Consider the following 57,671-nt stretch of genomic DNA (forward strand, 5'->3'; position numbering starts at 1 on the left):
AAGTCGGAGAATAGCTCTAGAGTTCGAGCCCACTCTGCGAGAAGAGCAAAGCTCTACATCCCCCCCGCCCCTTCTCCCGCCAGGGGAAGGGGAGCCCGAGTCAAAGTCCCTCGCCCTGGGGGAGAGGGATTTAGGGAGAGGGCAGAGGTTAGAGGTAGTCAGATTTTCCAGCTCTAGGGGATTTTGCCAATCGATGTTGGTTGCGGTTCTCTTTCGGTAAGAAAGAGGGCATTAACAGTATTACGACTGAGCTTTTCGTTATATGCAGTCGTTGTCTAAACGGAGTTTGAAGATCCGAGAGAGTATGGAGAATATTGACTGGCAGATAATGATTGACAAAAATACAGCCTGATATTATTGTTATCCATTCTCCATCAAGTCAACTCCGCACGACAGATTTGATTGGGGCGATAATTCGGTTGAAATTTATCTAACGCTTGGTTTTATTGATTATCTATAAATATTTGGTCGTAAATGGCTGATTGCAAAATTTAGGAGCTGGCTGAGAAGGTTGGCCTCGGCTCCGCTCGGCCCACGATTCGGCCAACGATGTATGGGACGGTTGGCTTCGGTTCGGCTCGGCCAAGGATATATAGGTTAATTGGGATGATCTGCTTGTTGTTTTGGGGTATAACTGAACGCTGCTGTTCTATTTAACGGCTGACCCTCAGGCAATTAGATTGGTGTAGAACGACAATTGACTGTGTGATTCGTTACTGCTGTCCGTGATTATACTGAGTGTCTGTATCCTTTGTATATCAGGGGTTTGCTTGGAAATAGGGTATTCGTTTTATCCGGACAGGGATTATGTTGTCAGTATTTTGAGGGGGACTATCAAGTGGATCTGCCGAATGTTTTATCAAGGCTATTTAACTTGTGACAATAGAAAGCCATGATTTTTTCACTTGTAGTGCTGCTCAGATGGTGGGGAAATAACGATCTTATTTATAGGTGTAAATTATTATTGGCATTGCTAATTCTCGGGATGACTTGCGTTGTGAGATACCGTTGAATAGCAATGAGTTATTATTTCTTTGAACCGTCTGTTTATTTTCTATGTTCAACTATTCCATACTCCCGAGTCTGATGGGTGCTACGAGTAGTTTGTCATAGGCTTTCTGATTGACATCATGCTTTTTTACGGACGGCCTTTGGAAGCTACAAATTTTTGATAATTGTTGGTGCTTGATAATTGTCCACATTAAATCAATGTATCTGCTGTATTTCAGCAAAAGCGGGCTCTACTACAGATGTAATCTCTAACTTATCCAAGCGGAGTTGCATCAAGATTTCTTGAAGGTTGCTGAATCTAGATTTAAACCTGAGAGTCTGCTATTTGCGAATACCAACTAAGTGGGTGAACTCAATCTTCTATAAGATATGAACAAGCTGTTTAACTTTGTAGCTTTTGCCCCCAAACCCTCAATCCTGGGGGCTTTGAGTCTAGCCTCCCCCAGGATTGAGGGACGGAAGGGAGCCTCGATATCTGATAGCTAATTGGGTCAACCTACTTATCTACTGCTCTCTAGATCTATGTTGGCATTAATGTGATGCTTGATTTGTCAGTGTTGTTCTTCGGCTACGGGTTTTATTTTCTTGCCTTTAGTGTTGCGTTTGTTGTTGTTGTTGTTAGTGTACCCATTGTTAGATCTTTAGCGATCCGGTGTAACCATGTAGATTTGCCCAATGATCGCAAAGTGCATCAACGCCCGATGGTGCGCTTGGGTGGCGTTTCTATTTTTCTTGGTATGCTGGCGGCAGCGATCTGTCTTTGGCAGTTAGATGGCTTTAGTCACCTGTTGCCTAATGCTCAAAAAGAGATATTGATCCTTTTATTAGGTGGTAGTGGCTATTTCTTCTTAGGCTTTTTCGATGATTTAAAGGGACTGTCACCTAAGTTTCGTTTGATCTGCCAGCTGGCGATCGCGGCCCTAGTGTGGCAAAACGGCATTCGCATTGACTTTTTCAATGTGCCAGGTATTGGCGTGGTACACCTGGGATTGTTGAGCTTGCCGATCACGTTGTTATGGATTGCTGGGTTAGTCAATGCCATCAACTGGATTGACGGCTTGGATGGCTTAGCCTCAGGTGTCAGTGCAATTTCTGCCCTGATTACTGTGGGTATTTGTTTATTTATTGGAGAACCCTCGGTAGCGCTGTTGGCTATGGGTTTAGTGGGTAGCCTGTGTGGGTTTTTGGTCTATAACTTTAACCCGGCCTGTATCTTTATGGGGGATGGTGGCTCTTACTTTATTGGGTTTATGTTAGCGGTGATTAGCATCGCTGGCCTGGTGAAAGGCGCAACAGCTGTCACGATTCCACTGATTGTATTAGCCGTGCCCATTTTTGACATGACGCTGGTGATTGTTTCACGATTGCTGCAGGGTAAGTCTCCTTTTGTGGCGGACAAAAGTCATTTACATCATCGGCTGCTGAAGGTTGGGTTTTCCCATCGTGGCGCTGTGTTGTTTATTTATGCCCTTAGCCTATGGATTGGCAGCTGGGCGTTTCCCCTGGCTCCGATTCCCAATGGCATTTTGGCCATGGTGATTTCTACGCCGATTCTTGGGATTGCTTCTTGGCGGGCCTGGCGGGTGGCGCAGGTTTCTTAGGGATGCAACTGTTATTCACAAGCCTTCTTGGCTGAGGTCACGTCGAAGCTTGGGTAGGGTGAATTCGCCTATTAAAAGGTCTTTTATATTCAAGCAGCTGCCCAAGTTGTTTCAGGTTGTTCAGGCCCCCAAACTCCCAACCTTGGGGGCTTTGATTCAGTCTCTCCTAGTATTGGGAAAAGATGATCTTCAGACGCTGTAGATCTTTACGATTACCTACTTATCTATTTTTTGGCAACAGTTTTGTTTCATTGCTCTATCGTTTACTAGTGCTCACGCTTTATGGTACCTGGCAACCTATACCAACCTACTAAAACAGTCTCCTATGATGATCAAACTGATGTTCGGTCGACTCAACAAACTGTTAAATTAATCACTCAGTTTTTTGCTCCTGACTATGCCGCTACTGGTCAGCTACTGGATGAGCTAGTGAAACAGCTAGCAAAGCAGGGAATCCCGGTTGAGGTATTTACTGGACAACCGGGGTATGCCTATGGTGAGGCTGAAGCACCCCAGCGGGAAATGAGCCAGAACCTGTATGTGCGTCGTTCGCGGATGACGCGGTTATGGTCTAACCGTGTGCGGGGTAAGGCGTTGAATGGTTTGTTGTTTGTGATCCGGGCATTTTTGCATTTGTTACGCCATGGCTGGCAAAAGGATAAGGTGCTGTTGCTAACGACAGCTCCGCCGTTTTTGCCGGTGATTGGTTATTTAATTAGTCTGTTGTTTAATACGCCTTATGTGGTGATTTTGTACGATCTATATCCAGACATTGCGATAGAACTCAATGTAGTGAAATACAACCATCCGGTTGCTAAGTTTTGGCGGTGGTTAAATCAGCGGGTGTGGCGACGGGCAAAGTCGCTGGTTGTCTTGAGTCCATCGATGAAAGCGCGGGTGGTGGGCCACTGTCCGGATATTGTGGATCGGGTGGAGGTTATCCATAGTTGGGCGGACCCAGACTTGATCAAGCCGATTGAGAAGAAGGATAATTGGTTTGCTCGTGAGCACGGTCTGGTGGATACGTTTACGGTGCTGTATTCGGGGAATATGGGCCGCTGCCATGATATTGATACGATTTTTGAGGCGGCAAAACTATTACGGAATGAGCCAATTAAGTTTGTATGTATTGGGGGCGGGGCAAAGCGTAAGACACTGATTGAGGATGTAAAGGCGGAGGGTTTGGAGAAAAACTTTTTGTTTTTGCCTTATCAGGATAAGAAGGATATTCCATATTCGATGACGGCTTGTGATGTGTCGTTGGTTAGTGTGAGTAAGGGGATGGAGAGTTTAGTGGCTCCGAGTAAGTTGTATCCGGCCTTATCATCACAACGGCCCATAGCTATCATTGGACCTCAAGGAAATTATATAGAGGAGTTAGTGAATGTAACTGCTTGTGGAAAAGCCTTTTCAAATGGGGATATTAGAGGGTTGGCGAAATTTCTCAAGACGCTACATAATGATGCAAATTTAGCAAAGACTATGGGGGCAAGGGGACGAGAGCACCTGATCCAAAACTACACACCCTATTTAGTTGCTCGTAACTATGTGGACATTATGCATCAGTAAAGCGAGTTTAGGACATTAAAAGCATTATAGTTAATGCTTTTAATGTATAAGAATAGGCTATTGGTATAACCGATAGGGAAAAGCTGTGAATCAGTTATTCGATAGTTTGTCTACTAATATACTTAGAGGTTAACTAGGGTATTTTCGCAAGTCAGAATGAGTCAATAATTTAGCTGTACGTAGATAAAATGTCTGCAAAAAATAATAACCATAATTTGCTCTTTGAGCTCAAACAACTCTTGGAGTATGTTAATCAAAAGAGAAAAAGACAGTTGCTTTTTCTTCTACTCATTATGATTTTTTCATCTCTGAGTGAAGTTGTCAGCCTAGGTTCTGTGCTTCCTTTCTTAGGAGCTTTGGGAAATGCTGATAAGCTACTTGAGAATAAATACTTGCTCCCATGGTTTGAAATATTTAGTATTCAAACTCCAAGTCAATTAATTTCGGTACTCGCTGCTGTCTTCATCTTTGCAGTCATAACAGCTAATGCTCTGCGAATTTTAACAATAAATATTCAAACTCATTTGGCAGCTAGCATATCTAGTGATCTGAGTTGTCAGCTCTATAAGAAGACTATCTTACAACCATATAGCTTTCATGTATCACATAACAGCAGTCAACTTGTGAATGTGGTAACGGTAGATAGTCGTGCACTAACTACTGTTTTAGTAGCTTTATTGAGCATTGTTACTAACAGTTTCGTCATTGTCGCTCTTATCATCGGATTATGTTTGATTGATGCGCGGATTGCTCTGGCTGCTGCTGTCTTGCTGGGGGGAGCTTACATTACCATTTATCGTGTACGCCGTAAACTTTTGGCGTATAACAGTCAAACACTTGTCCAGTGTAGTCAACAACAAATAAAGACTGTACAAGAAAGTTTGGGTGGCATTCGAGATGTTTTGCTTGGAGACATACATAGCCATTATCAATCTACTTATCAGCAAGCGGATACAAAATTTCGCCATGCTGCAGCTTCAAATAAAGTGATAGGGTTGACTCCACGGTATGTCATAGAGTGTATAGCTATGACTGCAATTGGTCTCTTCGCTTTACTACTGAGTAGAGATGGGGACTTCAGTAGCACTTTACCTGTATTAGGCAGCTTAGCCCTTGGAGCCAATCGGTTGTTGCCAGCGTTACAGCATTCCTTTTCGGCGTTGGCCTCAATTCAGGGTTCACGCGAATCTCTTCGAAGAGTAATACAAGGCTTAGAGCGAAGTGTTGAAACATTTTCTAGAAAGGATTCTTTTTTTAATTTAGAATTTGAAGAAGGTATCCATCTAAAGAATATCTGGTTTCGTTATGGTACTGAAAAAGAAGACTGGATTTTACGTGACCTCAATCTATATATACCTGCAAGGAGCACAGTTGGCTTTATTGGGAGTACAGGCAGTGGGAAAAGTACAACTATTGATTTAATTCTTGGTCTACTTCAACCACAAAAAGGTTCAATTCTAATTGACGATAAACCTTTAACAGATAAAAACTTACGTCAGTGGCAAAAAAATGTTGCTCACGTACCGCAGAGTATTTTCCTGAGTGATGCAACAATTGCAGAAAATATTGCATTTGGCATTCGAAAAGATTCTATTGACTTTGAGCGCGTTCACATGGCTGCTCAATTAGCAAAGATAGATGAATTTATACGGGAGCTTCCAGCTAAGTATGAGACATATGTGGGTGAAAGAGGAGTACGTCTTTCGGGCGGACAAAGGCAACGCATTGGTATTGCAAGAGCATTATATCAACAGGCTTCTGTCATAGTTTTTGATGAAGCAACTAGTGCTTTAGATAATGAGATGGAAAAAGAAGTTATGGAGGCAATTAACGGGTTGAGTCATAAGTATACGGTGATTATGATTGCCCATAGATTGACTACAGTTTCAGCATGTGACTGTGTATTTTCCTTAGAGAAAGGAAGAATTGTAGCGCAAGGTAAACTTCAGAATTTGTTAGACGAAGCCTCTGTTTCTAAAACATAAACATTTAAACTTCTAAATAGATGAAGAGCTTAATACTCACATTTAAGAGATATAGAGAACCTGACTAGGATTTTTCAATCATTTATAAAAGTTTTTATAAACTGTAAAGCTCTAAACTAGGTAATCAGCTAATGAGTGGATCATGCAATCAACTCTTAGGAACTCTATGACGCAATTTGAGAAATACACTTTTTCTGGTCTATTCTCCGATATCAGGTCTGATCTCCAAAGAAATTCTAAATCTTTTCATGAGTCATTATTTCGATTGCTTTTTAATCCCTCAATAAGAGTCTTACTTTACTATCGATTATCTCACTGGTTATATAAGAAAAAATTTCATAAATCGTCTTACATTATTAATTCTTGGCAAAATAAGTATGGCTGCTATATCTCTCGAAAATCTGAGCTTGGGAAACATGTCCGTCTCGTTCATCCTATTGGCATAGTAATTGGAGATGGCGTTGTTATTGAAGATGATGTAGCTATATGGCAAAATTGCACTTTGGGCAGTCATGGAAAAGATAATACTTCTCAATCTTATCCATATGTAGAAAGTGGTGTTCGAATATATGCAGGAGCTGTAGTTGTGGGTGGTGTCAGGATTGGTAAGAATTCTGTGATTGGAGCCAACAGTGTAGTTTTAAGTGACGTACCTGAAAACTCTCTAGCTGTAGGAGTTCCTTACAAAAGAAAGTGAAAATCTGAGAGGCTAGAAAGCTGTTCCAAAAATATTTAACTCGTGAGCAATGCGTATTCCATCTTTTGTTAAAGAAAATGTTTTGCTGGCTCCGCACACATCGTGGAATGTTGGTGGGCCAGCTAGATGGTTAGCAGAACCTACTATAAATGAAGTTAGAGAATTAGTTCTTTGGGCATCGAACTATAGTATTCCAACTTACTTTATGGGTAGAGGTTCTAATGTTTTAGTTAATGATAGCGGTTTGAATGGCTTAGTTATTTTGACCTCTAAATCAATGACAGAATTACGTCGTGAAGGAGACATTGTTGTTGCAGATAGTGGAGTGTCACTGCCTAAATTATCTCAGTTTGCCGCACGTGAAGGTTTTAAGGGCTTTGAATTTCTTATCGGAATACCTGGCACGGTTGGTGGGGCAATAGTTATGAATGCAGGTTTAACAGTCTTTAAACCAAGAGAAATGACATCTATTGTCAAAGATTTTGATGTCCTGAATCCAGATGGAAATATCGAGACTTTAACTATGGCGGATGTTAAAGCAGGATATCGTTATACAGACTTACTAAATCGTCAATCTCTAGTTTTACGCGCGCGTTTTCGCTTAGAAGAAGAAGAGGAACCCAGTAAAATACGGCGAGTAACATTGGAGCATCTTAATGAGCGTAAACGTAAACAACCTTTAAAACTTCCAACAGCTGGGAGTACATTTAAGTCACCACCCGGCAACAAAAGTGCTGGTTGGTATATTGAGCAAGCTAAGCTTAAAGGAACTCAAATCGGAGATGTAAGAGTTAGTTTGTTACATGCTAATTGGATTGAGAACTTGGGCAAGGGTTCTTCGGAGGATGTTTGTAAGCTGATTGATTATATTCAAAAGACTGTTGAATCCCGTATGGGAGTCGAGTTAGAACCCGAGATCTGTTATCTGGATTAGTAAATCTATCAGGAAATTATTGAAAACGTTATGGAAAAACTTACTGTTTATCCTTCATCTCTGAACGGCCAGGTAAGAATTAGTGGAGCTAAAAACTCTGCTCTAAGGCTTTTGGCTGCATCTTTGTTAACTTCTGGCACTATCCGCCTACAAAATTACCCAAGTACTTTACTTGATGCTGTACTACATGTGAGGATGTTGGAGGCTCTCGGTAAAAAATGCCGTCTTCTTGACAAGAATACTATTGACATAAGTGAAGAGCAAGTACCTTCTTCTGAATTAGTATGGTCTGAGCGCTCAATTCGCAATACTTTGCTAATTCTTGGAGCGTTAGTTGCTAGAACAGGCAAGGGAAAAGTTCCTTTACCTGGAGGGTGTAAACTTGGTAATCGGAAATATGACCTACACATAATGCTTTTGAAAGCTCTTGGTGCTGATGTATGGGAGGAACAAGGATATATCTGCGCTGAAGCAAAAGTAAGTCAACAGCTGATAGGTACAGATATTTATCTACCGCTCCGTTCTACAGGAGCAACAGAAAATAGTATCATTGCAGCCTGCTTGGCAAAAGGTGTGACTCGCGTATGGGGGCCTCATATACGTCCAGAGATTTTAGACCTCGTTAATTTTCTAAATTCTATTGGTGCAAAGATAACAGTTTATGGTCAAGAAAGTATTGTTGTTGAGGGTGTCACTGAACTTGGCCAAACTACACATAGGGTCATTCCTGATAACGTCGAAGCGCTTACTTGGTTAATTGGTGCAGCTATTACAGATGGGGATATTGAGATAGCAGATTTTCCTTTTGAGCACTTAGAAATTCCACTTATCCATCTTCGTGAAAGTGGTGTTCGTTTTTACAGAATGGAAAATCATCTAATTGTTCGAGGTTCAACCTGCTATCCAATTGATATCAGTACTGGTCCATACCCAGGGATTAATTCTGATATGCAACCACTCTTTGCTGTTCTAGGTGCAGTTGCGAAAGGAGAAAGTCGAATTGTAGATTTAAGATTTCCCGGTCGTTATGCTTATGCAGAAGAGCTATCGAAAATGGGAATGAAATATAAAGTAAGTAATAACCTGCTTATGATTGATGGAGGTCATCTTCTTAAAGGAGGAGAAACTGTTCAAGCTCTTGATTTAAGGGCTGGTGCAGCTTTACTCATAGGGGGCTGTGTGTCTAAGGAATGTATAACGATTGAGAACGCGTGGCAAATTTCTAGAGGCTATGATCGGCTACAAGAAAAATTATCTCAGTTAGGAGTAAAGTTCTCAGCGGTCTGAATTTTAATCTTTAGAGATCAAATTACTAGCAAAGCTTTGAGCTTACTAATCTTTACGTAAAGGTTAAAATCTTAACTCATAAAAAGGCTCGTTGAAAATAAATTTTAAGGCATCCTGACATAGCTCTTAGCTTGTATGAGGTGATTTTAAGTATAAGAATAATTGTAGTTGGTATCTAATTCAAATATTACCTGTCATATGAAAATTGTTCAACTTATTGGAAATTTTAGAAGTAATACCGGAAAGGGAGGGCATTACTATTCATGCTTATCTATCGCTGAAGAGCTGTCGAAAAATCACAAAGTGAGAATAGTCTCTGTAGGCAAAGAACAACCATCTATTTATAAAGGAAATCAGCTATGCTTTCATCAATTTGGTGAGGTAGAGAATCTAGATTCAATTGTTGAAAAACTACATTCACAGCTGCAAGAAATAGTTCCTGATATTTTGCATGCATATGATCCAAAGTCAGGCTACATAGCTAGCCATTTAAATCATAAATATGGCTATCCTTACATAGTTACCAAACCAGGTGGAGCATGCCTACCTCCTTCAGTTCCTCTGTATCCGGCAATGATAGCTTTTCATCGTGAAGATCTAGACGATTTCTCAAAGCGTTTAGATTATCCAAAGAAAGTTTGGATGTTGCCTCATAGAGCTAAGCCTTTAACTAGAAGGTTGTTAAATAGGGAAAGTGTTTTTCAGAATGTAGCCAAAAACTGTTTACGAGTCTTGAGGATTGGTTCAATAACAGCAAGATATGAAGGCGCTCTGCTACAAGCTATAAATATTACCCAGCTTTTGAATAGTAGAGGGCTTTCTAGTAGTCTTGCTATCGTCGGATATGTGGAGTCTGAGGCTGTACTGAATCGTTTAAGGAATGTAGCTGGACAAGAAACTAGTTTTTACATATCCGAGGATGCGACTATCTCTGCATCAGATTATATTCTTGATGCAGATGTAGTTGTAGGAACTGGGAGATCAGTTGTCGACGGCTTATCTGCACGAAAAATTATTTTAGTTCCAGTTAAAGGATCCAAGTATCCTGCATTACTCAATGAAGCAAAATTTAGTCACTTTTTTGACAAAAATTTTTCTCTAAGAGCAGAGAAGAGTAGCTTTATTTCTCCAGATAAACAGACTGAAGAGATTATCACCACTTTGAGTCAAACAGCTAAAAAGGAAATCTTAGAAGAGTGGTGTTGGAAAATATTTACAGAGAATTTTGATGTCAAAGAAGGAGTGATCAAACTTTTAGATATCTATCATGAAATAAGTTTAAACAAAAATATAGTTGGTGTAGAGCAGCTTGAAAAGCTTGATCGTTTTTACAGGAGAAGGAATTTTGAGGAAAAATATGTTGTAGGAATTAAGAAGAAGATCAAGCATATTCTGTCGTATTCAAGACTTGATTCTTTATTTCTCTAAAGTTTCTTTAGTTTTTTATGACTGGCATGATGAGAAGCAATGACATTTAAAGGATTTTATTCCTGGGGTGTTTTATATGATTGATACGATTGCAGGCCTAGTAATTGTTTTAAACTCGACCTATTTTTTCATTTTTGCATCTCCTTTAATAGGTATACCAGTTGCCTTGGCAACTCAAGCATTGCTTGCTGCTAATTTCCTTTATATTTATCTACAAAAAAAACAATTACTGATACTCTTGCGTAAGAAAATTGTTATTGGCTGGGTTATTACTCTAGGTGTATGGCCTTTGCTAACAAGCTTATACTCTGCGTCTGCTAGTCCAAGAAATATAGGGCTAGCCCTATATTTCTGCTCACTATTTTTACTTGCGCTAATATACACTACCGTGAATGGCTGGAGAAAGTTTCATGCTCTTATTCTTTGGAGTGTTGTATTGTCAGCAATAGGACTTATTCTAAGCTTGATCTTTCCGGAAACATTTACTGCAGCAGGATTAGCTTCTGGAGCACGTTCATACTATAGAGGACGAGCCTTCGGTTTCTTCATGCAGCCTAATAGAGCTGCTGCTAATATAGCTTTTTTATGTATTATTTGGCTTTCAGGTAGTCAATTTAGTAATATTTTTAAGGTTTTTACTAAAGTTTTACTCTGGATGTTGTTGATTTTAGTGACAGCATCTAGAGGAGGGTTGGTAACATCAATTGCAGCTATTCTTTTGATATTTCTAGATTTTTCTTTATATAAGTGGAATGGTAAAAAATATCTGTATGTTATAGGAAAAACCAAGAAAAAAATATCTGAATGGCAACGAAAATCATTTCTAAATTTTAAGAAAAACATTTTCATTTATTTATTATTTCTAGCATGCTCTGTTCTTGTCTTTCAGCACTTATCTCCCAATCTATTTGGTGACATCGAAATCAGAGAGTTCGAGAGCGTTATATCTAGAACAACAGACTTTTTTGCGCTTGATTCGTTGGACGAAGTTCAGTCAATTGATTCAGCGCAGGTTAGATTAAGAGCTCAGAAACAATTTATCCACAGAATTTATGAGCACCCTCTTATTGGTCGAGGATTGGGTTCAAGTGTCCATGATGTTGAGAAGGGGGTACTGTTTCTTAGTAGCCACAATGCTTATCTGTCTGCTTTATATGACTATGGTGTACTTTATCTGATTGTATACATATACACGTGTATATATCTGTATAGAACCAGTCAAAAATCAAAGTTACAGTACTACTTAGGCAACAGAATAATCTTGCAGTTTTTATTGTGTGCGGCTGTCACATCATTTTTTAACAATCAAGTTCATGATTCTAGAGCTTATTTTGCGATTTTAGGAGGACTAACCTCCTTAGCCTTAAACCCTGAGATATTGTATGTCAAATCAAATCAACGACACGGATAATTCTATCAGTCAATTGAGTATGCAAGTGCAGAAGATAATTGGTTTCCCAAGACAACCTGGAGACATTGGTGGACCTAGTAGTTTTCAGAGTCGTTTAGAACGTAAGCTAATTGAAACTGGTTGTAAGGTTACATACCCTAAAGATAATATCCACCCTGATGTCATTTTAGTAGTTAATTCGACTTCAAAAATCTTATGGGTTTTACTCTCAAAACTACGTGGTTCTAGAATTGTACATAGACTAGATGGACTGTTCTGGAGATCTGAAGCTCTGGATAATGTCTCGCTGTCGATAAAGTTGAAGCATAAGGTTTTAGACTTATTTAAGTTCTTTATTCGTAACTTTTTGGCTGACGAAGTTGTCTATCAAAGTGAATTTATCAAAGATTGGTGGCATAAGAAGTACGGAAAAGCATCTTGTAGAGAAAACATTATTTATAATGGTGCTGACTTAGAGGAATTCTATCCTAGAGAAAAAGATACGACTTCGCTACCTCGAATTTTATGTGTTGAAGGGTATGTACAAGATGACATAGTTACCTTAAAAACTCTCACAGAAGCATCAACGAAGCTGGCTAGTTCAAAACTGATAGAAGAAACCTGGGTTTGTGGTGAGATTTCTCAAGATAGTCAAAAGTACATAAGTAGGTTTAGTGAGATTTCAATTAGAGGTAAAGTTCCTAGAGACGAAATGTCTAAATGCTTTTCCATATATGGAATTTATCTTGTTCTTGAAATTAATCCACCTTGCCCAAATTCGGTAATTGAAGCACTTGCATCAGGTATGCCTGTAGTTGGCTTCGATACTGGGGCGCTTAGAGAGTTAGTACCACCAAATGCTGGAGTTCTAGTTCCATATGACGGGAATCCGTGGAAACTGGAGGAACCAAATTTTGAGCTTATTTCAGAAGCCATAGCTCAAGTTTTGACTGACTGGCATGCTTTTAGTAAAGGTGCCAGAGAGACTGCCGAACAAAAATTTTCATTAGATACGATGTTTTTGAAATACCGAAAACTTTTGGGAGTTTAATGTAATTATTGATGGAATCAACAAATGGCTTTACCTGATTTTGTGGTGATTGGCGCTCAAAAGTCTGCCTCAACTTTCATACAGTTTTGTTTGGCAGATCATCCTCAAATATTTATGCCTTACGGCGAAACATCCTTCTTTGAATCAATAGATTATCCAAGCAAATATCAAGAGTCACTGGAAGTGATTTTTCAAAATAGGAAAGAAAAGATATTAGGTATCAAGAGGCCTGATTATTTAACAAATCCAAAAGTACCTCGAAGAATTAACAGTTTAATACCTAATGCTAAATTGATAGCTATTTTACGAAATCCGGTAGATCGCTTCGTATCTGCATACTATCATTATATGCGGTATGGATTTATTCCAATTGAAGAACCAGAAATTGGAATTAAAAAAATACTTGACAATCAATATCAGTGTTCGTACAAGAGAGCTCAAGAAATCATTGACTATGGCTTTTACTATAAGGGCCTCCAAGGGTACTTGGATATCTTTGAAGAGAGCCATATTCTTATCATTTTACACGAAGATATTATTGCGAATAAGCATGATGTAACTAAGATTATATATAAATATCTTGATGTTCATGAGGAATATGTACCATCTTCTATTGGACACAGACCTATGTCTGTTGTATATAACCTTTCTCGGCTTAAATTCTTGAGAGCTGGTAACTCGCTTGTTTATCAATATAATGATGAAAAGACTCGCCTGTGGAAAAGAAAAAACATCCTAGCTAGCGCTATTTCTTACACCTTAAAAAGTTTTGATTCGGTTATCTTATCAAAAGTCTTTGCGAGCGAAAAACCATCTCTATCAAAAATAATTAGGAGTGAGCTTATAGATCTTTATAAAGATGATATCCAAGCACTGCAAAAACTAATTAATCGAGACTTAAGTAGTTGGATGAAAATATGATCATTGACTGCTTGAAAAATTAGTGGAATTTATGACCACAAAGCTTTAGGTTTAATGCTTACTAGTGATTTTAGACTAGCCTAATGAAAAGAATCGCATTACTCTTTGAAAACTATGGTCCTTACCATATGGCCAGGTTAGCGGCTTTAGAAAAGCTCTACTCTGGCACAGACTTTGAAGTTATCCCTATGGAGATAGGCCGATTTCAAAAGAAGTATGCTTGGGAAGTTGGTACTGAAGAGATACCTCAAAACCTAGTCTCAGTTATAGAAGATGATTCTATTGAAGAATCATCTTTTCTTAAAGTTATTTCAAAGTTGTTCAGTAAGTTGAATGATATTAATCCAGATACTATTGCCATTGCAGGTTATGCTGAACTACCCATGCTTGCATCTTTGTTGTGGGCTACTTTATTTCGGAAACACACTATACTTATGTCTGCTTCTAAAGCAGATGATAGTAAACGTATATTCATAACTGAACTCATTAAAAAAGCGATCTTAAGGTTATTTAGGACTGCGTTAGTTGGCGGTCAACCTCAAAAACGTTATCTTTTAGCTCTTGGTAAATCTGCTGAAAGTATTTTTACTGGTTACAACGTTGTAGGTAATGATAACTTTCATCCTAAGGTGCTTTCGAAGTTTTCTTCACCTATAGAGCAGCCATTTTTTCTTACGATTAACCGCTTTATTGCTAAAAAAAACTTACATACGTTAATTGATGCCTATGCTAAATATCGACAGATTTGTAGACACTGTCCTTACGAATTAGTTTTGTCCGGCGATGGTGAACTTTATCATGCACTTGAGAAACAAGTAGAATCTCTAAACTTAAAATCTGTTGTGCATTTTACTGGATTTCTTCAACAGAAAGAACTTCTGCCATATTTAGCTCATGCTTCCTGTTTCATACATGCTAGTGCTCAAGAGCAGTGGGGCCTTGTTGTGAATGAAGCTATGGCTGCTGGACTACCTGTTATTGTTTCAAACCGTTGCGGCTGTTTCGAAGATCTTGTTATTGAAGGCGTGAATGGTTTTGGCTTTGACCCCAATAGTCAAGATCAGCTTACTGACATCATGCTGAAAGTTAGTTCTAGTGATGTAGATCTAGATGAGATGGGTGAAGCTGCTTTATCTCATATTCAACAATTCTCTCCAGCTCGTTTTGCACAAGGCTTTAATGAAGCTTTGGAATATATGAATATCTAATTACTACATGATTAGTTATGAATGTTTTGCTAGTTGCCCCATATCTAGGTCTTACTTATGGAGGTACTTCAAAAGTTGTATTAGAGTTAGCAAAATCTATTAATTCCGTATCTTCTTCCATTAATGTTGATGTGGTATCCACCAATGCTAATGGAGATAATTTTCTTAATGTAGAGCTTGGAGTATGGATTGAGAAAGAGAACTATCGTATTCAATATTTTCCAACTTGGTATCGTAACGATTTAATTGTCAGTCTTCCGCTTGCTAAATGGCTTCTTAAGTCAATTAAAAGGTATGACATGATTCATACTCATACTATTTTTGCACCGATAATCTCTTTTACAACTATGGTTTGTAATTTATATAACAAACCATATATCATCACACCTCATGGCATGCTTGATCCATGGGCCTTATCCTATAAAGCTCAAAAAAAGACTATTTATTATTCAATCGCTGAGAAAAAATTGCTCCAAAATGCTGATGCAATTCATGTTTTAGCAAGATCCGAAGCAATGCAAATTAAAAAATTAGGCTATCCGCAAGGATGTTTAATACCAAACGGTATACCTAATTCATTTTTTAATCAAACTTTTGATGAAAAAATATTTTATCAAAAGTTTCCTGAATTATATTCAAAAAAACTTATTTTATTTCTTAGTCGTATTGATCCTAAAAAAGGTTTAGATATACTTGCTTCAGCATTTTCGAAAGTCAATGCATCTTTTCCAAATACACATTTGGTCTTGGCTGGGCCAGACAGTATCAACTATAAGCTTACTGTTGAAAAATATTTTTCTGATGCTGGTTGCTTAGAGTCTGTAACTTTTACTGGTATGCTCTCCGGCTCATTAAAATATTCTGCGCTAGCTGCCGCTGATTTTTATGTTTTGCCTTCTTATTCTGAGGGTTTTAGCATGTCTGTCTTAGAAGGGATGGCATCTGGATTACCATGCATCATTAGCGAAAATTGTAATTTTCCGGAAGCTAAGAAAGCAAATGCAGCTCATATTGTTAAGCCAGATTCAGAATCTGTAGCGCAAGGGCTATTGCAATATTTGCGTGAGCCTCAAAAAGCGCAACAAATGGGAGATTTAGCTAAGCAATTCATTTTTCAGAATTATACATGGGAAAAATCAGCTAAGAAGTTAATTCAACTATACCATTCAATTTTAGAGGACAGAGAACTGAAAAAAAAGAGGATTTTTAGCTCATAATTTGATGTCGATTAACTATTTATTATGTCGAAAATATTTTGTATAATAAATCTTTTTTCAGAAAAATAAGAATAAGTCTAGCCTCCTAAAAATTACTTGCCATATACTATTATGTCTAACTTCTTAGCTGCTAATACTTTCAAGTATATTTGGATGCATCCGAACTCTGAAAATAGGAGAGTAAAAGGGATCTTAAAGTTTTTGGGTTGGCAATTTTATAAGCGAATCTTTAAGAAGCCTGTTGATATTGAAATTATTCCAAAATTTAAAATCCGTTGCTATCCTAATGGTTATTCTGCAGCTTCTGTACTCTACTGTGGGCTCTATGATTATAATGAGATGAATTTCTTACTGCGATATTTGCGACCAGAAGATTCTTTCTTGGATATTGGGGCTAATGTTGGTATCTACTCCATTTTAGCGGCATCTAGAATTAGCCTTGGAAAGGTGTTTAGTTTTGAGCCTCTTCCAAAAAATATCGATAGACTAAAGGAAAATTGTAAGTTAAACAAATTTGATCACATTGAGATTCACTCGGTAGCTATTTCAGATATTCAAGGTGAAATAGCATTAAATTTGGCGGAAGGCGACTCTATGCCTTTTATCACTTCAAGTCCAGAAGAGAATTCGATAACTGTTCCTACTGATACGTTGGATAATATTTTTAGAGGTAGAGAATTAAAGCAACTGACCTTGGCTAAGATTGATATTGAAGGGGCTGAATTCTTGGCCTTTAAAGGTGCAAGGTCTTTGTTGGAGAAACATCTTCCATATGTTTGGATTCTAGAGATTAATAACACTATCAAGAATTTCAACCATACAGAAGAGGACGTTGTCAGTTTATTGAATAGCTTTGGTTATCATCTTTATGATTATGATGCAGCTCATAATTGTTTGAAACCAATTGGATTAAAGCAGCAACAAGGGAAGAATGCCCTAGCGATTGCTGATAGCCATCTTGACTTTGTTCGAGAACGTTTGGCAAAGTGAAGAATGGTTAATAAACGCTTATGAGCAAAAGCATTTAGTTATTATGATGTCTTGACTTCAACGTAGCCTCTATGGCGCGCTCGCACTTACAACCACCAGCCTCCTGGTTGTCCTATCTCCTAGCCTGGAGTCATTGTGGCGCTCGGTAGTGGTAGCATCTAAGTTCTTTTGGAAAAACACCTGATCACTATTTTCCAGATAATCTCTCACCTGTTCAACAAACTCAACAGCAGCCTCTAACGCCTGCGTTGCCAGTTCCTCAGTCAAAACAACGGCAGCTTCATAATCGCCTAGCTGACGCAAACCATAGGTCCTTTGCAGATTTTGAGCCATGCTAACAGGCAAATCACCTGCCTGGACAAAACTTTGACTAAACTGTTGAAGAACGCCTTTATGGGTACGGCTTCCTATATCCCTGATGGTCCGCCCGTGTAGTATAGTACATTGCATAGTATGCACGGGATATACAAGCACGGTAGTATGTGTTCTGTAACAGAAGCTGTGAAGCGATTAACTCCTCCTCTGCCAGATCTAGAAACTGAGCAGCCTCACTCATATAACAATGCCATCCTGGCGAATATTTCTCAATAATGGAGAATCACGATATAAGAAATCATTGATTGATACAGGAAGCACCGAAATCAACTCATCATATTTTAGTAACAGCTCGATTTCAGCATCACCCAGCCGCCAAATCTCATCACCACTGGAAACATCAATACCCTTGAGAACGATCAAGACATCTACATCAGAGTCTTGCGTTTCCTCATGACGGGCAAACGAACCAAAAAGCACTAACTTTGCTAAGCGCTTTCCATACAATTTTTTTAGCAATTGCTTGAACTCACCCAATAGTTGCTTAATTTTGGGGTTAAGGAAATCAACCTCCTCAATGGTGGGAAGGTCGTCTAACTTAAAACCTGGAGTCAAGCCCGTGTGCTGATAATCTGGAGCGACCATAATTCCAGCCTAGGTAAAGTTTAGATAGTAAAGTATAGAGACTGGAATTGAATTTTCGTAAGCGTCCCATATATCGTTGGCTTCGACTCCGCTCAGCCAACGACTCCGCTCAGCCAACGACTCCGCTCAGCCAACGACTCCGCTCAGGGGACGCTTATGTGTTTTCGATGCCGAAATCCGCAACGACAGAATTTGGCTCCACCACGATGGCCTGAATCATGGCATTACTGAAGACTGGCTGGCTGCTAGTGTTTCCAAAGAACAAATCATTTTAGCGTTTCGCCCTCTCCATAGTCGCCAGCATACTGGATTACGCGGTTGTTTAGACAAAGCAGCTCATACACGGCATCCTAGCTTTTAGCCGTTCACCAGGAGCCACTAACACACTGTCTGGGTTAAAGTACATTTATGTACATTGACTGCTGCGGTATTCAGAATCATGGCTAAGTTTTGGCGGCAGTGGCTAATTCATAGCGCGATCGCACTCACAACTACTAGCCTGCTGATCGTCCTATCGATCAAAGCCAGGCTGGAGATTTCAGCCTATCAATCCCCCCGCCCTGAGGCCATCCTGGTGCTGGGTGGCGGTAATACCCGAGAGCCTGCTGCCGCCCAACTAGCCGCCCAAAATCCAGATCTCGACATATGGGTATCCAGCGGCCTAGGTCCCACCCAAGCAAACGAAATCTTCTCAGCCCAGAACGTTGTCCTAACTCGGGTCAACCTGGACTATGACGCCACCGATACCGTAACAAATTTTACAACCCTGGTTGCCGAACTACAGACCCACAACATTCGCCATATCTATTTAGTCACCTCCGACTTTCACATGCCCCGCTCCAAAGCCATCGCCTTCTGGGTGCTCGGCAGTCGCGGCATTGCCTACAGTCCGGTCACTGTTCCCTCCAACACACCACCGGAGCCGTATCACAAAATCCTGCGAGACGTTGCCCGCAGCTGGCTATGGCTCATCACCGGTCGCACTGGCTCCAGCCTGGACCCTGATCCGCCAGTTCGGTCTTCCTGAGAGGAGAGAGGGGAGATTGTACGGAGATAGATAAAATCTGGCGTTGCTGATCCTCGGTATGATTTTGTCTTGAAGATGTTGCTGTGTAGCGTTTCTCATCGATCGGTTCATCCTCTAAATCAGCAGCGGCTAAAATCTCAGGTTGGGACTGTGGATGGGGTGATGGGGGAGTTCAGTCGCGAGTGCTAGAGCGATTTAATCTGACGGAGGATAACACCTTTTGATTTGCCTATCAATATCGTCATCAACTTGCTATCGGGGCCTACTCAGATTGCTTCATTTCAGGTTCGGTCGCCTTCACATACAGCACCAGTTCAACTAGATATTGAAGTGAGCTTTATAATGACTGTGTAAGGTTTGGAGCACCGCTGTGGCCAGGGACACATTTCATAACGTTGTCAGGACAGCACTCCTAAAAGAACAGTGGAAAATCACCCATGATCCCCTCGACTTGAAAGTGGGTGGTGTCGACATGGAAATTGACTTGGGTGCAGAAAGGATAATAGCTGCAGAACGGCAAGGTCAAAAAATTGCTGTCGAAATTAAAAGTTTTCTAAGCCAAGCTTCTGCAATTAGCGAATTCCATCGAGCACTCGGACAGTTTATAAACTATCGAACCGCTCTTGAATTTTACGAACCAGATCGAGTTCTCTATCTAGCTGTGCCAGATTTAACGTTCAACAGCTTTTTTCAGCTCGATTTTCCGAAAAGAGTTGTCAAAAACAATACTCTCAAGCTCTTAATTTATGATGTTTCAGCCCAGGAGATCGTGCAATGGATAAATTAAACCAGTATCAAACAATCATCCAGGACCTGTTACTAGAACACGCTAAGACAAAACCAGCTTATGGAGATATCGAAGTAGACGTTTCCTTCGATGCCGAGCGTCATCATTATCAGATCTGGCACACAGGCTGGTTACAAAAACGCTGGGTCCATCACTGCCCGATGCACTTTACTATCCGCAACAACAAAATCTGGCTACTTGCCAACTCCACTGAATACGATCTAGCTCAAGAACTTGTCGAGCAAGGCGTACCTAAACAAGACATTGTTCTGGGCTTTCACCCCAGCTATATGCGTGAACTGTCAGACTATGCCGTTGGCTAACGGTTATTTCCTGTCTACAAACTACTGACTGATCGCAAAACAGCATTGCTGGTTACGATCGCCTCATCAGCATGCTCATTACCTCATCAAGTAAGGTAATGCAAAAGCTTGAAATTTAGATCTGCGTACACGATTAGCCGACTTAGGGAGAGGCAAACTATCGCCAAAAGTCTGATCTACAAATTCATGGTGACACGTATCAATTATTATACGATAGGCCTACATTTAGACCGCTTGACCTCCTATCTGTAACTGCTATTTGCCATCATGAGTTTATACAGTACATTTACCTCAGAGTCCGTATCCGAAGGCCATCCCGATAAAATGGCTGACCAGATTTCTGACGCCATTCTTGACGCGCTGCTTAGGGATGATATCCACTCCCGTGTGGCCGTAGAAACCATGGTCAAAACCGGTATGGCCATCATTGCTGGCGAAGTGCGGACTAGCACCTATGTGGATCTAGAAGATATTGTCCGCGATGTCATTCTAGACATTGGCTATGACAGCTCCGATGTTGGATTTGATGGCGCTTCCTGTGCAGTAATCAATGCCATTGGCAAACAATCTGCTGATATTGCCATGGGTGTGGATGAAGGCGAAAACAAAGACCTGGGAGCAGGGGACCAGGGCCTGATGTTTGGCTATGCCACCAGCGAAACGGATGTGCTGATGCCAGCGCCGATCTACTACTCCCATCGGTTAGTAGAACGCCAGTCTTATTTACGTAAAAACCGAGTGCTGCCCTGGCTACGTCCTGATGCCAAAAGCCAGGTGACACTACGCTACGAAAATCGCAAGCCCGTGGCGGTTGATGCGGTAGTTCTGTCGACTCAGCACGATCCAGATATTTCCCTAAGCGACATCCGTGAAGCGGTGATGGAAGAAATTATCAAGCCGGTGCTGCCTAACCAGTGGCTCCATGCTGAAACCCAGTATCACATTAACCCGACGGGCCAGTTTATTATTGGCGGTCCCGTGGGTGACTGCGGGCTGACCGGGCGGAAGATCATCGTGGATACTTATGGCGGTATGGCCCGCCATGGTGGGGGTGCCTTTTCCGGTAAGGACCCTTCCAAGGTAGACCGTTCGGCGGCCTATGCCGGTCGCTATGTGGCTAAAAATATTGTTGCTGCTGGCCTAGCGGACCTGTGTGAAATCCAGGTGTCCTATGCGATTGGTGTGGCGGAACCGACATCGATTTCAGTCAATACTTTTGGCACCGGCAAACTGGAAGACGACAAAATTGCCATGCTGATTCGTGAGCATTTTGATCTACGTCCCCAGGGACTGATTAATATGCTCGACCTGCGTCGGCCTATTTATGGACCCACGGCGGCCTATGGTCACTTTGGGCGCGAGCTGCCTGACTTTACCTGGGAGAAAACGGATAAGGCTGAGCAGCTGAAGGCTGCTATGTAGGATGTTTGTCGTTGCTGCTCCTCGGTCTGACTCGATTGGCAAGCTGCCGATCGGTGACGCTTTTAAGCGCTCGGTTCATCGTCCCAAGCAGCAACGACGACAGCTGGCCTGTTTGGACAACTTTACGTACATGAGCAGTCGGTGTAGCGGCTGCTTATAAACTGGTCTGGCGGCATAATGAAATGTACGGTCAGATCACGTCTGTCAAATTAAGCACTAGGAAATCATGAGCGCAAATTTACTTACACGGGACTATAAGGTCGCTGATATCAATCTGGCTAGCTGGGGTCGTAAGGAAATTGCGATCGCAGAAGGCGAAATGCCAGCCCTAATGGCTATTCGCAGCAAGTATAACCAAAGCAAGCCCCTGGCTGGAGCCAAGATCATCGGCTGCATCCACATGACCATTCAGACTGCCGTTTTGATCGAAACCCTGATTGAGCTGGGTGCTGAAGTCCGCTGGTCGTCCTGCAACATCTTTTCAACCCAGGACCATGCCGCCGCCGCCATTGCCGAAGCCGGTGTACCCGTCTTTGCCTGGAAAGGTGAAACTGAAGAAGAGTACATGTGGTGCATTGAGCAGACCTGTCGTACCCCTGAAGGCGAACTGTGGAATGCCAACATGATTTTGGACGATGGCGGTGACCTCACCGGCTACATCCACGAAACCTATCCCGAAATGCTCACCAATATCCACGGGGTGACCGAGGAAACCACTACCGGTGTGCATCGCCTTTACGAAATGCTGGAAAAAGGCGAACTCAAGATTCCGGCGGTCAACGTCAATGACTCAGTCACTAAGGCCAAAAACGATAACAAGTATGGCTGCCGCCACAGTCTCAACGACGCCATCAAGCGCGGTACCGATCACCTGATGGCCGGTAAAAAAGCCCTGGTGATTGGCTACGGCGATGTCGGTAAGGGCTCAGTCGCGTCTTTGCGCCAGGAAGGCATGATCGTCAAGGTGGCTGAAGTTGATCCCATCTGTGCCATGCAAGCCTGTATGGATGGCTATGAGGTCGTTTCGCCTTACATCAACGGTGTCAACGACGGTACTGCTGCTAGCGTTAACAAAGAGTTGTTGGCCACTACCGATCTGTTGGTCACATCTACCGGCAATGTCAATGTCTGTGATGCCAATATGCTGGCAGCGCTCAAGCCTAGCGCAGTTGTTTGCAACATTGGTCACTTCGACAACGAAATCGACACGGCCTATATGCGTAAAGCCTGGCAGTGGGAAGAGGTGAAGCCTCAGGTCCACAAGGTGTATCGCAGTGATGATCCTCAAGACTTTTTGCTGTTGCTAGCCGAAGGTCGTTTGGTCAACCTGGGTAACGCCACCGGCCATCCCTCCCGGATTATGGATGGTTCCTTTGCCAACCAGGTACTGGCCCAAATGTTCTTGTTTGAGCGTAAGTTTGCTGATCTGTCAGAGTCCGAGAAGGCCAATGCAATTACGGTAGAGGTACTACCGAAGCACCTTGATGAAGAAGTGGCTCGCTATATGGTCGAAGGCTTTGGTGGTGTGATCACCAAACTGACTCAGACCCAGGCGGATTACATCAATGTGGCTGTAGAAGGTCCTTACAAGACAGATAGCTACAAGTACTAAGGTGTGTGTGCAGACAAATAAACTACTGTTTTAAGAGGCTTGGCGATCTCTAATCGGAGAGTTGCGTCATTTGTCGGAGGCCCTCATCCCCCACCCCCTTCTCCCCACGGGAGAAGGGGAGTCAGATCAAAGTCCCTCTCCCACAGGGAGAGGGATTTAGGGTGAGGGCCAATGCAGTACCTAGAGCGACTTTTCAGTCTAATCTTCTAGATATGTATACACAGTAGCTTGGTAAGGGGAGGACTCTGTGCCTAATCATTAATAGCCTGGCTTCTTTAAACGAGGAGGCCAGGCTATTTTTGTAAGTGCTGCCCGTAGTCCATCCCCGTTCGCCATGCGGTCGGCTCCAGCATTCTGAGGGTTTTATCCGAAAATGTTCTGAAGTTTGGCTGTCCGAGTGAAGGGTAAATAAAGTAAATAGGTGGTTTTCCCCTGGCTTTGATTAAAGTCATTTGTCCACTCAGGAGAACCTGTCAGCTGAGGATAAACTTAGAATGGCAGCCACCTATATTGGTTCGGCATTGCTGATTTTTGGGATGGCTTTAGATATGAGCAGCTTTTGAATAGCAACGCTTCTAGATCGGTTCATTCCCTAGATCAGCAATCGTATTCATTTTTTACCGATATCATCACCATTATGGAAACTAACGCCAAGATATACGTTGCTGGCCATAATGGCCTTGTTGGTAGTGCAATTGTTCGTGCGCTCAAAGACCGGGGCTATACAAATTTAATTCTTAAAAGTAGCAAAGAGCTGGACCTGTGCCGTCAGGCTGATGTGGAGGCGTTTTTTGAGACGACTAAACCTGACTATGTCTTTTTGGCGGCGGCTAAAGTCGGTGGTATCCATGCTAATAACACCTATCGCGCCTCGTTTCTCTATGACAACTTGATGATTGAGGCCAATGTGATTCATGGTGCCTACAAGGTTGGTGTTAAAAAGCTATTGTTCCTGGGGTCCTCCTGTATTTATCCGAAGCTAGCGCCACAGCCGATGCGGGAAGAACACCTGCTGACGGGGGCGCTGGAGCCGACCAATGAACCCTATGCGATCGCAAAAATTGCGGGGCTCAAACTCTGTGAAAACTACTGTCGGCAGTATGGTGTAGATTTTATCTCCGCTATGCCCACTAACCTGTACGGCATCAACGATAACTTTGACCTGGCCAACTCCCACGTACTGCCAGCCCTGATGCGTAAATTCCACGAAGCCAAGCTCGCCAACCAGCCGTCGGCAGAAGTCTGGGGCAGCGGCAGCCCCCTGCGTGAGTTTCTCTATGTGGATGACCTGGCGGATGGTTTGCTATTCCTGATGGATAACTATAGCGGTACTGAATTTGTCAATATCGGTAGCAGCAAGGAAGTCTCGATTAAGGAACTAGCCCTGACTATTAAGGAAGTGGTGGGCTATGAAGGCGAGATTGTGTTTGATAGCAGTAAGCCCGATGGTACTCCCCGCAAGCTGATGGACCCAGCCAAGCTGACGGCCCTGGGCTGGCAAGCGCAAACGTCGCTGAAAGACGGGATTGCCAAAACCTATGATTGGTTCCTGCTGCATTATGAGTCCTTACGTGGGGTATAGATAGAGTTGCACTCACCCAAACTCTGACTATGGGTCAACTCCTGGCACATCGCTATCGCATTGAAAAATTTATGGGTCAGGGGGGGTTTGGTAAAGTTTTCCTGGCCCATGATCAGCAATTACCGGGCAGCCCTCTGTGTGTTGTTAAACAGCTCAATCCGATCCATACCGAGGCGTTAGAGACAGCGACTCGGTTGTTTAATCTGGAGGCGGAAACGCTCTATCGGTTGGGGGAACATCCTCAAATTCCGAGACTGCTGGCCCACATTGAGGAAGCGGGGGAGCTGTACCTGGTGCAGGAGTATATTCCCGGACAGTCTCTCGCGGATGAGTTTAGGACGAGCAGGCTCAGTGTGGACCAGGCGATTGCCTTTCTGCAGGATTTGCTGACGGTGCTGGCGGCTGTCCATAGTCAACAGGTGATTCATCGGGATATTAAACCGAGTAATATTTTGCGGCGGCAGGGGACCGGACAGCTGGTGCTGATTGATTTTGGGGCGGTGAAGGCGCTGCAGGCGGCACCCAGTGGCGATCTGACGGTGGCGATTGGTTCTCTGGGCTATATGGCTCCGGAACAGCAGGCGGCTCGTCCGTGTTTTGGTAGTGATTTGTATAGCTTGGGGATGGTTGTTCTCCAGGGGCTATCGGGTCGTCATCCTATGGGTTTTGAGATGCCGGTGACCTGTGCTGGGGTGGGGGTGAGGGTGCCGGGCTGGCTGGCTGGGGTGATTGATCGGCTGGTGTGTTTGGATCATCGTGAGCGTTTTGGGACGGCGGCGGCAGCGCTGCGGGCGTTGTGTGGGAGAGAGGGTGAATCAGGGAGGTCGACTCAAGCGACGATGTTGTTGGGAGATGCTTCTGGTGGGAAGTTGGGGGCGGGGGCGTTGGGTTTCAGGAGTTCAACCCAACCTACGGTTCCGTCTGCGTCTGGTTATTCTCAACAGGCTGATCGGAATCGGCAGGCGTTGTTGAATAAGGTGCGTCGCTTTTGGATTGAGGGTGTGCTTGATCGTTCTCTCCATGGTCAGGTGCTGCTGCATCTTGGTTTAGAGGAACGGCCTGATGCGATCGCGCCTCCCTGGCAGATTACCTATGGGACTCCAGGGCAGTCGCCTCAGCCTTTGCCAGCAGGTACTCAGGTCAGTCATGTATTTGAGGCCATTGGTGAGGGGCGGACGTTGCTGATCTTGGGTGAGCCGGGGGCGGGTAAAACGACAACGCTGCTGAGTCTGACGCGTCAGTTGTTAGAGCGACCGTCTCAGCGGTTGCCGGTAATTTTTAATTTGTCGTCGTGGCTCAATGGTCCCATTGAACCGTGGCTGGTGAAAGAGCTGAATAGTAAATATCAGGTACCTAAGGCCATTGGCCGCCGCTGGGTGGATGAACAGCAGTTGCTGTTGTTGTTAGATGGTCTAGATGAGGTGGGGTTCGGCCGTCGAGCTGCCTGTGTGGCGGCTCTCAATCAGTTTCATCAAGACTATGGTCCCGAGATGGTGGTTTGCTGTCGCATTCGTGACTATGAGATTCTTCCCCATAAGCTACAGTTCCAGGCAGCGCTTTACTTACGCCCTCTGACAGACAAACAGATTTTGACCTATCTCAATCGTCCAGATCAGGGATTGACGGGACTAAAGTCGTTGTTGGAACAGAATGCGGCTGTGCAAGATACGACAACTTCTCTGCGGTCCCTGGCGCGCTCGCCCTTGATTTTAAACATTATGGTGCTGACCTATCAAGGTGTATCTTCAGCAGAGATTTTACGCCTGGGTCAGCATCAAGACTACCGTGACTATCAACATCAGTTGTTTGATGCCTATATTCAGCGGATGTTGGAGCGACGTCCGCCCGGTGCCTATCGGCCTGAGCAAATTAAGGGATGGCTCCGGTCTCTGGCGCAGCGATTGGTCATGACGTCCCAGACTGTCTTTTTGATTGAGCGCATACAACCGGATTGGCTGCAGCCTGGGCTGAGATGGGTATATGTGGCGGGGTTGTGGTGTAGCTTTTTTGCGATCGCAATTCTGCTCGGAGCCCAGGTCTTGGCTCCCGATCGGTTGTTGTTGGCGGTGGTGTTGGGGGGGCTCATTTGCAGTCGCATCTTTGGTGTTAGTCGTATTACCCCAGCTGAAACCCTGCGCTGGTCGTGGCGACAGGCGCGCAATAATTTGCTGTTGGGTCTCACCCTGGGGCCGCCCATCGGCTGGAGTCTTAAAGTTGGTTTTGGGTTTATATTTGGCGATGGTCCCTGTCTACTCAATGGCACCTGTCTTGCTAACCACAGCCTGATTGGCCTAGCGTTTGGTGCCACCCTCGGTCTGACGTTTGGCCTGATTCGGGGCTTGAGTGGGAAACAGGTGGGGAATACTAGTCGACCCAACGCGGGGATCTGGCAGTCTGTCCGCAATTCTACCCTCTTTGCCCTGGTATCCATGGTCACTCTCTATGTACCTGGATTTCTGTTGGGTAATACTAAAGCGTCGTTCTGGGCCGCTACTGGTCTGGCGTTTGGCTTTGCTGCAGGCGGCGGTGAGGCGTTGATTAAACACACTCTCCTCAGGATGATGCTGACCATGAGCGGAGCCACTCCCTGGAACTACAGTAAATTTTTAGACTATGCTGTGGCCAGTATCTTTTTGCAAAAGGTCGGGGGTGGCTATATGTTTGTTCACCGACTGTTGTTAGAGCATTTTGCAGCACAAGGAAAAGAGAATGACCCGTCGCTGACGCGGGTAGCGAAAGCATCTACAGTGTTGGGTTCTACGGATAAAAAGACATGATAAAGCTGCAATCTTCAATTTGATGAAGACCTGACAAACGTGGGAAATATTGATATTGTAGTAAATGGTATAACCTGCTACAGAAGAATTAGGCCTTTAAATTATGTATTCAACCGTACTTTTAATGCTTGGGGCGTTGGTGATTGTGATTGTGATTGTAGCTGTTGCAGGCTCCAAGTTTAGCTAAGGGATCAGGATTTTATCAGATCCCCAAACATGTTGTTTGCAGAGGCGTTCCATGGAACCCCTGCACGGTAAAAGATAGGACCTAATTGAATCCTCATTCCTAAGTCAAAGTTGTTTCCAATAGGTACTCAAGGTTGGGAACTCGACCCAACATTTTGATTTCAGCGGCGCAGACGTTCTGTACCAGAGCAATACTGCGCTCACGCTGTTCAGAGGGAGGCAACGTTTTAAGAGTATTGATAACAATGTCTAGCTTGACAACAGCATCATTTAACTGTTGTCTCATATCTTTGAGTAAAGCGGTCTGGTCGTTATTTAATCCTGCGTGTAGCAGTTGGCTCTCTTTTTGTAACTCTGATATTTGAGCCTGTGAAATCGCTTGTTTTTGTAAACGGCTTTCAACAGCGCTCAGGACTTCTGAACGGGTAAAGGGTTTGGTTAGATAGTCGTCAGCGCCTAACACCATACCCCGACGAATGTCGCTCTTATTGGTCAGTGCGGTCAGAAAAATAAAGGGAATTCCCATGGTTTTGGGTTCCTGTCGTAGAGCGCGTAACACGTCATACCCATCTAGTTTGGGCATCATTACGTCACAGATGATCAAATCTGGAGTATGTTCCATGGCCCCGATTAGACCAGTCATACCGTTGTCTGCACCGACGACGCTGTAACCCTCCAATTTGAGCAGCTCTAGCAGGTTTGCTCGGATTTCTACTTCGTCTTCAATTATGAGTAACTTAACCATATTTTTTTTGTAAACGTGACATTTCTAAGTAGATACACAAGTCGTTCCCTAGGCTTTTACCAGATTGCCCGAGAAAGCTGTAGGGTTACCAGAGGTGAGGATGGGAAGAGTGACAATGAATGTGGTACCGCTGCCAACGGTACTTTCAAAGGTAATGTGACCCTGGTGAAGTTCAACAGATTTTTGGATGATGGCTAATCCTAATCCGGTACCTGAAATGGTACCGACATTAGGGCCGCGTACAAATGATTCAAACAGTGTAGATCGAGCGTCTTCGGGAATGCCGATACCGTGATCCTGCACTCTGAGTTCAAGCTGTTTGTCTGCGGTGTCTAGTGTCACCAGGACTTCACCACCATTGGGAGAATAGTTAATGGCATTGGACAGTAGATTGGTCAGGATATGACGCATTAGTTTGCGGTCGATCGGATGGGGAGTGCTGGAGAGTTGCGATCGCAACACCAGGGTGTGTCTGTTTGTACTGATCTGCAGTTCCTCAATAATTTCCTGGCAAAAATCATTTAACACCAACGGTTGTGGATTAAACTCGATACGACCTGCTTCTGCCTTGTTAATTAGGAGTACATCATTGAGCAGCTCTGTCATATGGGTAGCGGCTGTTTGAATTTTATAGAGATACTGATGCTGTTTTTCAGGAGTCCACTTGTTTCCATAGTGCTCCAACAACTCTGCTGATGACAAAATTGTTGTTAAGGGGGTGCGAAACTCATGGGATGTCATCGACACAAACCGCGTCTTCATCTCATTTAACTCTCGCTCTCGTTCTAGGGTGTAACGGATCTCTGTTTCAACTTGTTTTCGTTTAGTGATGTCGCGAATAATCACCATAGCTTCTTGAGTGGCACTGTGGACAATGCGTGCTTCAAAATGGAGGATTTTGTCGTCGGCAGTGAGCTGAAACTCAAGTATTTCAATGCCTCCAGTTGTTAATACTTGATTGATGCGCTGCTGCATGGCGTCTGCTACGGATGGTGTTAGCACATCTGCCAAATTATGATGTAGACAGCTAGCGGGGGAAAAGGGAAGCGTATGGTGTTTGGGTTCGCTAAAGTTAACAAATTGACCGCTGTGGCTAATGCGAAACATAGGGTCTGGAATTGCATTAAGCAGTGCCCGATTAGTAGCATAGCTGGCCTGGAGAGCGGTTTGTTCTTGTTTTAGCCGTTCTGTTGTAGCCAGTAGCTGGGTGGTGCGCTCCTTAATCTGGGCTTCTAGCTCGTCGTGCAGGAGCTGGAGTTCAGCTTCTGCACGTTTGCGGTCTGTAATATCAACTAGATAACAACGAATCAGGTCGCTTTGAGGGATGTAGTGAAACGTCTGTTCAAAGATGCGATCGCCCACTGAGATGTTGCGAATAAAGTTGTGTTTTTCATGGGCTTTAACAGTGTCAATAACTCCATCTAAGATCGGATGACTCAATTTGGCCAGGTTGATGGTGGGAAATTGGCTGACGGCAGCAGGGTTGAGATAGGTCAGCTCACCCGTGAGAGATAGCTCAATAATTGGGTGGGAGAAAAGCTCAGGAAAGGAGGCCAATCGGATAATCGCAGCATCCTGTATCCGATCTGACTCAGGAACAGGCGATGCATCTACGGGGGCTGCAATCAAGGTAGCCATATATTTGGCGGCGTCTTCGCCACCGGACAGCAACCACTGCATGTTCTCATCTTCGACAGTTGTATGGTAGCGAACCTTGACGTTGGCCCCAAACACAATTTCATCACCGTGGTGCAAGTTTTGGGAACTACAGCGTCGACCATTGACAAATAGCCCATTGGTGCTAGGTTTACCTTGCAAATTCCCGTCAATGATGCGAAACCCATAATCGTCCTGACCAGGGTGGATCACCCTTAGTAAAATGGCATGCTGGCGGGACACTTCTTTGGAGTGTAAGACGATTGAGTTGCTGGCATCACGCCCAATGGAACCGGAATCAGCTTGTAAACTAACCGCCCGTTTACCCTGGTCGTCTTCAATAATAAAAAGATGTTGCATACCCATAGAGCACTATTCGTTGGGCCTAAGTCTCATATCGGATAGCCCGCCATCAGTCTTCCCAATTCTGTGGGTATAGAAACGGTGTATAGCTACATCTCTGACCACGCTGAAAATAATCTTCCTAAGCCTGTTGCTTTAAAAGAGAACAAAGGTGGGATAAGTCTGTTTATTATCAAAGCTGGGTTTGACGGTTCCACTGAGATAATCTAATGTCCGATAGCTACTTTATTTCTCAGTATTTCTATAGAAGCAAAAGACTGTTGTTTTTATCTCCCTGATCAGCTAAAAAGAGATAAGATAGTCTAGACTAAATGTTTTTAGCGCACAAGAAGAGTAATAGGAGGGAAAACCAGAGTAGGGAGCGTGACGCCTTTCATTTTTACGTGAGCTCCCTCAACCTTTGCAAATATCTGTTAGCTTGCCCATTCGTTATTATGTAGTGGCTCTCGCCTACCCTTTGACTCATTTGCAGCATCATTAGTCAAGCTGACTCTAAGAATGTCCGTAAGTCCATTAAAACGTCCCCCCTTATTTATATTGATAGGTTTAGTCCGATAAGCTAGACCTATGGCTAATGAATAACTACTAAATGCTTATCCCACAAAGGTTTCCATAAAATGCCGTATCAAAACTACACACTGGATGACAAAATAGGACGCAAGCAGCCTGATATATTAGTGGCTTCCTAATGTCTATGGTTAATAGGAGCAATACCCACTAACAGTGATTTCCTATACATCTTATTGATGGTGGCGGCCCATGTCTCCTGAAGATGCCATCACACTGGTCGACAAACTCCTTTCCCCGTATCGGTTAACGGCTATCCAAGAGGTCGTTTTTAGACGATGCTGGCAAGGTTCAACCTACGCGCAAATTGCTGCCACTGAGGGCTACGATGCTGACTATGTCAGGGTTACGGGCTCTCGTCTCTGGCAAAAAATTTCCCACGTATTGGGGGAGCGAGTTACAAAAAAGAATATTCATGCGGTTTTACGGCAGCAGGCCTATCAGCTGCATCAGCCGGAAAAGCCCGGACCCTGGTGGCCTGGCCTGGATCAAGCGGATACCACCTTCCCCGGAAGCCCTCTGCCGTTAGGCTCTCCCCTATACATTGAACGGCCTCCGGTGGAAACCCAGGCCATGGGGGAATTGTTAAAACCCGGTGCCTTACTCAGGGTACGTGCCCCGGAACGTTGGGGTAAAACCTCCCTGGTTAACCGCTTAGTGGCCCAGGCTCAAACCCTTAATTTCAAAGTCGTGCGGCTCAATTTCCGGCAGGCGGATGGGGGCATACTGACCAATTTTGATAAATTTTTACGTTGGTTTTGTGCCAACATTGCCCAGCAGCTCAAACTGACGGTGCAGCTAGATGATGTGTGGAACATGGATCTAGGCAGTAAGGTCAGCTGTACTAACTATATGCAAATGAGTGTGCTCAGTTCGCTGCAGCAGCCGCTCTTATTGGTGATCGATGATCTCCAGGCGGTGTTTGAGCATCCCACCATGGCCCAGGAATTTTTGCCTATGTTGCGGGTGTGGCACGAGGAAGCCAAAAATTTGACTGAGTGGGGCTATCTCCGACTGTTGGTTGCCTATGCTACTGAGGCTTTTATCCCGCTACAAATCCATCAATCGCCGTTTAATGTGGGTTTGCCGCTGCGGTTACCGGCCTTTACCCTAGAGCAAACCCAGCAGCTGGCCCAGCGCTATCGGATTGGCTGGGATCATGGCTTAATCTCGCTCCATACTCTAGTGGAAGGGCATCCATATCTGATCCATCTGGCTCTGTACAACTTGAGTGTGCATAAGATGGATCTGAAGCAGCTACTCGATGAAGCACCTCAACAAAGCGGGATCTATAGCGACCATCTACGTAGCTATTTAGCCATTTTTGAGGCTGAACCGAATTTGGCGCGTACATTTTATCGAGTGATTGAACAGGAGACGGCCGCAGAACTAGAGCCCATGACCGCCTATCGTTTGGAAAGTATGGGGCTGGTTACCCTGGTGGGGAATACCGCCACCGCTAGCTGTAATTTGTACAGACAGTATTTTGGCGGGCGACTTACGGGTTGACGTCTAGGGAGCGGTTGAGGGCCGCAATGCTGTCCAGGGGCGTGACTAGCGGTCGCAGGGCCTGAATGTGGGCGAAGATGTCTTCAGCGGTGTAAGGGGCATAGAGATGGGCGTCGGCCCCGCTTGGACGGCTACGGTCAGTATCATGGTCGGCACAGACAATGACCGGTACATTGCCTAAAACGGTGCTGCACTTGATGCGATCGCACACTGCCTCCGCCGTAGAGACAATTGCCGACTCAACAATAATTAACTCAGGTGAAACAAAGCTTAGCACTGGCAGCAATGCCTGATTAATATCCACCTGAAAGACTGACAACCCGTGCCAGTGCAACAAATCTGCCAGTAGTGTTTGAGACTGATCAGTACTTCCAACAATTGCAATAGCCTTCATAATCTTATCTCCTGTGATCCTGCCAATCGCTTGGTAATACTGACGGCAATATTGATACGATTTTGGGAACGTGGGCAGAGAGTCTCTCAAAAGCAGAGACTATAACTACAAAAACGACAAGCTTGAGCAAAAAGCTTCCCTAGGGAATTTTGCTCAGCTGCGGTAATAATCTAATTTCTCTAATGACTGCAAACCCGTGTGCGACTAGGGTGTGAATCAAAAGATATCCTATGAACTAACTCACCATGAAAGCAATTTAAGGGAAAACACGGAAAATGTGTAAGGTGAAAAAAGTAATTTAAAAGAACTTTCTAACCGTCTTTCTAGATACCCCCACTACATAGCTGGCGATCCGCATCCGATAGATTGGCACCATAGCTCAGGTAGTCGTCAAGCCAGCGGCAGCCATCGTCGAGCAGCTGTTCGAAGCTACGATTATCCTGCCAATTCCAAAGGATGATTCTGCGATCATCGCCGCTGGAAATCAGGGTTTGACCATCGGGACTAAAGGCGACGCCCCAGGTCGCGCCGTTGTGGCCATATAGGGTGGTAACTAGGGTACCGTCCTGTCGCCAGATACGTACAGTGCGATCATAGCTGCTTGATGCTAGCAATTTGCCATCAGGGCTAAAGGCCACATTGTGAACGCGGCCGCGATGGCCCTCCAGGACGGCGATGGGCTGCCCGGTAATCGACCATAGTCTAATGGAATGATCGGCACTGGCGGAGGCAATGGTCTGGCTGTCGGGGCTGACGGCGACGCTCCAAACGGGGGCACGATGGCCGTGGATGCTTTTACGAAGCTCCCCCTGCCGATTCCAAATTTTGATCGTGTGGTCCCAACCGGCGGACACCAGATACTCGCCGTCCGGACTGTAGGCAATGCCATAGACGCGATCGCGATGGCCCCGTAGGGTGTGCATCAGGTCGCCATTGGGTCGCCAAATTTTGATGGTTTGGTCCCAGCTGGCGGAGGCAATTTCATCGCCTTCAGGACTAAAGGTGACGCTCCAGACGCGATCGCGATGGCCCCTTAAGGTTTGTAACAACGCTCCCTCAGGCCGCCACAGTTTAACGGTTTGGTCCCAACTAGCAGAGGCCAGGGTTTGACCATCGGGGCTAAAGGCTACCTGCCAGATGCGGTCGGTGTGGCCCTCCAAAACAGTCCTGAGGTTGCCCTGCCAGTTCCATAGCCGAATTGTTTTATCCCAGCTACCGGCGGCGATGGTCTGTTGGTTCAAGGCCAGATTGGTCACCGGACCTTCATAGCCATGGAGGGTTTGTGGGATTTTATCTAATCGCCACAGCCGCACCGTACTGTCGTCACTGCTGGAGGCCAACATCCCACCATCGGGGCTAAAATCAATGCCCCAGGTGCCTGCATCATGGCCATCTAAGCTGGCGACCAGGGTGCCGCTGCTGGTCCATAGTTTAATGGTATTGTCCAGGCTGGTTGAGGCTAGCTGTCGACCGTCGGGGCTAAACGTTACTTGCCAAACCCGATCTTGATGGCCCTGTAAGGTGATAGTCGCGCTTTCCCCGGTGGGTTTTTCAGCATCTTTTTCAGCATCTGTATTGAGGCTGCCATCCGCGTTCAGCTGCCACAGCTTAATGGTTTGATCATCACTGGCCGAAGCCAGCAGTTCGCCATTGGGGCTAAACGCCAGACCGTAGACAGGTGCCTGATGCTCCTTGAGTTCGTTTAACAGCTTTCCGCTAGTGGCCTCCCAGAGCTTAATGGTCTGGTCTGCGCTGGCGGTGGCCAATATTAAGCCATTGGGACTGATGGCCACCTGACTAACACTGGTCTCATGGGCTGGAATATCTAATAACAGTTCACCTGTTCTATCCCAGAATTTCAGATGACCATCTTCACCGCCGGTCACCAGGGTTTGGCTATCCAAGGAAATGTCTATGGCATTGACTCGCCCCTCGTGGCTGCGCAGCGTCAATGGCGGTGCTACTACTGTAGGAATGTCGTTGTCGTAGCTGATGGGCCAGATTTTCGCGGTGGTATCAGCACTGGCGGAAACAAGATATTCACCATCGGGGCTAAAGGCAACATCCCAAACCGCATTGGTATGGCCGCTGAGGGTGGTAATCAGCTGACCGTTGGCGTGCCAGAGCTTCAGGGTATTATCCCAGCCAGCTGAGGCCAGGTATTGGCCATCGGGGCTAAAGGCGACACCGTAGACAGGTGCACCATGACCCCGCAGCTGATTTGCTTCGGTAATGCTCTGGAGGGTGCGCCGCAGAGTTTGTTCAACCTGTTGTTTTACCCTCGGTTCAGGGACGGGTAAACGCTGCAGCTGCTGGGCGGCCCGCACTGCTTCCAGTAAGGATTGCAGCCGATCGTCCTGGTTAAATAGCGCATCGGAATAATAGCTAATGGAAAGCGCCTGATTGTTTTGATTATCTTGTCGAGTTAACATTGTCTGCCGAGACTGGCGATAGGCCAGCATAGCGATGCTGGTAATGCTCAAAAAGGCGACTCCCATGCCCACTAACAAAAAGCGTTGTAAAGTCACATTGCGTTGTTGGGCTTCGAGGCGGGCTTCAAGTTCTTTCAGCCGTTCCGATTCCAATGCCTGCTGTACCTCTTGCCGATCTACGGCAACGCTGTCTGCTAAAAACTTATAGTCCAGGTCGCTGAGCTGTTGGTCTTTGGCCCAGGCCTGGGCTTCTGTTAACGACTGCCCCCGCAACAATCGGGAGCGGTCCTGTTGCCCCGATTGAATCCAGGCTTCAAAGGCTTGGGAATAGGGACGTAAGCGCACTAGATGATAGTCAACCCAGTGGGTGTTAAATACTTCTCGATAAATCCGGTTGCGGATGGTGAGCTGCCCGGCTTGTTTGACCACCAGACCCGAGAGTAACAACTCTTCTTGTAGATGATTGTCTTCGAGGGATAGGGGCTGACCTGATAACAGTTTTTTGTAGCGGCCCAGCAAACGGCTAATCAGTTGGGGGCGAGCGAGCAGGCGATCTTGGATAATGCGTAAATGGGGCGGTTCGTCTTGGGATTCCCAGTTTTTGATCAGCTGCGATCGCACCAGCGCATCCACCCAGATCGGTTCCGCATAAATTTCTGTTCGGGGCAACAGATTCGTCACCACCATCTGACAGAGTTTTTGAGTCAAAAACGGTTGGCCATTGGTCCAGGCCAAAATATGTTCTAGTGTCTCATCCGCATTGGCTACCGTTGGCCTTAACCCGTCGCTCAGAGGCATCGCCTCGGCAACCGTAAAGCCGCTCAGTTCAATCGCCGTGCCAATATTAAACGGCGTACGATTTGGATTCTGGCAAAGGTCCGTTGGAGTCGCTACACCAAACAATGCAAAGGTAAGACGACGGTAATCTGGGCTATCGACCCGCTGATTATAACAATACCGAATCAGTGCAAACAGGTCGTCAGCCGCAAAGGGGAGCCCCAGAACACTATCAATCTCATCAATAAAAATAACAATCTTTTCCGCCACCAGCTGTTGCAGAATCACATCCTTCATAAAGTGATCCAGTCGCTGTACTGCCGATAGGCTATCCCCCTGTTGCCACCATTGTTGAAAATCACCGCTGAGCTGTAAACTCCGCCATAATTCTGCCGCAATGCCCATGTACCACTTTTCCGCCGTGATATTGTCGCTGCCCAGGTTAGTCAAGTCAATGGAGGCACAGCGGACACCGTCCTGTTCGAGCCGATGTTTAGTTCTCACCCGCAGGCTAGATTTACCAATTTGCCGTGTATTAAACACATAGCAAAACTCTCCTCGACCCAGACTTTCGTAGAGGTGATCGTCGGCCTGGCGTTTGATGTAGGTGGGGGCCTGGGCGTGAAGACTGCCGCCGACTTGATAGCGGGAGGGGGAGATGAGCATGGGAGAGGGGAGGGGAGGGCGGAAGAGGGCAGAGAGTAGAAAGTAGAGGAGTTTGTTGAACTTTATGAATTACTCAAGTACTAGTTTGGCGATGGGTGGAGTGGTTTTTTGCTTGCGAAAATTTACGGCTTGGCGGAGCAGCTGCCAGGCTTTGGGGGAGAAGATGGCAGGGATGCTAAAGCTGAGGGCAATGGGAAATTGTTTTTGTTTGAGGGCGACGATCATCCAGTGAAGGCTGAGGTATTGACGGATGGTGGTGAGGGTGGGTAGTTTGTCCTGGTGTTTGGGGCTAACATGCTGGTAGATGCGTTCTTTGATCAAAATATTAGTATCGAGGCGGCGCTGTAGGGTGATTTTTTGGTCATAACCGCCTGGCCAGACCGTACGATAGGCCAGACATTGATTAATAAATAGGGCATCGCCGTAGTCAGCAACGCGAATCCAGGAGTCGATATCGTCAAAGCCGGTCATAGATAGATCCCAGCCGCCTGATTTAAGAAAAGCGTCGCGGCGGACAGCCACCTGGATCGGGGTACCAAAGGGGACGACTTCTAAAAACATGCCGTAATGGATATCGGCCTGGGGAATATAAAACGCCTGGCCTGGTCCGGTGATGGGGGTCCGGCTGAGTTCCTGGCCATTGGTGTCGACCTGGGCGGCCTGGCAAGAACAAATGACCGCCGTCGGACGTTGCTGGATGGCCTGGGTTATGGCTTCGATGCAGTTGGGGGCCAGGTAGTCGTCGTCGTCGACGAGCTTAATCCAGGTGCCGGTGGCTTGCTCTACGCCAGCGTTGACTGCGCCGGAGTGGTTGGTGTTGGTGGCGTTACGGTGGTAAAGCACACGCTCACCCAGGCTTTTGACGTATTCCTGGGTGCCGTCGGTGGAGGCGTTATCAACGACGATGACTTGACAGGGGATGGTCTGGTCGAGGGCGGTGGCGATGGCGCGTTTGAGTAGCTCTAATCGGTTGTAGGTGGTGATGACGATACTGAAGGTGATGGTGTCGGGTTCCATGAGCCCTGGCCTCGTGAGTTGCTCCCCGCTATTGTGCCAAATCTTAGGGATTGTATTAACGCTAGTTTTATGAGATAGCTGAAATCCTAATACATCTCATACTTGTTTGATCGCTTCGATCTTAGAGATAAAGTATTACGCAAAAGTATTGTGCAGTATTTTACTGGCTGGTAGTTAATTGTTGGTGTATGGCTAGATAGTGTTGATAGTTTCCAGCACATTCGACAAAAATTTCATAATCGGAAGTTTCGCCCTGGCTATATTTGGTAAAAAACTCTGCTGAGTCCATTTTATATTGGATTTCATACTCGTAGAGCTGATTTGTGAGCGAAACTAGGGCATCAATAGGTGAGGTGTATTCAATAATCTGTTTTCGCATTGTTTTTTCCTGAGTTAAGATTATCCGCTAACTCAAGATCTCCCTTAGAAAGGGGGGATTGGTGACTGGTCGGTGGTGGACTGCATTATTGTTCATCAAATTCTACCGCTTCATAGAGTTCCGCCAGGGCTATCTCCACACCAACAGATTCCAGTCGAAAGCTAGCCTCTAACCCCCGATACTTAGTCAATAACCACTGGTCTGCCGACTGCCTGGCATAATGATCCACCTGGGGCCGATACTGATCGATTAGCACATATTCCTCAAAACTCTCGATGGTGCGATAGGCCTCAAACTTGTCACCGCGATCATAATTTTGAGTAGATTTTGAGAGCGTTTCCCCAATCAAAATAGGATTCATCACCGTGTCCTTTCGCCCTGGCTTCAGGTCTGGTGGACGTTTTGTCACCATCACGTCTGGATAGATGTATAAGTTCGTATCGGGAATCCAAAGCCTTTGATCAGTGACAAAAATGCTGTAAGGTTGCCTTCGCAATGCCGCTGTTAGCAGAAAAACAAACATTCGGATAATCTCATTATGCTCAGGTGTTCCCCCTGTCATCTCAACAATTTCTCCATTGCGAAATTCACTGCGTGTCTCTGATTTCACCTCTAAAGCCAGATATTCCTCAGCGGTGTAGGTTTTTGTCTGTGGTGTTGCGATAGTCATTTGTTAGCCCTCCTGCTCTTACTCAAATGGTATAAACCTTGCCTAACTTGAGAACGATAGTTTTCCTGTAAAAAGCAATCCCAGACGTTAACCTGATTGCGGCTGGTCACCATTGCCTGCTTCATTTACCGTATTACCAATTAGCTGATCAAACCCCGTCTCAACTAGCTTGCTAAAGTCCGACTCAATCTCAAAAACCTCGGTAAACTCAGCAAATGCCCAGCGGCTATAGCTATCCAGGTTATTTACTCCTGACACCCAGTAACGCAGCATGGTATCAGCCTTCACCTTGGCGTCTTCACCCCTATAGCCCTTAAGTTCCACAATCAGGTTCAGTGGATCATCACGACCGTCATCCACCTGCACAATAAAATCAGGTAAATACTTTTTAGGCGTAGATCCCAGCCGATACGGTACTTCCAAGCCCAAATTGTGATTCTTTACGTAGGCCCGCACCCGAGGGTGGGCTTCAGCTACCCGGCAAAACTCCGATTCCCAATCGCTATTGCACACCACCCAATTGGCATGATTCAAATCCACCCCTTCACCGATAATGCCTTTATTACGAGTGGCTGAAGGACCGACCATAGCGGGGGGCAGTTCCAGCACTGAGTTCGCACTGAACTTAGCGGTTAGTCGAGTATCTGGCAGTTCTACCCGGTAGCCATCCACTCGGGTGAACTGAATTTCCAGATGGTCGCGATCTGGGCATACCGCTTTCACATGCACCGTTTGCCTGGGCGGGACCGGCTTCGCGATCACAGGCTTCGCTGTAAAGTCAAAGGGAATACCCAAGACATCGGCATATTCCACATTGAATTTGCCTTCCTCATTGATGTCATAGGACTGCCGTCGCAGCGCTCGACCAATCACCTGCTCACAAAGCAACTGCGTGCCAAACGCACGCATACCCAAAACATGGGTCACCGTATTCGCGTCCCATCCCTCAGTCAGCATGGATACCGACACCACGCAGCGAATTGACTCCCCCAGCTGGCCTTCTTTGCCAACGGTATTCATCACTTCCCGCAGCAAGTCCTGTTCGCTAATGTTTTGGCCAGCGGCCTGGTCACCGCTACGTTGCACCAGATCTTGTCGAAACCGTTCGATTTCCTCAGAAGCCTCAGCACAAAACGTTTTATCCAGTGCATCACCAGACTCTAGCTGCTCACTGTCAATCAGTAGCGTTCGCGGACGGGCTAATGGGTTGCCATACTTATCTGTGTTGCGAAATAAGTCTAAGCGTTCTGGGTAGGGCGTCACTTTACCATCCTCACCAACCCGCTCAAAGAGTGATGATCGTGTTGGTTGGTTGACCATCCTTATCTAGCTCCCAGTGACAAGCAGGATACTCGTAAGGAGAATTGAGAATCGGCTTGTCAAAAAATTGATCCGTCATACAGACGCATGAAAATGCAAATGCTTATTGCCTGTCCGATATCATGCACTAAAAAACCAACTTTTGTTGGCTTTTATCTCAAAGTTTTAAGAGAGATTCTGCCATCTGACTTGCGTAATCATGCTTCATGTTGTATCAATTCAGACATCTGATAAGGCTTATGGGGAAAGAAATTAGTGGGTACAGCATTTTTTAATACATTTCGTATTTCAAAAACTGACAGGGAATAGAACCATTATAAATGGGGATTTTCCGGGCCGTTCTGAGACCGATACACTTGGTTAGTGCTTTGTTACCACTGAGAATATAGGCGGTCCAACCCTTAAAACGCTGTTTGAGAATATCCCCCATGAGTTTATAAAATGGGGCCAGATTTTCAGATTGGCCCAGACGTTCTCCATAGGGGGGATTGCAAATGAGGATACCGCTGTCGGCAGGGGCTTCAATATCGGCAAAGTCAGTGTAGTTAAATTCAATATGCTCGGCAACACCGCTGAAATCAGCATTGGTGCGAGCATCGCTGAGGATGTCCAGGTCGCGATCGCACCCCACCACCGGCACCCCTAGCTCTGCCTTCTGCCGTTTTTTAGCCTCTGCCACCAGCTTCTGCCAAAGGTTTTTGTCATAATCAGGCCAGGTTTGAAACCCAAATCCCTGACTGGTGGCATCTCGAAACAACCCAGGGGCAATATTCAACGCTTGCAGTGTGGCCTCAATCGGTAACGTACCAGAACCGCACATAGGGTCGAGAAATGCCACCTCACCAGACCACCCAGTCAGTTGCACTAGGGCCGCTGCCAGAGATTCTTTTAAAGGGGCTGTACCCATGGCAGGACGGTAGCCACGGCGATGGAGACTGTTACCAGAGCTATCTAAACTTACCGTCGCTTTGTTGTCTTTGATGTGCACATTGATCTGCACATCAGGATATTCCGTATCTACATCGGAGCGTTCGCCATGGCGATCCTGTTGCTGGTCGACGATGGCATTTTTGACCTGCAGGGCGGTGAAATGACTGTGGTTAAGACGCTGATTTTTACCGGTGGCTTTGACGGCCAAAGTGTGGCCTGGAGAAAGATAGCGATCCCAGTCGATACCGTGAATGCCGTGATAGAGGGCCTCACCGTCGCGACAGGGTACATGGCTAATGGTGACCAGGATACGAAAAGGCAGTCTGGCCCACAGGTTAATAATATAGAGGCGGGTGCGATCGCACCGAAAGCTGACGCCACAGAAGCCTGGTTCTACGCCTGCTGCGCCTAGCTGTTCTAGTTCTTGGGCAGCTAGCTCTTCCAAGCCACGGGCTACGGTTGCAAAGCAGTTGATCATTGAAGCCTAGTTGATTGGGTTTAATCATCATGCCTCATGAACCTGCCCCTTTGAGGAGCTAACAGATAATCAGGGGATTGCCCAAAAATAAAGTCCCAGGTTGAGGCCATAGCTGGGTGGAGGCGTGATGGGGTAACAGGAGAATTATTTAAGCGCGGGAACCTAAGCCTCTGGCTTTGCCGGAGATAATTTAACTTAGCTTGTTGCTACGATTGGCAGAGTTTGGGGGAGGATAATTTCGAAGATAGCTCCCTGTGGCTTATTGCTTTTGACATAGATCTCACCCTGGTGAGCCTGGACAATCATTTTACATAGGGCCAGCCCTAACCCGATTTGAGACACATTAGGCATCAAAGTGCCAATCTCATATTTTTCAAAAATCTTTTGCTGTAGTTTTTCAGGCACACCAGGACCAGAATCAATTACCTGGATTATCACTTTCTCTGCTTGATTGCTGTCTATTTTGATAATGATGTCACTATCTGCTGGAGCAAACTTAACGGCATTGGATAAGAGATTGTCTAACACCCGATACATTAAGGTTGCATCAATCAGAATCTCATTGGTTAAGGTACTGGAAAATTGGCTAATGAGCGATTGGTTTTTCTGAGTCGCAATCGTTTTAAAGTTATCCATCACAGATTGTACTAGCTGACAAATATCTACATTTCTACGGTTTAGACGAATATTGCCAGATTCTAATAATGCAATCTTTAACAAATCATCGATCAAAAGCTGTAATCCTTGAGCTGACTCGTAAATTTTTTCGAGTCTCTGTCGCATTGATGAATTCACCTCCATCTCGAGAAATTCGACACCTAGCAAAACATCCGTTAGACGATTACGTAAATCGTGAACTAGCATATGCACCATGTCTTCTCGAAATTGCAGCAGGGTTTGTAGATTGTCATGCTGATGTTTAATCCGGAGCATCGAGTTAACCCTGGCTCGAAGTTCTAATCCATTTAGCGGTTTACTAATAAAATCATCAGCGCCTGCATTCAGACAGCATGCTAAATCATCTTTCCCGGTTAAGGCTGTCACCATCGTAATTGGGACAGCTTGCCATGCGGGGATTGCTCTAATCTGTTTACACAGCTCAATGCCGTTAATCCCCGGCATCATTACATCTAATAGGATTAAGTCAGGTTGAACAATGTCAAGGGAAGCGATGACTTCCTGAGAATTACCAATGTAATGGAACTCGTAATCTTGATTGCTTAAAAGGATAGAAATAACATCAAAGTTATCTGGCTCATCATCAACAATCAAAATAGTTGGGACTGTCACTCGCTAATCTCCCGATAGACACTGTCTTAAATACTGGTTTACGCCAGGCCATCTCACTATTATCGTGAAAAATCCTTAATTTTCCAGTGCGGATGACACATGTTAGCGAGAAGCTATAAAAACTTTACTAATCCTGATATTTTGTATACAGATGCGGATATCTGTGGTGACCTGTCTTGGCGCTGACATCATCATCTGGATGAGCTCAGCCCTAATGTAAAAGCTGTTGAATGGTATCGATCAACTGTGTGAGCTTAAAGGGTTGCTTGCGATGTTGATAGACTCCGATAGTCTGATATTGCTTCTGATATTGCTCTTGTTCACTGTGCATTACTGGATCCGTCAGGATAATAACAGGCACAGTGATCAATGCTGGAACCAGGCGGATCTGTTGAATTACGTCTAGATTATGTGGTCCTGGCATTTGACTATCCATCAAGATCAAGTCTGGCACTTCAGACTGACTGAGTGTGATCACTTCCTGCCTGTTTGCTGCAGGTCGTATGCGATAGCCTTTAGCCCTCAAATAGCTCATAATCGTGATTATATTAGCGGCTTTATCTTCAGCCAATATAATTAAAGAAATGCCCGAGGATGTGGGGTGATCACCATCATCCTTAGAAAATGTTTGGAGAGGTTTTGCTGGGTCATCGTTAGATGTATTGATGCAGGGTAGATCAACGGTAAAACAACTGCCCTGCTCGATTTTACTGGTAACTCTTACGTCTCCACCGTGCAGGTCAACAAGTCGCTTGACCAGAGCCAACCCTAGACCAGTACCTGAGTATTGACGGTTTAAGGCACTATCGATCTGGATAAAGGGCTGAAACAACTTGTTAATATCCTCACGAGCAATGCCAATGCCGGTATCACTAACAGCAATGCGCAGGAGCTGAGCTTTGCTGGATGCTGGATTGTGCAGACTAACGGCCAAGGTCACACGTCCACCTTCGGGTGTAAACTTCACTGCATTGCTAAGCAAGTTTAGTAAAACCTGTCGTATACGTCGCTCATCTAGCCGGACGGTGGGTGCATAGAATGGAAATAGAGCTTCAATCTGAATATTTTTTTTGTTAGCTTGTTGTTGAATAAAATCGAGACTAGATTGACATAGAGGGATGACTGCTGTTGGTTTGAGATCTAGCGTCATCTGGCCAGACTCAATTTTAGCAACATCTAAAACCTCATTGATCAGTTCTAGTAGATGATTGCCACTACGCCGGATCATCTGTAATGGTTTAATTTGTTGTTCATGAATCTGGCCAAATACCTGCTCTTGCAAACTCTCGGTCATGCCTAGAATCGTGTTAAGCGGGGTGCGTAGCTCGTGGCTCATATTGGCCAGGAACTCATCTTTAAGACGGGTAGCCTGCATCAGCTCTTCGTTAGTCAGTCGGAGTTCTAGCTCCGCTTGTTTCCGTCTGGTAATATCGCGAACAATTTTTGAAGCACCGACTACTTTGCCGGTTTCATCTCTCAAGGGTGAAATTGTTGCAGAAACGTCTATAGGAGTCCCATTTTTATGGAGATTAATTGTCTCAAAATTATTAATCCGTTTTCCCTGTCTGAGATTTTCCAGGATTTGAGGTTCCAAAGTAAGACGGTCGGGGGGGAACAGAATTCCTATGGATTGTCCGATGGCTTCAGCTTCTGTATAACCAAACAAGTCAACAGCGGCTGGATTCCAGCTGGTGATGATGCCATCTAAGTTCTTAGTGATGATGGCATCATCGGTTGATTCAACTACATTGGCTAACAACCGAGCGCTTTGCTGACTCTGTTTGCGTTCGGTAATATCCTGCATCATGGCCAACACCGTAAATTGCCCCTCAAAGTCGGATAAAACAGATATAGAGATAGCAACGGTACGGTGCTGGCCATCTTTACGCTGGATTTGAGCTTCTATAGTGGTAGGAGCTTTTCCTGTCTGCAACTGCTGCATAAAGCTGTTGACATAGGCTGCTTGAGGCATTGTTTCAGGAACTAAGCCAGGAATGACACCCAAATGATTGATTTCTTTCAGGGAATACCCTGTGATCAGCTTCATTTTACGATTCCAGACTGTGTGGCGTATAAACGGAGACTCATGGATTTGATGACAAACACAGAGCCCTTCAGCCATATTTTCGAGGATTTGCTGACGAAACTTATTTTCTTTTTGAATCGTTGCCTCTGCTAACTTACGTTCGGTGTCGAGCTGTTTTCTTTGACTAATGTCTCTAACAAATGAAAAACAATATTCTTCACCATCAAAATCAAAATACTTTGTGTTAATTTCAATAGGGAATACCTGCCCGGCTTTCGTAGCATGAAATGATTCAAGCGTTAATGCAGATTGTTGTTTGATGGTTTGCCAAATGTTGTTCCAGTCATCTGGTGAAACGGTAGCATTAATATCCCATACTTTGAGTGTTTGAAACTCTGCGCGATCATAACCCAGCTTAGTAAGAGCTGTATCATTCACATAGTGAAAACTACCATCTGAGCGAATCAGATACACACAGTCAGCTGCAAAATCAACAGCTGATTGTGTCATCGCTAGGGCTTTTGTGCGTTCTTCAATTTTAACTTCTAGCGCTTTATTTAGATGTTGAAGGTGTTGCTGAGTTCTCTTTAAATTGGTAATGTCACGGGCGATTCCATAAACAATACCTGATTCTGTATCAGGTATGGAGCGCCATGCTAACCATCGATAGGAGCCATCTTTACAGAGATAACGATTTTCAAAATCTAGAACAATATCTCCATCTTTTAAGCAGTTAAATGTTTTTATGGTGGCTGCTCGATCTTCAGCATGCACGAGGTTAATAAAGGGAAGGTGGACTAATTCCTCGGTTTTGTACCCCAAAACGCCTTCCCAGGCTGGATTAACTTCTAGGAAGTAACCGTCTAAACTGGCGATACATAAGAGATCAAGAGATAAGTTGAAAAATTTCTCTCGCTCTTTTTGAGCTTGTTTGCGATCGCTAATATCTTGCACAATTGCCAGACAGCGTTTGCGTTCACTGCCATCGTGATTGACAAAATTGAGAGTTATTTCAGCCCAAAAGGAGCTACCATCTTTGCGAATATATCGTTTTTCGAACTTATAGCTTTCAAGCTGTCTTGAGCACAGCTGCTGTACGGTTTCAATAGAGGTGATTACATCGTCAGGATGACTGATCTCCTGAACTGTCATCGTCAGCAGCTCTGCCCGACTATAGCCGAGCATTTTACAAAAATAGGGATTTACCAGGGTCAACTGCCCCGTTTGCGTATTGGATTCGACCAGACCTACGGCTGCTTGCTCAAAGAATGTTTTTGTGCGAGCGGCACTAAGGCGACGGACAGCTTCGAGGCGTTTGCGATCGCTAATGTCGCGAACAAATCCCTCATAATAACTGGGCTGACCTTGTTCATCGAGCACGAGTCGCCCACTTTCAGACACCCATAGAGTTGTCCCATCCCGGCGATAAACTTCTGACTCAAATCCAAAGATATATCCCTGCCCTGCAATGATTTTCTCAAACTCATCACGTCGTTCAGGGGCCACATAAATTTGGTGTTTGCTTGTATTCAGTTGAGAGATTAATGCCTCAGGATCAGCATAGCCATACAACTCGGCCAGAGCCTGATTGGCAATCAAATATTGACCATCAGGGGTACTTTGATAAATACCCTGCGCCGCATTTCTATAAATAGAACGGTAGTTTGTTTCTCTTGCCAAAGAATTTAAGCAAGTCTGCTGATAGTCTAAGCGCTTTTCAAGCCCCTTAGTGGCCTGTTGGACAATGTCTGGCAACAGGGGTAGATCGGACTTTACTAAATAATCAAAGGCACCCGCCTTGATCATCTCCACTGCTAAACGTTCACCACCTACATCCGAAATAACAATCAGCGGTATCTTGAGCTGGCTACTCTCAACTACAGCCAGAGAGGTCAGAACGTTTAACTCCAACAAGCTATAGTTTGAGATAATCACATCCCAAAAACGGCCAGTAATAGCCTGGTACAGGGACTCAGCGGTACTGACCCATTCCCAAATAGGATGAAGTCCACCGCTGTGCAACGCTTGCAATATCGGCAGCAGATCCGTTTCTGAATCGGCAATGAATAGAACTTGCAAACGTTCATCCATGGTTTCAAGACTCCAAGTTATCCGTTGAGGAGCCACGCAAGATGATCGCATATCCCATCCTGGTCGCTGTGACTAACGACCAGTGATGATCTGCTAATTTTTTCCCAGTTGCCATCTATGATTGTTTCTAAAAAACGCCCATCGACATAAAAATGTCATATGGGCATGCGATATCCCATACCACGAACAGTTTCAATCAAATGATTGCCAAGCTTCTTCCGCAGATATCCCACATACACATCCACCACGTTAGACCCTGGAAGATGATTGTATCCCCATACTTGGTCCAGTAGCTGTTCACGACTCAAAACTTGTCCTGGATGGTTCATAAAAGTTTCTACCATCGCAAACTCACGGGCTGAGAGCTCAACGACTTGTTTACCCACCTGAATTGACCGTGTACGTAAATTGAGTTGGATGCCATGATAGTTGAGTATCCATTCTTTCTCAGGATCGTGAGCGACCCTGGTACGCAGGCGAGCCCGAATTCGGGCCAACAGCTCCTCAAATCGAAACGGCTTAGTGACATAGTCATCAGCTCCTAATTCAAAGCCGGTTAGTTTATCCGACATATCATCACGCGCCGTTAAGATTACAACTGGAATCTGACAACCTTGACCACGAAGTTCTTCCAGTATTGATAGCCCTGTCCTACCTGGCAATCCTAAATCAAGCACAAGCAAATCGAACTCACCACTCAGGGCATAAACAAGCACATCATGTCCTGCGGCTACATGTTTAGTGAGAAATCCATGCTTATGTAGGCCTTGTTCTAAAAATAACGCTATCCGTGAATCATCCTCAGCAATTAAAATCTGTCTCATTGTTAATTTTTCCGGCAATCTAGCAAGGCTGATAGTTGCCCTATCCTGGTCATGGATGCAGGCGTACTCGAATTCTATGGATGCAAGGTGAACTACTGTGACTACTATGGGTCCTGAAGCTAGATTTCAAAATTGACGTTAGATTCCAGGAGGATGTTAGGAATCAGGTTTCAAGGTGCTAACCAATAATAATACTCAGACTTAAATCACCGCCATCAGGGCAAACTGATTGAGATTGAATGGCTCAAGAGCAATCAATTGTTCACCGATGCCCGCAGGCTAAAAAATTAGCCTCCTATAGATTTTCAGTATTTTACTGGGCTGTAAACACGGCGACAACCCAGACTCAGGTGTCTTCATAGGAATTCATTGAAAGTCTAATTTAAATCGTCTGACCTACGTTGAAATTCACGGCATTTTGTATAAGACGCTACCTTGTAACGTGATTACCTTCTAGCCCATAGCTGATAATGAGAGCTCTCTCATGAAAGCTGCTTTCATGAGAGAAATTTAAGATTTTGTTCACTTAGGTTTTAACAATATTCGCCAGGCAGGGGTACAGACCCTTAATGAGTAAGACGAACCTACTATGCACCCTTTGAGATGGGAGAAGCTTTTGTATCCTGCAGCTCTTGTTGTCAGAAAAGTATCCTGTCTTCCTCAAAATTTTAGTTGAGCCATGATTGATCAGTGGTCCAACAAAAACGCTTCAAAAACTTTGTTGTTTTACTGCCAGCCTGGTCTTGATGTCGATCAGTTGAAGTGCAGTATGACCATTATTCATGGTCTGGCCCAAGAGTTTGAGGTTTATTTTGTTAACGGTGGCAATGTAATTCAAGATTTTTATCTGCCCCAGGGGGTTCAAGTTGTTAATCTGCCAGCTGCTAAATCTGGGCAGCAGACCCCTGGTAAACTGTCATGGGTGGAAGATTCGTTGGATATCTGCCTGGCTGTACGGCGGCGGCAGCAGCTGTTGGAACTTTGCGATCGCATCCGGCCCAGTGCAGTTTTGCTGGAGCTATTTCCCTTTAACCATCAGAGGTTTACCAACGAACTTATCCCTCTGTTAGAGCGGGCCAGGCAATATGGTGCCAAAACAATCTGCAGTTGGCGCGATGTCATAGGCCCGGCCATCAATCCGCTCCATCACCATCCTCAACTATGGCAGCTGCTCAATCAGTATTTTGATCAGCTGCTCATCCATAGCGATCCCAACTTAATCTCTCTGGATTACTCCTTGGTACCCATTAGAAACCTCACCTGTCAAATCAACTACACCGGTTTTGTAGTCCCTAATATAGACCGAGGATTCGCCCCCAAAGTCAGCACCGCTCCTCCAACCATTCTTGTCAGTATAGGTGACGGACGTTCGGACCATACATTACTCAATTGCATTGCTGAGGTCAGTCAGTATCTGGAGGATAAAATCCCTCATCATATTCACATGGTTACAGGGATATTTACTCCTATGGACGTCTATGAGCACCTACAGACACTGGCAGCAGACCAACCCAATCTCACAGTTCAGCGCTATCACTGTGATCTCCTGAGCGTCATGGCCCAAGCCGATTTATTTATTGGTATGGCAAATGATAATACTCTCCTGGATGTGTTGCAAACCAGGGTGCCAGCGATGTTGTTGCCGTTGCCAGCAGATAAAAATCAAACCCAGAGACTGTGCCCTCAACGTTTGGCAGAGTTAGAGATTATTAAAATAGTTGAACATGATCTAGAGCCTATTCTTTTCTCCTTTGAAATCTTAGAAGCCCTGAGTCGTTATCCCCATCAACACGTTTTCTGCTTGCGAGGCGTGCAAGTAACAGCAACTCGTATTAAACAGTTGGTCACCAGAGAACGTGACACTACCCCAGTGGACCATAGTCTAAATTCCTCCCTTTGAGCCAGCCATGAACCCGGTGAAAAGCCACTCTATAGAGAGTGACACCTTGCGCACGATCCGCGAGATAGCATCCGTCTCATTCATTGAAACTGCCATTGCGGCTGAATGGTAAATAACTGATTCAGGTACGATTACAGCACTTACCGATCCAGTATTCAGTTGCCAGTATTCAGTTGATGGATGAGTTGGCCGCATCACCAGGTGTATCAAACGGCTGGTATATGTGCCTGATGACATTTAATGGCACCATGTAGCGAATCCCTTCATGGATCAGCTCTTTAATCTGCTGTTGTTGTCCTAACGATAGCTGAGCAACCTTATTTGACAAAAGGTCTTCCTGGCTGGCATTAACAGCAATATGACTGTTGGGAATACGTCTGAGCACATACAGCATCAGCTTGCTGCGAAAGTCGGCATCCTGAAAAGCAAGCTGGTGTGGGTTTTCAGGATAGGTGGCCAAAATCTGGTCAATCCATATCTTGGCCACCAGGCGGGTTAAATTAATAATCTGTTTTGGCATTTTATTATCGACATCCTATCAAAGCTTCAAGGGCGATCCTGCGAGAATGGAAAACGCCACAGTATTGAGTGCAGGAGGCCTCAATACTGTGGTCACATCAGGTTTCTAGGTAAAACGCTTTTGTCTAACGTAGATCAAGAATATGTAGATCTTATGTTGACCCATAGATTTTGGTCAGCGGAGGTGCCCTACCCAAGGACTACTGAACCCGATACCATAGGCCTTTGGCCCATAGTATTGTCCCCATGGAGCAGTCATCTAATCTCGGCAATCGCTGGCAGTTTTGGATCGATCGCGGCGGCACCTTTACCGATGTGGTAGCCCAGCGCCCCGACGGTAGTCTGGTGATTCATAAACTTCTATCTGAGAATCCTGAACAGTATGAAGATGCACCCCTGCAGGGTATCCGAGACATTTTGGCCATAGCCCCAGAACAACCGCTGCCGACGGACCACATTGGGGTGGTGAAAATGGGCACGACGGTGGCGACCAATGCTCTGTTGGAGCACAAAGGCGATCGCACCGTGTTGGTGATTACCCAGGGCTTTAAAGATGCGCTGCGGATTGGCTACCAAAATCGACCGGATATCTTTGCCCGTCAAATTGTCTTACCAGCCATGCTCTATGAACGGGTAATTGAAGTGGAAGAACGCTACAGTGCCCAGGGAGAAGAACTGCTCCCCGTGCAGCTATCGGCTTTAAGCAAACAGCTGCAACAGGCCTATGGGGCCGGCATTCGCTCCTGTGCCATTGTGTTGATGCATGGCTATCGCTATCCTGACCACGAAAATCAGGTGGCAGCCCTGGCCCAGGACATTGGGTTTACCCAAATTTCCGTATCCCATGACGTCAGCCCGCTGATGAAGCTGGTGAGTCGGGGCGATACCACCATGGTGGATGCGTACCTATCGCCCATTCTCAAGCGTTATGTTGACCGGGTGGCGTTGGCCCTGGGGGCTACCGCCAATCACAAGACGGGACCAGCCGCCCAAACCCAGCAGCCTCAGCTCATGTTTATGCAGTCCAATGGGGGACTCACCGACGCCCATTTGTTTCGGGGCAAAGACAGCATTTTGTCCGGACCGGCTGGGGGGGTAGTCGGTGTGGTGCAGACAAGCGCGATCGCAAATCTGCATAAAATCATTGGTTTTGACATGGGTGGCACCTCCACCGATGTCTCCCACTACAACGGCGAGTATGAACGGGTGTTTGAATCGGAGGTGGCCGGGGTGCGCATCAAAGCACCGATGATGGCCATCCATACGGTGGCAGCCGGGGGGGGCTCTATTCTCCAGTTTGACGGAGCCCGCTATCGGGTTGGTCCAGACTCTGCCGGGGCGAATCCGGGTCCAGCCTGCTATCGCAAAGGTGGCCCCCTGACGGTCACCGACTGCAATGTGATGCTGGGAAAAATCCAACCTGCATTTTTCCCCCAGGTTTTTGGCCCAGACGGCCATCAATCATTAGATGTAGCCGTGGTCAAACAGCAGTTTGTAAGCCTGGCTGAGCAGATCCACCAGGAGACGGGCGATGTGCGATCGCCTGAGCAAGTCGCCGCTGGTTTTCTTGCCATTGCCGTTGAAAACATGGCCAACGCCATCAAAAAAATCTCAGTGCAGCAGGGCCACGACGTCTCGGAGTACACCCTGTCTTGCTTTGGGGCGGCAGCTGGCCAGCATGCCTGTCTCCTCGCCGATGCCCTGGGCATGCAACAAATTTTTATTCACCCTTTGGCGGGGGTATTATCCGCCTACGGCATGGGGTTAGCAGATCTGCGGGCCTTACGACAAGCCGCCATAGAACAACCTCTCACCGCCGAAATTATCCCTGTACTGCAACAAACACTAGACGAGATTACCGCTCCCGCCCTGGCCGAAGTCAAACGCCAGCAGGTTGCCGATGAGTGCATCGTTGTCCTGGCCAGGGTGCATGTTCGCTACACTGGCACAGACACCGCTCTGATCGTCAATTTTGGTGAGTTGTCAGCCATGATGGCCCAGTTTGAACAGGACTATCAGCAGCGCTACGGGTTTACCATGCCAGCCAAACCGCTGATGGTGGAAGCCGTTTCAGTGGAAGTTGTGGGCAAGATGCCAATGCCCCAAGAACCGATCGAGGACTCACCGCGCCCCCATCCTCCCGTCCCCGTTACCACCGTATCGATGTTTACCGCCCATGTCTGGCAGCCCACTCCCCTGTTTCAGCGCCATGACCTGCGACCAGGAGACCAGATTCCAGGGCCTGCCATTATCGTCGAAGCCACCGGCACCAATGTGATCGAACCTGGCTGGGTCGTAGAGGTTAGCGATCGCAACCACCTTTTGCTCACCAAGGACACCGTTCATAAAACAGCTCAAACAGAGCCCGGCAGAACAGCCAAACCAGAGCGATCAGCCCCTTCCCGTCAGTCCCTGGCCACCCCTGATCCAGTGATGCTAGAGATTTTTAACAATCTGTTTATGGCCATCGCTGAACAGATGGGCTTTACCCTACAAAAGACCAGTCACTCAGTCAACATCAAAGAGAGATTAGACTTCTCCTGCGCCATTTTTGACCACCAGGGTCAGCTGGTCGCCAATGCCCCCCATATCCCTGTGCATCTGGGCTCCATGGGCCAAAGCGTCGAAAGCCTGATCGCCGCCAAAGGCAAACACCTGAAACCCGGCGATGTCTATGTGCTCAACAACCCTTATAACGGCGGCACCCACCTCCCCGACATCACCGTCATCACCCCCGTCTTTCCTCCTCGCTCTGCTCCCGCTGCCATCTCCCCCACGTCCCCTCTTTTCTACGTCGCCTCCCGTGGCCACCATGCCGACATTGGCGGCATCACCCCCGGCTCTATGCCCCCCAACAGTACAACGGTGATTGAAGAAGGCGTACTAATCGACAACTTTCAGCTGGTGGATCGGGGACAGTTTCGAGAAAATGAGCTACTGGAGCTACTGACCCAGGCCCCCTATCCTGTGCGTAACCCCCATCAAAATATTGCCGATCTCCAGGCTCAAATCGCGGCCAATGAGAAAGGTGTCCAGGAGCTGCATAAAATGGTGGACCACTATGGTCTGGCCACGGTGCAAGCCTATATGCAACATGTGCAGGACAATGCCGAAGAGTCGGTGCGACGGGTGATTGAGGTGCTCAATCCTGGTCAATTTACCTATCACATGGACGATGGCGCTCAGGTACAGGTGGCAATTAGCTGCGATCGCACTCAACGCAGTGCCCGCATTGATTTCTCGGGCACCTCACCCCAGCAGATCACCAACTACAATGCCCCGGCTGCTGTTTGTAAAGCCGCCGTCCTCTATGTCTTTCGCACTCTGGTCGACGACCAGATTCCCCTCAATGCGGGCTGTCTCAAACCATTAGAAATTATTATCCCAACTGGCTGTATGCTCAACCCCCAGTATCCAGCGGCAGTGGTGGCCGGTAATGTCGAAACATCTCAGGTAATTACCGATGCTCTGTATGGAGCCCTGGGGATCATGGCAGCCGCCCAGGGGACCATGAACAACTTCACCTTTGGTAGCGATCGCTATCAATACTATGAGACTATTTGCGGCGGTTCAGGCGCTGGACCAGATCACCCTGGCACCGATGCGGTCCAAACCCACATGACCAACTCTCGTCTCACCGATCCAGAAATCTTAGAATGGCGGTTCCCTGTCATTTTAGAGAGTTTTAGCATCCGTCAGGGCAGCGGCGGCCAGGGGCACCACCCAGGGGGTAACGGTGTGATCCGACGAGTCACCTTTAGGGAAGCCATGACCGCCGCGATTCTCTCCAACCATCGCCACGTTGCTCCTTTTGGTTTAAAGGGAGGGACTCCTGGCAAAACCGGCCACAACTATCTCTTGCGACAGAATGGCACAACAGAAAACTTAGACAGCAAAGCCAGCGTCCAGATGCAGCCCGGCGATACAATTGTGATTGAGACCCCTGGCGGCGGCGGCTATGGTGTTCTCTAGACCCATGGTCATCAGCTGGGCCTAAATCAAATAAAGCATAGCAAAAACGCAAACCGTACCTGGCCCATCCCTCACAATTTCCTCAAATTGTCGACATATCCTAAAAGTACAGGTTCCTTTGGGAAGCACTTCAAGCACCTAAAAACTTCAGGTGAACGCTATCGCATTAGCAGTTTTCGAGTTATTTGGAGGAATTAGTATGACACTCACACACTGGCGTCCCTTTGGTTCCATTGAGCGATGGGAACCCTTTGGCGAATTTGACGCCCTGAGGAAAGAAATGGACAAACTGTTTGATCAGTTTAGGCCAGGTTGGGCAGAAGACGAAAACGGCTTTGGTTTTGTCCCCTCCGCTGAGATCAATGAAACCGAAACTGAAATTCATCTCAAGCTAGAAGTTCCAGGGATGGAAGCTGACGACTTGGATATTGAAGTAACCGATGGCGCAGTTATCATCAAAGGCGAACGGCAATCGGAAACAAAAACTGAGGAGAAAGGCGGATTCCGTTCCGAATTTCACTATGGCAAGTTTGAGCGACGGATTCCAATGCCTGCACGAATTGTGAAAGACCAGGTGGTGGCCGAATATAAGGCTGGTGTCCTCAGCCTGACCATTCCTAAATCCGAAGAGAAGACAACAGAGGCTGTTAAAGTTAAGGTTGACTAGTGGCTGAGATTTGAGGTCATTAGCGATCTTCAGATAGAAAATTGCAAACCATCCTATGGGCATTGATGCTAGTAGGATGGTTTCTCTATGGCCACAAAAAGATTTTAGTCGTTTTGATGGCAACGGCGACTACCAAATATATGAGCATAAACGTAGGTAAACTCGCCACCCAGGAAAAAGATTTGGCTGGTTAGATAAATCCACAGTAGTAGCACCATCACACCACCAATCAGACCGTAGGACTGGAATCGACTACCCAGGCTGATGATGCTATTACTGATTAACTGTTGTAACAAAATCAAAAGACTAGCCGTCAGAACAGCACCCAGACCAACATCGTGCCAGGTGACTCGGGTAGTTGGTAGTACCCGGAACAGAATCATCACCACGGCTATCAACAAAATAAAGGATGCCCCCCATTGTAACGGTGGCAGCAGCACCACCCGATCCAGCTCAATCAGATCGCTATAGGTACTGACACGTTCTAAAATGGCTAGCAAAATGTCAATTGCAATTTGAGTCAGCAACGACAACAGAATTAGCAATGCTGAGCCCACTACCAGGAGAAACGCCAGAATACGTTTCCAGATTAACCGCAATATGATTTCTAACCAGTGTCTATGTTCTTGGGCAGCTGGACGGACATGCCATATTTTGTCAAAAGCATGGCTCAGAGCATTAAAAAAGCTACTGGCTGTAAATAACAGCACGAGAAAACCAATAATACTAGCGCCGGTACTTTTCTGGTGAAATTCCACCAGGGTAAGCTGAACAATTCTAAAGGCAGCCGGTGGCAATGCATCCCCGGCAAATAGCAGAATCTGATCGTAAGCATTACTCTGGGGACCAAGCCAAAAACCGACTACACTCAAAATCACCAAGATGATTGGAAACATGGAAAATAGAGCGTAGTAGGCCAAAGCGGCACCCATCTCCAAACAGCCATCTCGTTGCCATTTGAGAAAGGTGCGAGCGAATAATTTTGTCCATGGAGACTGGAGTAGTGACACAGTGGTTACCTGGCAGAATAGGGTCTGTGATTTTTCTATTGAGCCAATTCCACTTTACCGCCGAGTGCTGCTCGTGGGTTATTCACCATCATCTCCTAGCTCAACCGCCAACTCAGCCGCAAATCGAGCAAATGAGAGCAACGCTTCTAGCTGATTATCATGGGGACCATCCTGACATTCCCCCCACTCCCATTCCCAAAACCAGCTACCAGGGTCATCACTGTCTTCAAAGATCTCCAGACCTGGAATTGCATTAGTGACTTTGGTCGGAATTGGTTCATAGGCTGTGCTTAGTAAGATATCGTTGATGGTGGCAGCGTTATCATCTAGCTGATTTTCGTCAATATCTTGCTTAAGGCTGATGGCCTGGCTCAGAATGCCACTGAGCATATCAGTAATATTTGTCTGATTTGTGTCTTGGTTAGGATTCATTAAGTAGCTGAAGAAGTATACGCTATTAAAAAATGATGCTGTGGTGTTTTTATACACCAACCTAAAACTGTCGTGACCATTCTTTGGGCCAGCGTTCAACGACAACTTTAGTCTGGGTAAAAAACTCAACGGCATGTTGACTTTGTCCATGGAGATCGCCATAGAAACTTTCTTTCCAGCCGCTAAAGGGGAAAAACGCCATCGGTGCGGCCACGCCAATATTAATGCCGATATTGCCCGCTTCGGCTTCGTAGCGAAACTTGCGGGCAGCGGCACCGGAATTGGTAAATAGGCAGGCCATGTTGCCCCAGCGGCTTTGGTTGACCAGGGTAATGGCGTCATCTAGGGTATCGACGTGGATCATCCCCAGCACTGGACCAAAAATCTCGGTTGTGACGACCTGACCCTGGGGGGGAACATCCTGCAGCAGGGTGGGGCGGACAAAGCTGCCTTGCTCATAGCCGGGAATTTGGGGATTGCGGCCATCGACGAGAAGTTTACCACCTTCGTCTATCCCAGCTTGGATCAGAGAGGCGATGCGATCGCAGCTCCCCTGATTAATCACCGCCCCCATCTGCACACCATCCTCCAAACCATTGCCCACCACCCGGTTTTGAGCCGTTTCCACCATGGCCGCAGTAAAGTCTGTCTGCACTGACCCCACCGTAATCGCCAGGGATGCTGCCAAACACCGCTGTCCAGCACAGCCAAAGGCACTATCCGCCACAATCCGAGTGGTCATCTCCAGATCCGCATCAGGTAAAATCACCACCGGGTTTTTAGCCCCACCCTGGCACTGCACTCGCTTGCCCGTCTCCGCCGCGCGACGGTAGATATATTGTGCCACCGGACTCGACCCCACAAAGCTAATCGCCTTGACCGTGGGATGATCCAGCATGGCATCCACTACGGTCTTGCTGCCATTCACCAAATTCACCACCCCGGCGGGTAGTCCCGTCTGATCAATCAGGTCCATAATCTTTTGCATCGTCTGGGGCACCTTTTCAGACGGCTTAATGATGCAGGTATTGCCACAGGCAACGGCATAGGGAAAAAACCAAAAGGGAATCAT

44 protein-coding genes (1 of these 44 running past the window's edge) are annotated in these 57,671 nt (G+C 45.8%); 26 read left to right on the plus strand and 18 right to left on the minus strand.

Translation table 11 applies throughout. The features are described 5' to 3' along the window. The first annotated feature begins 1,550 nt into the window (after positions 1-1,550). The 13 genes from N836_RS41185 (at position 1,551) to N836_RS41240 (ending at position 17,289) form a co-directional block, all read left to right on the plus strand. The gene (locus tag N836_RS41185) at positions 1,551-2,612 is read left to right on the plus strand and encodes a glycosyltransferase family 4 protein (RefSeq protein ID WP_023070345.1); all 1,062 of its coding nucleotides are present in this window, start codon (positions 1,551-1,553) and stop codon (positions 2,610-2,612) included. A 282-nt stretch (positions 2,613-2,894) separates the two neighbouring features. Continuing rightward, on the plus strand, positions 2,895-4,181 hold the full coding sequence (locus tag N836_RS41190; RefSeq protein WP_023070346.1) for a glycosyltransferase family 4 protein: 1,287 nt from the start codon (positions 2,895-2,897) through the stop codon (positions 4,179-4,181). Between the two features lie 188 nt (positions 4,182-4,369). Then, positions 4,370-6,166 (plus strand): ABC transporter ATP-binding protein, encoded by a 1,797-nt coding sequence (locus tag N836_RS41195; protein ID WP_023070347.1) that lies wholly within the window; start codon positions 4,370-4,372, stop codon positions 6,164-6,166. A 166-nt stretch (positions 6,167-6,332) separates the two neighbouring features. Then, positions 6,333-6,863, plus strand: a complete 531-nt coding sequence (locus N836_RS0136780) for a serine O-acetyltransferase (protein WP_051394498.1) — start codon at positions 6,333-6,335, stop codon at positions 6,861-6,863. 49 nt (positions 6,864-6,912) lie between these two features. Further along, positions 6,913-7,797, plus strand: a complete 885-nt coding sequence (murB, locus tag N836_RS41200; RefSeq protein ID WP_023070349.1) for a UDP-N-acetylmuramate dehydrogenase — start codon at positions 6,913-6,915, stop codon at positions 7,795-7,797. 30 nt (positions 7,798-7,827) lie between these two features. Then, positions 7,828-9,084, plus strand: coding sequence for a UDP-N-acetylglucosamine 1-carboxyvinyltransferase (locus N836_RS41205; RefSeq protein ID WP_023070350.1), 1,257 nt, complete (start codon positions 7,828-7,830; stop codon positions 9,082-9,084). A gap of 198 nt (positions 9,085-9,282) precedes the next feature. Then, a complete protein-coding gene (locus N836_RS41210; protein ID WP_023070351.1) occupies positions 9,283-10,512 on the plus strand; it encodes a hypothetical protein in 1,230 nt (409 codons plus the stop codon). A 76-nt stretch (positions 10,513-10,588) separates the two neighbouring features. Beyond that, positions 10,589-11,923 carry an O-antigen ligase family protein gene (locus N836_RS41215; RefSeq protein ID WP_023070352.1) on the plus strand — a complete coding sequence of 445 codons (1,335 nt, stop codon included), beginning with the start codon at positions 10,589-10,591 and terminating at the stop codon, positions 11,921-11,923. After that, positions 11,895-12,953: a glycosyltransferase family 4 protein gene (locus N836_RS41220; RefSeq protein ID WP_023070353.1), complete on the plus strand. Its 1,059-nt coding sequence runs from the start codon at positions 11,895-11,897 to the stop codon at positions 12,951-12,953. The genes N836_RS41215 and N836_RS41220 overlap by 29 nt, the downstream gene beginning before the upstream one ends. A 24-nt stretch (positions 12,954-12,977) precedes the next feature. Then, positions 12,978-13,874 (plus strand): sulfotransferase family protein, encoded by an 897-nt coding sequence (locus tag N836_RS41225; RefSeq protein ID WP_023070354.1) that lies wholly within the window; start codon positions 12,978-12,980, stop codon positions 13,872-13,874. 83 nt (positions 13,875-13,957) lie between these two features. Beyond that, the gene (locus tag N836_RS41230) at positions 13,958-15,082 is read left to right on the plus strand and encodes a glycosyltransferase family 4 protein (RefSeq protein WP_023070355.1); all 1,125 of its coding nucleotides are present in this window, start codon (positions 13,958-13,960) and stop codon (positions 15,080-15,082) included. 17 nt (positions 15,083-15,099) lie between these two features. Beyond that, positions 15,100-16,299, plus strand: coding sequence for a glycosyltransferase (locus tag N836_RS41235; RefSeq protein WP_023070356.1), 1,200 nt, complete (start codon positions 15,100-15,102; stop codon positions 16,297-16,299). A gap of 111 nt (positions 16,300-16,410) precedes the next feature. Then, complete coding sequence (locus N836_RS41240) at positions 16,411-17,289, plus strand: FkbM family methyltransferase (RefSeq protein WP_031291284.1); 879 nt, start codon at positions 16,411-16,413, stop codon at positions 17,287-17,289. A 69-nt stretch (positions 17,290-17,358) separates the two neighbouring features. On the opposite strand, the gene N836_RS75540 is transcribed toward N836_RS41240, so the two are convergent. Together N836_RS75540 and N836_RS0136785 are read right to left on the minus strand one after the other, a co-directional pair. Then, complete coding sequence (locus N836_RS75540; RefSeq protein ID WP_235071010.1) at positions 17,359-17,739, minus strand: hypothetical protein; 381 nt, start codon at positions 17,737-17,739, stop codon at positions 17,359-17,361. Between the two features lie 102 nt (positions 17,740-17,841). Continuing rightward, entirely contained in the window at positions 17,842-18,249 is a 408-nt protein-coding gene (locus tag N836_RS0136785) for a nucleotidyltransferase family protein (protein ID WP_023070360.1), read from the minus strand. A gap of 76 nt (positions 18,250-18,325) precedes the next feature. On the opposite strand from N836_RS0136785, the gene N836_RS74320 reads away from it, so the two are divergent. From N836_RS74320 to N836_RS72705, 9 genes are all read left to right on the plus strand, one after another. Beyond that, positions 18,326-18,610, plus strand: a complete 285-nt coding sequence (locus N836_RS74320; RefSeq protein WP_071789016.1) for an element excision factor XisI family protein — start codon at positions 18,326-18,328, stop codon at positions 18,608-18,610. Positions 18,611-18,688: 78 nt separating this feature from the next. Next, entirely contained in the window at positions 18,689-19,276 is a 588-nt protein-coding gene (locus N836_RS41250; RefSeq protein ID WP_023070361.1) for a YdcF family protein, read from the plus strand. A gap of 370 nt (positions 19,277-19,646) precedes the next feature. After that, a complete protein-coding gene (locus N836_RS41255) occupies positions 19,647-20,063 on the plus strand; it encodes a XisH family protein (RefSeq protein WP_023070362.1) in 417 nt (138 codons plus the stop codon). Then, entirely contained in the window at positions 20,051-20,386 is a 336-nt protein-coding gene (locus N836_RS41260; protein ID WP_023070363.1) for a XisI protein, read from the plus strand. Before N836_RS41255 ends, N836_RS41260 begins: the two co-directional genes overlap by 13 nt. A 267-nt stretch (positions 20,387-20,653) precedes the next feature. Beyond that, positions 20,654-21,808 (plus strand): methionine adenosyltransferase, encoded by a 1,155-nt coding sequence (metK, locus tag N836_RS41265; protein WP_031291288.1) that lies wholly within the window; start codon positions 20,654-20,656, stop codon positions 21,806-21,808. A gap of 1 nt (position 21,809) precedes the next feature. Then, positions 21,810-21,968: a hypothetical protein gene (locus tag N836_RS76255; protein WP_023070365.1), complete on the plus strand. Its 159-nt coding sequence runs from the start codon at positions 21,810-21,812 to the stop codon at positions 21,966-21,968. A gap of 66 nt (positions 21,969-22,034) precedes the next feature. Continuing rightward, positions 22,035-23,420, plus strand: a complete 1,386-nt coding sequence (gene ahcY, locus N836_RS41270; RefSeq protein WP_023070366.1) for an adenosylhomocysteinase — start codon at positions 22,035-22,037, stop codon at positions 23,418-23,420. A gap of 637 nt (positions 23,421-24,057) precedes the next feature. Further along, the gene (gene fcl / locus N836_RS41275) at positions 24,058-25,002 is read left to right on the plus strand and encodes a GDP-L-fucose synthase (RefSeq protein WP_031291289.1); all 945 of its coding nucleotides are present in this window, start codon (positions 24,058-24,060) and stop codon (positions 25,000-25,002) included. Positions 25,003-25,031: 29 nt separating this feature from the next. After that, positions 25,032-27,779 carry a protein kinase domain-containing protein gene (locus N836_RS72705; protein WP_023070369.1) on the plus strand — a complete coding sequence of 916 codons (2,748 nt, stop codon included), beginning with the start codon at positions 25,032-25,034 and terminating at the stop codon, positions 27,777-27,779. Positions 27,780-28,065: 286 nt separating this feature from the next. On the opposite strand, the gene N836_RS41280 is transcribed toward N836_RS72705, so the two are convergent. After that, the gene (locus N836_RS41280) at positions 28,066-28,710 is read right to left on the minus strand and encodes a response regulator transcription factor (protein ID WP_023070370.1); all 645 of its coding nucleotides are present in this window, start codon (positions 28,708-28,710) and stop codon (positions 28,066-28,068) included. Between the two features lie 48 nt (positions 28,711-28,758). Beyond that, positions 28,759-30,732, minus strand: a complete 1,974-nt coding sequence (locus N836_RS41285; protein ID WP_023070371.1) for an ATP-binding protein — start codon at positions 30,730-30,732, stop codon at positions 28,759-28,761. Positions 30,733-31,488: 756 nt separating this feature from the next. On the opposite strand from N836_RS41285, the gene N836_RS41290 reads away from it, so the two are divergent. After that, a complete protein-coding gene (locus N836_RS41290) occupies positions 31,489-32,805 on the plus strand; it encodes an AAA-like domain-containing protein (protein ID WP_023070372.1) in 1,317 nt (438 codons plus the stop codon). On the opposite strand, the gene N836_RS41295 is transcribed toward N836_RS41290, so the two are convergent. The 10 genes from N836_RS41295 to N836_RS41340 all read right to left on the minus strand — a co-directional run bounded on the left by N836_RS41295 (position 32,795) and on the right by N836_RS41340 (position 48,099). After that, complete coding sequence (locus N836_RS41295) at positions 32,795-33,199, minus strand: hypothetical protein (RefSeq protein WP_023070373.1); 405 nt, start codon at positions 33,197-33,199, stop codon at positions 32,795-32,797. The genes N836_RS41290 and N836_RS41295 overlap by 11 nt on opposite strands. A 323-nt stretch (positions 33,200-33,522) precedes the next feature. Further along, positions 33,523-37,074: an AAA-like domain-containing protein gene (locus N836_RS41300; RefSeq protein ID WP_023070374.1), complete on the minus strand. Its 3,552-nt coding sequence runs from the start codon at positions 37,072-37,074 to the stop codon at positions 33,523-33,525. 69 nt (positions 37,075-37,143) lie between these two features. Continuing rightward, positions 37,144-38,091: a glycosyltransferase family 2 protein gene (locus tag N836_RS41305; protein WP_023070375.1), complete on the minus strand. Its 948-nt coding sequence runs from the start codon at positions 38,089-38,091 to the stop codon at positions 37,144-37,146. Positions 38,092-38,251: 160 nt separating this feature from the next. Continuing rightward, positions 38,252-38,470, minus strand: a complete 219-nt coding sequence (gene tumA, locus N836_RS41310) for an antitoxin TumA (RefSeq protein ID WP_023070376.1) — start codon at positions 38,468-38,470, stop codon at positions 38,252-38,254. An 85-nt stretch (positions 38,471-38,555) separates the two neighbouring features. Continuing rightward, positions 38,556-39,140: a Uma2 family endonuclease gene (locus tag N836_RS41315; RefSeq protein ID WP_023070377.1), complete on the minus strand. Its 585-nt coding sequence runs from the start codon at positions 39,138-39,140 to the stop codon at positions 38,556-38,558. Positions 39,141-39,227: 87 nt separating this feature from the next. Further along, entirely contained in the window at positions 39,228-40,460 is a 1,233-nt protein-coding gene (locus N836_RS77350) for a restriction endonuclease (protein WP_023070378.1), read from the minus strand. A gap of 271 nt (positions 40,461-40,731) precedes the next feature. Further along, complete coding sequence (locus tag N836_RS41325) at positions 40,732-41,868, minus strand: THUMP domain-containing class I SAM-dependent RNA methyltransferase (protein ID WP_023070379.1); 1,137 nt, start codon at positions 41,866-41,868, stop codon at positions 40,732-40,734. Between the two features lie 195 nt (positions 41,869-42,063). Next, positions 42,064-43,158 (minus strand): hybrid sensor histidine kinase/response regulator, encoded by a 1,095-nt coding sequence (locus N836_RS41330; protein ID WP_023070380.1) that lies wholly within the window; start codon positions 43,156-43,158, stop codon positions 42,064-42,066. A gap of 211 nt (positions 43,159-43,369) precedes the next feature. After that, positions 43,370-47,275, minus strand: a complete 3,906-nt coding sequence (locus tag N836_RS72710; protein ID WP_023070381.1) for a PAS domain S-box protein — start codon at positions 47,273-47,275, stop codon at positions 43,370-43,372. Between the two features lie 155 nt (positions 47,276-47,430). After that, positions 47,431-48,099, minus strand: a complete 669-nt coding sequence (locus N836_RS41340; RefSeq protein WP_023070382.1) for a response regulator transcription factor — start codon at positions 48,097-48,099, stop codon at positions 47,431-47,433. Positions 48,100-48,868: 769 nt separating this feature from the next. Between N836_RS41340 and N836_RS41345 the strand changes: the two genes are divergently transcribed. After that, positions 48,869-49,999 (plus strand): glycosyltransferase family protein, encoded by a 1,131-nt coding sequence (locus N836_RS41345; RefSeq protein WP_235071006.1) that lies wholly within the window; start codon positions 48,869-48,871, stop codon positions 49,997-49,999. A 169-nt stretch (positions 50,000-50,168) separates the two neighbouring features. Here N836_RS41345 and N836_RS41350 read toward each other — a convergent pair whose 3' ends face one another. Beyond that, the gene (locus N836_RS41350; protein WP_023070384.1) at positions 50,169-50,519 is read right to left on the minus strand and encodes a hypothetical protein; all 351 of its coding nucleotides are present in this window, start codon (positions 50,517-50,519) and stop codon (positions 50,169-50,171) included. Between the two features lie 245 nt (positions 50,520-50,764). Here N836_RS41350 and N836_RS41355 point away from each other — a divergent pair, with 245 nt between their 5' ends. Together N836_RS41355 and N836_RS41360 are read left to right on the plus strand one after the other, a co-directional pair. After that, positions 50,765-54,490: a hydantoinase B/oxoprolinase family protein gene (locus N836_RS41355; RefSeq protein WP_023070385.1), complete on the plus strand. Its 3,726-nt coding sequence runs from the start codon at positions 50,765-50,767 to the stop codon at positions 54,488-54,490. A gap of 199 nt (positions 54,491-54,689) precedes the next feature. Continuing rightward, positions 54,690-55,157 (plus strand): Hsp20/alpha crystallin family protein, encoded by a 468-nt coding sequence (locus N836_RS41360; protein ID WP_023070386.1) that lies wholly within the window; start codon positions 54,690-54,692, stop codon positions 55,155-55,157. Between the two features lie 104 nt (positions 55,158-55,261). On the opposite strand, the gene N836_RS41365 is transcribed toward N836_RS41360, so the two are convergent. From N836_RS41365 to N836_RS41375, 3 genes are all read right to left on the minus strand, one after another. After that, positions 55,262-56,167, minus strand: coding sequence for a YihY/virulence factor BrkB family protein (locus N836_RS41365; protein ID WP_031291302.1), 906 nt, complete (start codon positions 56,165-56,167; stop codon positions 55,262-55,264). Between the two features lie 78 nt (positions 56,168-56,245). Further along, the gene (locus N836_RS41370; protein WP_023070388.1) at positions 56,246-56,599 is read right to left on the minus strand and encodes a hypothetical protein; all 354 of its coding nucleotides are present in this window, start codon (positions 56,597-56,599) and stop codon (positions 56,246-56,248) included. A 61-nt stretch (positions 56,600-56,660) separates the two neighbouring features. Beyond that, a protein-coding gene (locus tag N836_RS41375; protein ID WP_235071007.1) for a CoA-acylating methylmalonate-semialdehyde dehydrogenase crosses the window boundary here: on the minus strand, positions 56,661-57,671 show its 3' portion. 462 nt of this gene lie beyond the right edge of the window; the window shows 1,011 of its 1,473 coding nt (coding positions 463-1,473); its start codon lies beyond the right edge, outside the window; its stop codon occupies positions 56,661-56,663.

Source organism: Leptolyngbya sp. Heron Island J, from assembly GCF_000482245.1.
Classification (GTDB): domain Bacteria; phylum Cyanobacteriota; class Cyanobacteriia; order Phormidesmidales; family Phormidesmidaceae; genus Leptothoe.

What these genes read in the sequence shown, in the direction of transcription:
- N836_RS41185 (WP_023070345.1), top strand. Translation starts at nt 1,551, where the DNA reads ATGCTTGATTTGTCAGTGTTGTTCTTCGGCTACGGGTTTTATTTTCTT.
- N836_RS41190 (WP_023070346.1), top strand. Translation starts at nt 2,895, where the DNA reads ATGGTACCTGGCAACCTATACCAACCTACTAAAACAGTCTCCTATGAT.
- N836_RS41195 (WP_023070347.1), top strand. Translation starts at nt 4,370, where the DNA reads ATGTCTGCAAAAAATAATAACCATAATTTGCTCTTTGAGCTCAAACAA.
- N836_RS0136780 (WP_051394498.1), top strand. Translation starts at nt 6,333, where the DNA reads ATGACGCAATTTGAGAAATACACTTTTTCTGGTCTATTCTCCGATATC.
- murB (WP_023070349.1), top strand. Translation starts at nt 6,913, where the DNA reads ATGCGTATTCCATCTTTTGTTAAAGAAAATGTTTTGCTGGCTCCGCAC.
- N836_RS41205 (WP_023070350.1), top strand. Translation starts at nt 7,828, where the DNA reads ATGGAAAAACTTACTGTTTATCCTTCATCTCTGAACGGCCAGGTAAGA.
- N836_RS41210 (WP_023070351.1), top strand. Translation starts at nt 9,283, where the DNA reads ATGAAAATTGTTCAACTTATTGGAAATTTTAGAAGTAATACCGGAAAG.
- N836_RS41215 (WP_023070352.1), top strand. Translation starts at nt 10,589, where the DNA reads ATGATTGATACGATTGCAGGCCTAGTAATTGTTTTAAACTCGACCTAT.
- N836_RS41220 (WP_023070353.1), top strand. Translation starts at nt 11,895, where the DNA reads ATGTCAAATCAAATCAACGACACGGATAATTCTATCAGTCAATTGAGT.
- N836_RS41225 (WP_023070354.1), top strand. Translation starts at nt 12,978, where the DNA reads ATGGCTTTACCTGATTTTGTGGTGATTGGCGCTCAAAAGTCTGCCTCA.
- N836_RS41230 (WP_023070355.1), top strand. Translation starts at nt 13,958, where the DNA reads ATGAAAAGAATCGCATTACTCTTTGAAAACTATGGTCCTTACCATATG.
- N836_RS41235 (WP_023070356.1), top strand. Translation starts at nt 15,100, where the DNA reads ATGAATGTTTTGCTAGTTGCCCCATATCTAGGTCTTACTTATGGAGGT.
- N836_RS41240 (WP_031291284.1), top strand. Translation starts at nt 16,411, where the DNA reads ATGTCTAACTTCTTAGCTGCTAATACTTTCAAGTATATTTGGATGCAT.
- N836_RS75540 (WP_235071010.1), bottom strand. Translation starts at nt 17,739, where the DNA reads ATGCAATGTACTATACTACACGGGCGGACCATCAGGGATATAGGAAGC.
- N836_RS0136785 (WP_023070360.1), bottom strand. Translation starts at nt 18,249, where the DNA reads ATGGTCGCTCCAGATTATCAGCACACGGGCTTGACTCCAGGTTTTAAG.
- N836_RS41250 (WP_023070361.1), top strand. Translation starts at nt 18,689, where the DNA reads ATGGCTAAGTTTTGGCGGCAGTGGCTAATTCATAGCGCGATCGCACTC.
- N836_RS41260 (WP_023070363.1), top strand. Translation starts at nt 20,051, where the DNA reads ATGGATAAATTAAACCAGTATCAAACAATCATCCAGGACCTGTTACTA.
- metK (WP_031291288.1), top strand. Translation starts at nt 20,654, where the DNA reads ATGAGTTTATACAGTACATTTACCTCAGAGTCCGTATCCGAAGGCCAT.
- N836_RS76255 (WP_023070365.1), top strand. Translation starts at nt 21,810, where the DNA reads ATGTTTGTCGTTGCTGCTCCTCGGTCTGACTCGATTGGCAAGCTGCCG.
- ahcY (WP_023070366.1), top strand. Translation starts at nt 22,035, where the DNA reads ATGAGCGCAAATTTACTTACACGGGACTATAAGGTCGCTGATATCAAT.
- fcl (WP_031291289.1), top strand. Translation starts at nt 24,058, where the DNA reads ATGGAAACTAACGCCAAGATATACGTTGCTGGCCATAATGGCCTTGTT.
- N836_RS72705 (WP_023070369.1), top strand. Translation starts at nt 25,032, where the DNA reads ATGGGTCAACTCCTGGCACATCGCTATCGCATTGAAAAATTTATGGGT.
- N836_RS41280 (WP_023070370.1), bottom strand. Translation starts at nt 28,710, where the DNA reads ATGGTTAAGTTACTCATAATTGAAGACGAAGTAGAAATCCGAGCAAAC.
- N836_RS41285 (WP_023070371.1), bottom strand. Translation starts at nt 30,732, where the DNA reads ATGGGTATGCAACATCTTTTTATTATTGAAGACGACCAGGGTAAACGG.
- N836_RS41290 (WP_023070372.1), top strand. Translation starts at nt 31,489, where the DNA reads ATGTCTCCTGAAGATGCCATCACACTGGTCGACAAACTCCTTTCCCCG.
- N836_RS41295 (WP_023070373.1), bottom strand. Translation starts at nt 33,199, where the DNA reads ATGAAGGCTATTGCAATTGTTGGAAGTACTGATCAGTCTCAAACACTA.
- N836_RS41300 (WP_023070374.1), bottom strand. Translation starts at nt 37,074, where the DNA reads ATGCTCATCTCCCCCTCCCGCTATCAAGTCGGCGGCAGTCTTCACGCC.
- N836_RS41305 (WP_023070375.1), bottom strand. Translation starts at nt 38,091, where the DNA reads ATGGAACCCGACACCATCACCTTCAGTATCGTCATCACCACCTACAAC.
- tumA (WP_023070376.1), bottom strand. Translation starts at nt 38,470, where the DNA reads ATGCGAAAACAGATTATTGAATACACCTCACCTATTGATGCCCTAGTT.
- N836_RS41315 (WP_023070377.1), bottom strand. Translation starts at nt 39,140, where the DNA reads ATGACTATCGCAACACCACAGACAAAAACCTACACCGCTGAGGAATAT.
- N836_RS77350 (WP_023070378.1), bottom strand. Translation starts at nt 40,460, where the DNA reads ATGGTCAACCAACCAACACGATCATCACTCTTTGAGCGGGTTGGTGAG.
- N836_RS41325 (WP_023070379.1), bottom strand. Translation starts at nt 41,868, where the DNA reads ATGATCAACTGCTTTGCAACCGTAGCCCGTGGCTTGGAAGAGCTAGCT.
- N836_RS72710 (WP_023070381.1), bottom strand. Translation starts at nt 47,275, where the DNA reads ATGGATGAACGTTTGCAAGTTCTATTCATTGCCGATTCAGAAACGGAT.
- N836_RS41340 (WP_023070382.1), bottom strand. Translation starts at nt 48,099, where the DNA reads ATGAGACAGATTTTAATTGCTGAGGATGATTCACGGATAGCGTTATTT.
- N836_RS41345 (WP_235071006.1), top strand. Translation starts at nt 48,869, where the DNA reads ATGACCATTATTCATGGTCTGGCCCAAGAGTTTGAGGTTTATTTTGTT.
- N836_RS41350 (WP_023070384.1), bottom strand. Translation starts at nt 50,519, where the DNA reads ATGCCAAAACAGATTATTAATTTAACCCGCCTGGTGGCCAAGATATGG.
- N836_RS41355 (WP_023070385.1), top strand. Translation starts at nt 50,765, where the DNA reads ATGGAGCAGTCATCTAATCTCGGCAATCGCTGGCAGTTTTGGATCGAT.
- N836_RS41360 (WP_023070386.1), top strand. Translation starts at nt 54,690, where the DNA reads ATGACACTCACACACTGGCGTCCCTTTGGTTCCATTGAGCGATGGGAA.
- N836_RS41370 (WP_023070388.1), bottom strand. Translation starts at nt 56,599, where the DNA reads ATGAATCCTAACCAAGACACAAATCAGACAAATATTACTGATATGCTC.